This window comes from Fictibacillus enclensis (assembly GCF_001457035.1).
Lineage (GTDB): Bacteria > Bacillota > Bacilli > Bacillales > Fictibacillaceae > Fictibacillus_C > Fictibacillus_C enclensis.
On the sequence record NZ_KQ758617.1, the window covers coordinates 1,424,503 to 1,482,173 of the forward strand.

A 57,671-nucleotide genomic window follows, 5' to 3' on the forward strand; every position below is an offset into this window, starting at 1 on the left:
ACCGATGGGGAAATGTGGTTTCCTACACAACGACCATTGAGCAAGTGTTTGGAACCGGGATCATGGTTCCGGGTTATGGCTTTATGCTCAATAACGAGCTCACGGATTTTGATGCAGTTCCCGGTGGGGCAAATGAGGTCCAGCCCAATAAACGGCCGCTCAGCAGCATGACGCCGACAATCATCTTCAAAAATAATAAACCCTATTTAACTGTTGGTTCACCAGGCGGTCCAACTATTATCACTTCGGTATTACAGACCATTCTTCACTCTCTTGAATATAAGATGGAATTAAAAGCGGCTGTGGAAGAACCAAGAATATACACGAATAATGTGAACAACTATCAGTACGAAAAAGGAATTCCCGCCGATGTTATTTCAGAACTGAATGAAAAAGGGCATGCTTTTGGCCAGCCCGGCGATGAAATCGGCAACGTCCAAAGTATTTTTATCGACAGCAAAGAGGGCTATTTTAAAGGAGTGGCCGACTCTAGCCGAAACGGTGCCGCCATTGGTGTCACGCTGAATAACAGAAAATAGGGAAAGAAGACGCATGGACAGTCCATGCGTCTTCTTTTTTTATTTAAAATGCTGATTCATGCTCCCGCAAATCTTCCACTTCCGCTACTTTAAATCCGCTATGTTCGAGTTTGTGGACGAGTTGATTCACCTGCTCTTCCATAACGGTCCGGTTGAGGGTGATGATGATTCTGCGCACGAACTGTTTTCCCGCATCCTGTGTAAATACACCTTCTATGTTGTATTCTTCTCCGATCGAGGAAAATAATTTTTTTAGTGAGCCTTTGCCTTCGGTTGTAGAAATGGTCAGCGAATATCCGCCTTTTTTTATCCCATAAGAGTCTTCAAGAATATCCATCACTTTTGAGTGGGTGACAATTCCCTGAAAATGTCCGTTTTGATCAAGAACGGCAAGGAAAGGGAGGCGTCTTATGGTAAAAAGAACTTTAAAGAACGGGGTATCTTCATACACAAAGGCACTTTCATCTTTTAGCAGCTGACTCACAGGATCAGAGAGCTGTCCGGTTCCTTCAATCATATAATCGGATGTGGCTTCTTTGTATATTAAGCCCTTGAATGTCTGGTGATTTTCATCAAGAACGGGAATGCACCTGTACCCCGATTCAATCAGCTTTTTTCGGCTGTCTGCTATAGATGTATCTGCCGTAACATAGGTTACTTTGGTTTTTGGTACATAGTTCGACTTGATTTTTATTTCCATCTCCCCCTCGAAATCATAATGGCTTCACTACTACCTTCGTCAGTGGCCTCCTGATCCCCTTTTCTTCTGAGGTGAAAGTACAAATGTAGCCATGTTTCTACTCTTCTGGTCCAAAGTCCTGTGTAAATTTTCCTCTTTTTTATCTTGATTTGTCGGATATTTCCTTCTTTTGACGCAAGGAGTCAAACAAAATAACCAGAAATAGGTAAAGGTAATTCAATGTCTTTTCAAGGAGGCTATTTAATGAAAAAAAATGCAAACAAAGCCGTAAAAGCAACAACCGCAGCATTGCTTGCCGCCGGTTTATTTACAGGATCGGCAGCCGCAGCTGCGGAAGGGCAGCATTCTTCACCTTCCCACATTCCAGGGGCCTACCATTCGGCCAGTAAAGCGTTTAGTGTGCCTAAAGTGCCCTTTAAAGGAATGGTTAAAAAGGGAAGCGGCCAGGAGGTGATGGGACCTTCCAAACCGAGCTATAAAATGAATGTTTTTTACGATAGTAAAAAGCATCAGATTTCAGGAAAGTTAACAGTTAAGTTTAAAAACAACCTGAAGAAAAATCTGAACGAACTTTATTTTAATGTTTGGGGCAACGCCGAAGATTTCGCTGAAAACGGCGGCGGCACGGATGTGAGCAATGTGAAGGTTAACGGTAAACGGGCTGTTTACAATGTAGACGGAACAGCATTACATATTCCTGCGGTTAAAATTAAAAAGGGTGCTACGGCCTCTGTCAGCATGAATTTTACCGTATCTGTTCCACAACAGCAGGACCGTTTCGGTTGGTTTAAAAATACCGTTTCCCTTGGCAACTGGTTTCCGATTCTTGCCGTCTATGACAAAGAAGGATGGAATGTCGATCCTTATTTTAATGCGGGTGAATCGTTCTATTCCTTAACCGGCGATTACGATGTAACCTTGACTACGGATAAAAAACAGGTGATCGCGGCAACAGGGGAAGAAATTGGAAAACCTCAAAAAGCAGGAAATCTGGCCATTCACAGGTACAAAGCCCATAATGTAAGGGATTTTGCACTGGAGATGGATCCTACGTATAAAGTAAAAAAAGGAATGGTCAACAACGTTAAGATCAATGTTTACTATACGGCAGAACAAGCTGGCTATGCTGATTCGATGCTTGCATCCGGTCTGAAAAGCATTGACCTCTTTAGTGACCATTTTGGAACCTATCCTTGGCCGGAGCTTGATATTGTCGGTATGGAAGGATGGTTCGGGGGAATGGAATATCCACAGCTGGTCATGATCAGCATTGCGGGTAACCGCTCACAGGAATGGGTGAGATCCGTTACTGCGCATGAAATTGGCCATCAGTGGTTCTACGGTATCATCGGGGACAATGAATATGATGAGCCGTGGCTGGACGAGTCCTTTGCAACCTTCGCTGCAGCATTGCATGATAATGAGCTGAACCAATTGACGACGCCTCCTGTAGCCAACAAGGAGCTCCACCTTTCTTCGCCTGTTTCCGCATTTACTGCATACGGTGATGAGGGAGTCGGTGCCTACTATCAGATGATTTATGGTTACGGTTCTCGCACCTTAAATGATCTGCGTGTGAAATTGGGTGACAAAGTGTTCTATTCAGCTATGAAAGCTTATTTTAAAGAAAAGAAGTTTGGCGTAGCCACAACCAAAGATTTTATACGTATTATGGAAAGAGAAAGCGGCAAGGATCTTGGTGCCTTCTTCCAGGATCACCGCGTCTATGTATCCGATCAGGAATAATTCCAACTCGTTTAAAAGCTGGCTCTTTTTTAAAAGGGCCGGCTTTATTATTTCTGCGTCCTACCTAGGCTTGTGCCTTCTTTATCTGTTATTTTCCTCCATCTTTAAACGGAAAAGCCGCTCTTTTTGAAGAATAAGGTAAATACAGGCTATTCAACCTGAGTTTAATCCATTAAGATAAGGATAAAAACGCTTACAAGGGGTATGAATTGTGTTAAAAAAAGTGGGAGTTACCGGTTTTTTCGCCCTTTTTATGCTAAATGCCGGCTTAATGCTTTATTTTGGAAGGGAAACATTCCAGGTTACTTCAAACGCACAGCAGCCTTCCCATTATTCCTATCATTTTGTTTTAATTTCCGAAGAAGTGGACAATGAGTATTGGAGACTCGTAGAAAAGGGGGCGGAAGCTGCATCAAGAAAACATAACATTCATCTGGACTATTGGGGGCCAAAACAGGCGAATAATGAGGAGCAGCTTACGTTTATTGACAAAGCGATCGCAAGTAAAGTGGATGGCATAATGACTCAAGGGGTGTCCAGCGACACCTTCAACTATCTTGTCAACAAATCGGTCCAAAAAGGGATTCCGCTCATAACCGTGGATACCGATGCACCAGAAAGTGTCCGTATGGCTTATGTTGGCTCGGATAATTACCTTGCAGGAAAACTGGCTGGAGAGACAATGATCAAACAAACCTCTGGACTACAAAAAGTAGGAATCGTCACAGGAAGGTTCGATGCCTCCAACCAGCAGCTTCGAGTTAAAGGGTTTAAAGATGCCGTCTCAAACGTCTCCCGTATTCAAATTGCAGGAATAGGAGAATCCAACATTACAAAAAGCGGTGCCATACAGGCCACGTATGAACTGCTAAAAAACCATCGAAACATCACAGCGTTTTATGGAACAAGCGCTCTTGACGGACTGGGCATCAGCCAGGTGGCCTCTTTGTATCAGCAAAAGAAAAGGCCGTTTATTATCGCTTTTGACACCCTCCCCGAGACATTAACCCTTCTAAACAAGCAAAAGATTGATGCAACCGTCGCGCAGTACCCGTTTGTCATGGGAGAGCGTGCCGTTGAAACACTGTTTTCTATCAAAAAAGGAGTATACCCGGGTTCTCTTCAATATACTAAAACCGATATTATGACAAAATTGAAGGGGAGCCATCCATGAAAACGATACGAAGCAAGCTTCTCCTCTACTTTTTTGTCTTTGTTCTGCTTTTTAATGTGGTTTCCATCTCTATTTTTTTCAGCAGCCGTTCCTTTCTCCAGGAATATGATTCCAGCTTTAAGCAGTTTCTGCTGCTTAATCAAATCTCTCAAACATCCAACCAGCTTTATGAAAAAGCAAACCAGTTTGTGCTCGGCAGAAATCAGCGTGTGCTGAATGAATTTCAGCAACTCAGGGTGACATTAAACGAAAAAACAAAGCAGCTTCAAAACCAGAAAGGATTTGGGGATATTCAGGTGAAATCCTATATCCATATGACTGAAACCTTAATCCAGGAGTGCGAGATGTCGATCGGTTTTGCGATCCGGGATGATATCGATCAGTATTCCCTGCATATTAAGGAAGCACGTAACACTTCTACCTATCTTCAAGATACGACTATGTCTTTGATCAATCTTAAACTAACAGACTATCAATCATTCTATAATGATTTGGAACGAAGAAATGGCTCTTTCAAATGGTTTGCCTTATTTTTATTCAATACTACCGTATTACTGGCTGTTTTTTTCGCATTATGGTTTTCTAGAGGAATCAACAAGCCGGTTCAAATTTTATCAAAAGCGGCATCGGAAGTGTCTGCCGGAAAGCTGGATGGGCATGTAATACATATTGATTCAAACGATGAACTTAAACTTCTGGGGGAGACGTTTAATTTAATGAGAAAAAACATCCGCCAGTATATCGCAGAAATAGAAGAAAAGTCAGAGCTTGATTCCTTATTGAAAGAATTGGAGCTCAAACATTTGCAAAATCAAATCAATCCGCATTTTCTCTTCAATACACTGAATACCATCTCAAGGACGGCCTATTTTGAGAATGCGGAGGAGACATCCAAGCTTATTCATGCTGTCTCAACACTTCTTCGGTACAGTCTGGGCAATATTAACCAATCGGTTCGATTGCGTGAAGAAATAAAAGTCGTGACAGAGTACTTTTACATTCAAAAAACCCGCTTTTCCGACCGCATCACTTTTTCTGTAAACGTCGACGAAGAGTGTATGAGGATTCTGGTGCCCAGGCTGATTCTTCAGCCAATCGTGGAAAATGCGTTTATCCATGGGGTGGAGGGGATGGAAGAAGGCGGAAACATCTCACTGAACATCTTTTCAGAGAATGGCAGAACCATTGCCGAGATCCATGATAATGGAGCAGGCATGCCTGAAGAACTCGTTACCCTGATTACTAATCATCAGGAAAAAAACAACCAGCATGTAGGCCATTCAACAGGTATCGGCCTGCAGAACGTGATGAGAAGGATGGAGCTTTTTTATCAATCTGAAAATCTCGTAACCATCTCTTCCAAAAAGGGTAAAGGCACAAGTGTTAAATTAATCTTTCCAATGGAGGAGTGTGCTTCACTTGAAGGCAATAATTGTGGATGATGAACCAATTGAAAGAAAGGCTCTAAGGAAAATCATCGAAAGCCGTTTTCCTGATCTGGAAATTGCAGCAGAAGCGGCCAATGGCAAAATGGCGGTCGAGCTGGCAGAAAAGCACAAACCGCAACTCATGACGGTGGATATTAAAATGCCGGGTATGAACGGAATAGAAGCGATCCAGAAAATTCGCAAAAAGCTTCCCCACACACAGTTCATTATGGTCACCGCTTATGAATCTTTTGATTATGCCAAGGAAGCGATGAAACTGGGAGTAAGAGAATATCTTTTAAAGCCGAGTACCCAGGATGAAACATCAGCGGCGATTCACAGGGTTTTCCAATCCATAGTTGAAGAACAGGAGCGGGAGAGTCTGTTTAGTGAATCCACAGCCGTCGTATTGGAGAATATTCTGTTGAAAATTCTGCAGCACGAGCTGCAGGATGAACCCATTAATACACTTCAACGTCTGTATCCTCGAATGGTAAATGCCTATATCACGGTGATGAAAGGAGAGGGAGATCTTTTGGCAGAACCCATTATAGAGTTACTTAATGAACTTTCACCCTCTCCCTTCATCGCTGTACCCCATGGAAGTCAGATGGTTGTCCTTTTTATCAGCGAAAAGCAAGATCCATCGGATGATGCTCTTCTTCTTGCAAAAAAGCTGATGTCCTCCAGTTTCGAAAAATGGAGAATAGGAATCGGGACTCCTTATACTCAAATGAATAAGATAAGACGGTCCTATGAAGAAGCCCTGTATACGGTTATGCAACTGAAAATGCAGGGAAGTTCCCGCTATGCCTTGTTCTCAGACAACGGTCCGACGTGTGAAATCCCATTTGATAACCTCATAGCGGCCATTTTTAACAATCAACCTTTCGAAGCTTCTGCCATGCTCGGCATGCTCATGAATCAGGGAAGAACAGCGGACCTTTACATTGAGCTGAAAGAACAGCTTATTCATGAAGGCGTTGAATCAGCCAATCTGCAATTTCCACAAACCAGACAGGCATGGGATGAACTCATTCACGGACTCTGCCAGATGATACAGGATGCCAAAAGAGCAAAGGATCCGGTGTCGCTCGCCAAAAAATACATCGATGAGCATTCGCACGAACCCCTTTCACTGGAGCAGGTTGCAGAAATGGTTGGCCTCAGCCCGACCTATTTTACCAAACTCTTTAAAGAGGAAACCAATGTTACATTCATCGAGTTTTTAACAGAAGTCCGGCTGAATAAAGCGGTCACGCTGCTGAACAAGAACAAGTATAGCCTGAAAGAGATTTGCTTCATGGTGGGCTATAAGGATCCCAATTATTTTAGCCGTGTGTTCAAAAAGCAGTTCTTGCTCTCTCCAAAGCAGTATGTCAGGGAAAAAGCACTCAACCAGCACAGGAGAGGATGGGCCGCACCTTAAAAAAGTGAAGATAAAGATAAAAAAGTGCAGAAATTAGCCTCCCACATGAATGGTTTTGGTTTATATACTTAATTTGTAAGCGTTAACAAACCAAAGGGGGAGTTCATTTGAAAAAGAAGGCTTGGATATTGATCGCGCTCGCGTTTACACTGATTCTTTCAGCTTGCAGCAAATCCAGCTCAAGCGAGCCGGACAATAAAAAAAGTTCTGGTAAACTAGAGATTTTTAGCTGGTGGACCGGAGCAGGTGAAGAGGACGGGCTGAAGGCACTTATTAAATTGTTTAAAGAAAAAAACCCCGACATTCCGGTTGAAAATGCGGCAGTCGCAGGAGGAGCCGGAACGAATGCAAAAGCGGTTCTGGCGAGCAGAATGCAGGGGAATGATCCGCCTGCCACATTTCAGGTACATGGGGGAGCAGAGTTGAACGACGGCTGGGTAGCAGCTGGCAAAATGGAACCGCTGGATGATCTGTATGATAAAGAAGGTTGGAAAGATAAGTTTCCAAAACAACTGATCGACATGGTTTCAAAGGATGGCAAAATCTATTCGGTTCCCGTGGATATTCACCGCGGCAATGTGCTTTGGTACAACAAAAAGGTTTTTGCTGATAATAATCTTCAGGCGCCAAAAACCTTCGATGAATTTTTTAAAGTGGCCGACAAGTTGAAAGCAAAGGGAATCACTCCGCTTGCACTGGGAGACAAAGAGCCTTGGACAGCAACCATGATCTTTGAAAACATACTTCTCGGCACGCTGGGAAATGAAGATTACCAGAAGCTATGGACAGGAGATTTAAAATTTGATGATCCTAAAGTAAAAAAAGCTGCTGAAACCTTTAAAAAGATGCTGTCTTATGTGAATGATGATCACAGCTCAAGAAACTGGCAGGATGCTTCTCAACTGGTCGCCAAGGGAGACGCGGCGATGAATATCATGGGAGACTGGGCAAAGGGTTATTTTGTCAACGATCTGAAACTGAAAGTAAATGAAGATTTCGGATGGGTGGCAACTCCTGGTTCAGAAGGACAGTTTATGATTATCACCGATACATTCGGACTTCCTAAAGGAGTGAAAAACGCAAAAGACGTGAAACAATTCTTGTCTTTGCTCGGCTCTGTTGAAGGTCAGGATGCCTTTAACCCTTTAAAAGGATCCATTCCGGCACGTACGGACGCCGATGAATCCAAGTATGATGAATACGGAAAACAAACGATGAAAGAATTTAAAGAAGCTAAGCTCGCTCCAAGCCTCGCACATGGTTCCGCTGCACCGGAAGGATTTGTAACCAAAGCGAACCAGGCAGTGAACATTTTTGTTACTCAGAAAAACGTGGATCAGCTGATCGATTCCTTGAATCAGGCAAGCAGCGAACTGAAAAAGTAAGATGCTAAAAAAGAGGAGGAGAAACAATCTTCCTCTTTTCTCATATCAGCAATCAAACATAGGAAGGAACGGTTTTAATGGAACCTAAAGTTTTGCCTTCATTTCAATCCGGCTCTTCATTGGCCGTTTCAGCGAAGAAACGGAAAAAATGGAATGTCGATCAATGGCTCTCATTTGCTTTTATTCTGCCTTCAATCATCGCTGTTGCGGTATTTGTGTATGGCTTTATTGCCTGGTCAGGTTATGTATCCCTCTCCAACTGGAATTCGCTTGTGCCGGATCTATCGTTTGCCGGCCTGAAAAACTATTTGTTTTTGTTTAAAGATTTCCGCTTCCAGGCGGATTTGCGGAACACCCTCTTTTTTACTTTGTTTTTTATTCTCGCTGTTTTGTTCATGGGGCTGTTGCTTGCGGTGTTCCTCGATCAGAAAATACGGGGGGAAAGCCTGTTTCGAAACATTTTCTTTTTCCCAATGGCATTATCGTTCATCGTAACAGGTGTCATATGGCAATGGCTGTTAAACCCGGCAACAGGTGTGAATCTGTTTCTGAAAAAATTCGGCCTTGATTCTCTCTGGTACACATCAGTGACCGTTATTCCCGGTATTCAATGGAGCAAAATACAGTTTGGTATCCCGATCGCTGTTATCGCTGTAGTCATTGCAGCCGCCTGGCAGATGACAGGCTTTTCAGTTGCCATGTACCTCGCGGGCTTAAGGGCCATTCCGGAAGAAATAAGAGAAGCTGCGCGTATGGATGGTGCGACCGAATTTCAAATTTACCGTAAAATTATTTTTCCAATGGTTGCCCCGATTACCGTCAGCGTTGTTATCATTATGGCCCATATATCACTTAAAATTTTTGATCTGATTTATGCGATGACAGGTCCGGGGGCAAACTTTGTGACCGATGTTCCTGGCGTTTACATGTTTGAGACCACCTTCCGCGGCAACTATTATGCCAACGGCGCAGCCATCTCCATCATTATGCTGCTGTCGGTTGCTATTTTTATCGTCCCATATTTGATTTCGAGCAGAAAGGGGGAATCCTGATGGCCATCAGGACCGTCTCAAGGACCATATTGTATTTGCTTCTGATTCTGCTCAGCCTGTTTTATCTCATGCCGGTGTATGTCATGCTGATCACGAGCTTGAAGCCGCTGGACCAAATCTCGTTGAGCGAAATGTGGCAGCTGCCGCACAGCCTTGATTTCAGCAGCTATCAGCTGGCGTTTGAAAAACTTGCACCGAATTTTATGAACAGCATTTATCTGGTGATTCCCGCCACGTTGCTTTCCGCGTTGCTGGGCTCTTTAAATGGCTACGTTCTTTCCAAATGGAAATTCAGAGGATCGGACTGGATCTTTACGGCGTTGCTGTTCGGTATGTTTATCCCCTATCAGAGTATTTTGATTCCGCTTATCCAATTTTTAAGGGAAGCCGGGCTTTACAACACTATACCGGGTCTCATTTTTGTTCATGTGGTGTATGGTATCCCGATTACGACACTGATGTTCAGAAACTTTTACGCCAGTATCCCGGAAGAAATGATCGAGTCTGCGAAAATTGATGGAGCAGGCATTTTCAAAATCTATCAGCATATTATCATTCCTTTATCCATTACTGGATTTGTGGTGGTTGGAATCTGGCAGTTCACCAACATATGGAACGAGTTTTTGTTTGCCGTAACCATCACAACCTCTTCCCAGCAGCCGATCATGGTTGCGCTCCAAAACTTGTCCGGCAGCCAGATTGTGCAATGGAATGTCCAAATGGCGGGAGCCTTGCTTGCCGCTCTTCCAACTTTGCTCGTCTATATCTTTTTAGGCAAATTTTTTGTAAAGGGCTTGCTGGCAGGATCGGTAAAGGGCTAAAAGAGTCAGTCATCTCCTACAAGAGGTGACTGTTTTTTTATGATATGATAAATTTATCCATCATTCTTAATAATCAAAAAACGAAAGAGGAGAAAAGAAATGAAATCCAATCTGCCAGAGCAAAACTTACATGAAAAGTATAAAAAAGAAATCTTTGAGCTGTTTGAAAATGAACCTTATGCACGCTTTTTGGGAATCAGGCTGACTGAGCTGGGGGAGGGTACAGCAGCAGCTGAGATTGAGGTGAAAGATCATATGCTCAATTCGCATGGCACCGCGCATGGTGCTGTTTTGTTTGCACTAGCGGATTTTGTATTTGCGGCAGCCTGTAATTCTCATGGCAAAACATCGGTCGGTTTATCGACCACCATGAATTATATGGCAGCCGGAAAAGCAGGGGCGATCATAAAAGCAACAGCTGCGGAGGAAAAGAAAAATAACCGCACGGCCTGGTACAACATCCGGGTGGAAAGCAACGGAGAGCTTTTGGCGGTGATGGAAGCGCTCGCCTACAGGAAAAATGACTATTTTGTCCCCGTTCAACCTTAATAATCCTTTTTTTGATCTTTTTCCTTAGTTATGAAAAGGAGTGACGAATTGAAAATTAAATCGGAGTATAACCGAGAAAAGAATATTGAAGAGCCTCTTGAACCAGAGTGGATGGCGTTAGTAAAAGAAGCTAAGAAATCGTAGAGTACGAAAAAGCAATTTTTACAATATTTGAAGGAGAAGAGATACGTTTACCCTCATCCATGATAATTGAGTTACAATTAATTTCACGTACCGCATTTGATTATATTAATTATTATCAGCTATTTATAAATTACAAAAAAACTAAAAGTCGATTTTCTGCATAGTGAGGAATCGACTTTTTTTGTATTATTAAATTTGTTCTACTGGCGGCGGTTAAACGCCGTAACTCTTGGTTGTCTCTAAATTTAAAAAATCCAACCCCAAGGATCGCAGCAACAACGTTTTTTATGTCGCCTCGATTTCTTCTTTCTTTGTTTGCACCCACTATGACATGAGGATGAATCCTGATAGGTTTTTGATTTTCTGCTATTTTTTAAAGTGGAAGAACTGGTATGTTTAGATGAGCATAACTGTTTAGAGGATTGTCTAGAAGAACGGTGAGAGGAACTTGAGCTAGAACTTGAACTAGAACTTTTTTTTCTTGGTGGTTTTTTGGGCATAAAATACCCTCCTTTAACAAATTAATTACGGAAGGACTACAACCCTTCCAGCATTCTATCTTATTCGCCTGTTTTTATGTAGTTTGGACTAATCCCTATCTGCCTTGAAAATTTTTAAAAAAATCCTTGAGCAAAAGCCTTTATGTCGCAGCGTCAACCCCTGCGAAAAACTAGCTGTGATTGGTTTTTTATACGTGTTGCCGAAGTTCCAGAAGTGACCCTAAATTAAATGGGACAGAAGCGAGCGATAAATTTGTATAAGAATGCTTTAACTTCAAAAATTTATTATAGAGGGGTAATTTTCGAGTAAAGGCTAGTCATAATGACTGGCTTTTTATTATCCTTCCAGGAAGGAAAATGAACATGAGAGCGGAAGGAATACATATGATCAATGGAATGAAAAAAGATGTGAAAATGAATGGAAATAGGGTAAACTCTCTAAAAATCCATAACCTTTTTGGAGGAATATAATGAGCATTCAAAAGATTGATCAAGAAAAACTGGCAAACAAGTACTCGGCAGTCCGCTCCTTTACCGAAAGGCTGGTACAGCCTCTGAACATGGAGGATTTCATTATTCAATCCATGGAGGATGCAAGCCCTCCTAAATGGCATCTCGCGCATACCACATGGTTTTTCGAAAGATTTTTATTGAAGGAGTTCCTGACAGACTATAACGGATTTGATGATCATTTTGACTATCTGTTCAACTCCTATTATGAAACGGCGGGACCATTTCATCCCAGAATTGAGCGGGGGCTGATTACCCGTCCTTCTGTTGAGGAAGTATTTGCTTACCGGAAGCATGTGGACAAATACATAAAAAAATTGCTCATGTCAGACAGTATGGACGAGATGGGCGAAGAAATCGGAAGCCTGCTTGAAATTGGATTGAACCATGAGCAGCAGCATCAGGAACTCTTGCTCACAGATATTAAATACAATTTATCGAGAAACCCGTTTCTCCCCGCCTATCAAAGAAACGAAAGTAAAGAATATGAATCTTCAACAGAGCCTGTTACCTTCATTGAGATGGAGGGCGGTCTTGTCGAGATCGGAAACCATGGCAAGTCGTTTTGCTTTGACAATGAAAAACCGGTTCATAAAGTATGGCTGGATTCCTACCGGCTGGCCACAAGACCTGTAACAAACGATGAATTTTGTGCCTTCATCGAAGATGGAGGATACAAAAAGCCCCAGTACTGGTTGAGTGACGGGTGGAGTACCGTTCAAAAAAATCAATGGGAAGCCCCGCTTTATTGGTTTGAGCGGGAAGGAGAATGGTGTACCTATACACTAGCCGGAGAACAGCGATTAAATCCTAATGATCCAGTTTGCCATGTCAGTTTTTATGAAGCTGATGCTTTTGCAAGATGGTCGGGAAAACGCCTTCCAACGGAAGAAGAATGGGAAAACGCCTTTTCTTCGCAAACCATCGAAGGAAACTTGGCCGATTCTGGAAGATTTCATCCGCAGACTGCTAAACATACAAATCAGACGCCGTTCTTACAGGCTTTTGGTGATGTTTGGGAATGGACGAAGAGTCCGTATGTATCCTATCCCGGAAACAAACCCTATGAAGGAACTCTTGGAGAATATAACGCTAAATTCATGTGTAATCAAATGGTGCTCCGCGGCGGTTCTTGTGCCACGCCTGCTTCACACATCAGGGCAACATACCGTAACTTTTTTCAGCCGGAAAAAAGGTGGCAGTTCAGTGGTTTCCGGTTAGCGGGGGACATTCATCAATAATTTCCTTCTCGTTTCATTTTGTCTCCTAATCGAGCAAGGGGGTTTACCACCATGAATAAAAGTGAAAAATTAAGGAATGAAAAACAGCATGAAACGGGGGAGACGAAATGGAACGAGAATTTGATTGCATTATTGTAGGTGGAGGAATAGCCGGCCTTCAGGCAGGCATCCAGCTTGGCAGGTATAACCGCAAAACGGTTATTCTCGATGCCAATGAGGGAAGATCCAACCTGTGCAGAAATTACCGGAATATTTTGGGGTGGCCTGATGGTGTCAGTGGTGAAGATCTCAGGCAAAAGGGTAGAATTCAGGCCGAACGTGTCGGCGTGCAGTTTTTAAACCAAAAAGCCATAAAAGCGGAAAATCAGAACGACGGGTTTATCATAACCACTGATGCCAAGGAAAAGCTTATAGGAAAAACCCTGTTGATGGCTACCGGCGTAACCGACCGGCTCCCAGATATTAAAAACATAAAAACCTGCCTTGGTGCCACGATGTTTATCTGTCCTGATTGTGACGGGTATGAAGTACAGAATAAAAAAGTCATTGTACTCGGGTCCGGTGAAGCAGGTGCCAATATGGCTACAACTCTTCATTATTGGGCCTCATCGATTATTTATATCAATCATGAACAAAAAAGGCTTGAGCCTTCCAGAGAACAAGAACTTACCAAGCTGGGTATTGATCATGTACAAAAAGCCATTACTGAGGTTCTCGTAAAGGATGAAGCTGTGTTTGAAGGCGTTGTTTTAGATGATGGAACAACCATTAAGGGTGATCGTGCGTTTGTCGCCTTCGGAGGCAACCGGGTGCATAGCGAACTGGCTGAGCAACTTGGTGTACAACTGGAGAATAAGCATATTATAGTAAATGCGAGAACAAAAGAAACAAATATAAAAAACGTTTGGGCGGCGGGAGATGTTGCTGCCCATTCTGAACAGGTCACGATTGCGATGGGCGATGGGGTTCAAGCGGCCATCTGGATTCAGAAAGAGTTACGCAGGAGGGAAAAATGAACGATTTTGATACACAGATCGAACGGTTAAACACCCATTCCGTGAAATGGGACCATACGAAAGAGATTTTTGGCAAAGAAGATCTGTTACCGATGTGGGTGGCAGATATGGATTTCAAAGCACCTCAAAAGGTTATTGATGCCATGAAATCAAGGCTGGAGCACGGGGTATTCGGATATTCCAAAGCAACGGATGAAACGATAGACGCGGTAAAATATTGGCTGAAAACCCGCCACAACTGGGAAATCGAAAGTGATTGGATTGTGTTTACACCAGGAGTCGTACCTGCAATATCAGCAGCCATCAATACATATACCGAAACAGGGGACGGAGTGCTGATCCAATCTCCCGTCTATTATCCATTCGGGGATATGGTAAGAAAAAATGGACGGAAGCTTTATAAGAACTCCCTTCGGTATACAGGCGATAGCTATGAAATGGATTTCGTTGATTTGGAGGATCAGTTTAAGAACAATGAAATTAAATTGATGCTATTATGCAACCCTCACAATCCAGTAGGCCGGGTATGGAAAAGAGCTGAATTGCAAAAGCTTGCAGAACTCTGCATTGCTTATGATGTCCTGCTTTTTTCTGATGATATCCATTTTGATTTGATTTATAAACGGTATAAGCATACCTTGGTATCATCTCTTTCAGAGGATATACAAAACCGGACCATTACCGGCATCGCACCGAGTAAGACGTTCAATCTGGCGGGCTTGCAATTTTCCACCATTATCATTCCAAATGAACGCCTTCGGAACCGGTTTAACACCTATCTTGCGAAAATCGGCTTTTTCTCCCCTGGATCCATGGGTATCATTGCAGCTGAAGCTGCCTATCAGCATGGAGATGAATGGCTGGAAGGTCTGATGGATTATTTAGATCATAACCTTTCTTATCTTAAACGGTTTATTTCTGAAAAACTTCCGGAGATCAAAGTCATTGAACCCGAGGGCACCTATCTTGTATGGCTGGACTGTACAGCATTGAACATGGACCACAAAAAGCTGGAGGCCTTCATGCAGGATGAAGCAAAGATTGCTTTTGATGAAGGGTATATTTTTGGCAAAGAAGGCGAAGGATTTGAACGTATTAACATTGCCTGTCCTTTGGCCACTTTAAAAGAAGGGCTGAACCGGTTGGAACGCGCGATTAAAAAATATAAGATTGAAAAGTCCTGATCCATAATCAGGCCTTTTTTTATGCGGTAAGGGTTGAAAAAAGCAAGCAAAGCTAGTACAATGGCAAACTGTGTGAAAGATATGTGTTTATAAAAAATGCTTGAACAGAAGGGAGGGTCAGGATGCAATCCGTAATGGAACGAACCGAACAGGAAACCGGACGGGACAGATTGGAATTTCAGGTGCTGCGCATGCAGAATGATATGAAGGAAATTGCGAAAAAGTGGGATGTCGTTGGTGTGGAACAAACAAAGGAAGAGAATTTGACCATTGTTTACAAGGATGAGAACAAACACCAGTGCAAGATCATGCTGAATGACTGCTCCACTTCTTTTCAGGGGATTTGGGATTTTTCAATTGATGCCGTTTATACCAATGACGAGAGTATTTTTATTGGTGATATAAGAGGCCCTTCAAACAAGGGATATGGATCCATATGTATTCAGTATCTGAAAGAGCTGGCAGCGGATCATAACATTCCTGTTATTCGAGGAGATATTGCTCCAAGGGACTGGGATCATGTGGATCGTCTTATCCATTTTTATGAAAAGCACGATTTTGAAATTGAAGTGAACACAGCAACAAAGACCGGATTCATCGAGTGGAGAGCGTAAGGCTCTCTTTTTTTTCTTGAAAAAACATAAAAAAAGAACGCTTTTTTGAAGAAAAAGCGTTCTAAAATGTATTTTAACAAAAATGGTCAGTCGATTTGGGAACCGACATTCCAAACAATGGTCTTAAATAAAGAGCTGTGTAGGTACCGAGCATCGCCATGATCCCCCATACATACCCGTGAAGGCTGAACGAGGCAATCCCGCTGAAATAAGCTCCAATATTACAACCGAATGCCAAACGTGCGCCATAACCCATCAATAAACCGCCAATAATGGCCGCCATTGCACGCTTCATCGGAATTTTCCTCAAAACAAAGAGTCCGCCCAGTGTGGAAGCCAAAAGGGCTCCAACAATCACACCGAAGTTCATGACTGAAGTGGCGTCTGTAAAAACGGACTGATGAAGAGGAGCCGCTTTTTCTCCGGCCCAATAACTCCATTTGGTCACGTCGATCCCAAGGGCCATTGCTGCTTTGGAACCCCATAAGGTAAATCCTGAAGTAATTCCCCATGGTGATCCTTTTACATAAAGAGTCGCTGCATTCAATACAGCAAGTACTACAGCTGCGGCAATGAGAGGCCATGAACCTAAAAAGATTCGTTTCCAGCCGGATGCTGTAGGAAGTGCTGCCATTTTGGGAGAACGTCTCCTTTTTTCAACGATAACGGTTAACACGGTGATGGCACCAAGGATGACCATTTGCAGCGCCCATCCGCCGAAGAGGCCAAGACCGCTGTCTTTAATAAGTGAAAACGCCTGGAAGGATGGCGTGTCGTTCATCCAGAATCCATAATGCCATGCACCTAAAACAGAGCCTGCGATAAACGCAATCAATGTTAGAAACATCTCAGATCGTCCGCCGCCCACTGCGTATAATGTTCCAGAAGCACAGCCTCCGCCAAGCTGCATGCCGATACCAAAAAGGAAAGCTCCAACAATCAAGCTAGTGCCAACGGGTGACACATTGCCAGCGGGCTGTGCGCCGAACAAAGTGGTGTTTAATGAAAATATGATAGCAAATAAGGTACTGGCTACTGCGAGCATAAGCATGTGGGCACGAATAGCCTCACCATTGCCAACAGCCATAAACCGTCTGAAAGCTGATGTAAAACCAAACCTTGCATGAAAGAGTGTAAATCCAAGCAGAAGCCCCAGCCATAGCAGTAGACCCTGCTCCATTCCGCCAATCCTGATTGCAAATATACTAAGGATTACCGCAGCAGCCAAAGCTGCAATAACTATTTTCCGCTGCGGGGAGCCTAAACCGCTATTCTTTTTATTTGAGACAGCCTCCGTTTTTTTCGGAAGAGCATTTGCTGTCATCCCCATCAAATCAACTCCTGATATTTAATTTATACGATTAATTATTTTATACTACAATCGATTAAAAATAAACCATATTGCTCAGGTATGAATTATATGTTTTATAGCGAGTTACTTAATACAGGAATGGTTGAAGATAAATTACCATTTGTGATACAATATATATTAAGATCATTATCAAAATGTTATACAGACTTGCAGCGGGGAATACATTCGATTCCTCGCTTTTTTATTACCAATGAAGGACTAGGAGGTGCATGATGAACAACGTACTTGGCTCAAACATTAAACATTTGCCGATTCCTTATTTTGAGATTGACGAGCAGTTGAATATTTTGTCCCGTTCCGATAAGTCGCGTGAAACCTTCACTTCAAAAGAAAACTTCTTGGATCTGGTGGATTTGGAGAGCAGGGAGAAAGCGATTTTTCTTCTCGTTTCCGAAAAATTAACACAGGAAATAGAACTAGTCCTTCAAACGGTAAATTCGCCTTACTCCTTATTCAGCTGCTCCATTCAATGGGATGATGGTGTCGGCCACCTCGTTTGCATTGAGCAGAGCGGCAAACTGAAAGCATTGGAAAGCAAAGTGGAGCAGCAATGCAAAAGGCTGGCTGAAACTGACTTCGAGCTGCTGGAACAAAAAGAGGAGCTTGAACAATCTTTAAAACGCATTTTGGAGTTGTCGGCTAATTTTATCCGGTTATCTGAACATGCGGGCTTAGTACCGCTTTCCGGTGAACTATCTCCACAGCTTATTCAAGAAAATCATTTATCGCTGACAAACGCAGCTCATGACGGTGATTTCAACATGGTGTTCTTTGATTTCAGCAATTTGAACAAGCTGACAACCGATGGAATAACTTCTCTAAGAGAGCTTATTCACAGTTTGAACCTGGTCGGAGTAATTTGCTATGTCATAGGATTAAAGCCCAGCCATGCTTTCTATTTGAAAAATAAAGATATATATGATAAAGCCTATTTTTTAAGAAACTTGGATGAGTTTATACAAATTGATTTGGAATATAACCCGCCACAAAAAGATAATATGATGCTTCATTAAATAAAGAAAACATTCAATCGAAAATTCGCAGGGAGGTTTTTCTGATGAGTATTCCTATTTTAAAAGTCAATCATTCATTGCTGATTTCCATACAAGAGGAGTTGGATGATCAATCAGCTCTACGCCTGCAGGAAGATTTACTTAATAAAATTCAGACTTCAAATGCTACCGGGGTAGTGATTGATTTATCGCTTGTTGACCTGGTAGATTCCTTTATCGCCAAGATTATTGGAGATATGGTGAGAATGTCAGATTTGATGGGAGCGAAGGTCGTATTGACTGGCGTACAGCCTTCTGTTGCCATTACTTTAAATGAAATGGGAATATCGATGAAAAACATATCCACTGCAGTTGATTTAGAAAAAGGTCTGGCAGCGTTAGATTCACAAAACGACCTGTTTCCAAACTGACACAGATTAAAAGCAGGCATGCCCATCGTGGGCTGCCTGCTTTTTTATTCCCAATTTCTACGTTTAAAGATGAAATGATAGGGAATGGGTTTGGGAGATGATTAAAACTATATGAAAAGCGGTGAGCTATATGTCAATCAGAGTAACAGTGAATGGTGTAGAAACAGAAGCATCAGATAAATCATCCGTACTTCAGCATTTGACAGCCAGTGATCTTGAAATTCCCCATGTATGCTATCATCCAAGTCTTGGAGCTATCGAAACATGTGACACCTGCATTGTGAGCGTAAATGGTGAGCTTGTCCGTTCTTGCTCCACCGGCTTGAAAAACGGAGACGTCATTGAGACGGCTTCTGAAGAGGTAAGAAAAGCGCAAGTGATTGGAATGGACCGGATATTACATAACCACGAACTATATTGCACCGTCTGTGACTATAATAATGGAAATTGTGAAGTGCACAATACGGTTAAAGAAATGAAAGTCAATCACCAAAGTATTCCATTTGAGCCCAAAAAACCATATGAAGCAGATCGGTCTCATCCGTATTATCGCTATGATCCGGATCAGTGCATCCTTTGCGGGCGTTGTGTGGAAGCATGCCAGGATGTACAGGTTACCGAAACACTGTCGATTGACTGGGAGCGTGATCGCCCCCGAGTGATTTGGGATAATGATGTTCCGATAAACGAATCTTCCTGCGTTTCCTGCGGCCATTGTTCAACGGTTTGTCCATGCAATGCCATGATGGAAAAAGGGATGGAAGGTGAAGCCGGCTATATGACCGGAATTGACAGGGATACGCTTCGTCCAATGATTGAAATTACAAAAGCCGTTGAAACAGGGTATGGTTCTATCTTGGCCATTTCAGACATGGAATCAGCCATGCGGGATGAACGGATTAATAAAACAAAAACCGTTTGCACCTACTGCGGGGTGGGGTGCAGCTTTGAAATCTGGACAAAAGGACGTGAGATTCTTAAAGTGGAACCTCATGCAGAAGCCCCTGCGAATGGCATTTCCACGTGTGTAAAAGGGAAATTCGGCTGGGAATTTGTGAACAGTGAAGAACGATTAACAAAGCCTCTTATTCGTGAGGGGGATGCCTTCAGAGAAGCGGAATGGGATGAAGCCCTTTCACTGATTGCACACAAATTTGGTGAAATTAAAAACAAGTATGGCCCGGATGCCTTCGGGTTTATCAGTTCGTCCAAATGTACCAACGAGGAAGCATATTTAATGCAAAAGCTCGGCAGGGGAATTATTGGGACAAACAATATTGACAATTGTTCAAGGTACTGCCAGACGCCGGCTACCCTTGGTCTTTTCCGAACGGTCGGTCATGGGGGAGATTCAGGTGGCATCAAGGATATTCAAAACTCAGACCTGGTCATCGGTGTGGGCACGAATACATCAGAGTCGCATCCTGTCTTGGCGACAAGAATTAAGCGTGCACATAAACTTAAAGGACAAAAGCTGATTGTGGCTGATTTGCGAAAGCATGAAATGGCCGAACGTGCGGATCTTTTCGTTCGTCCTGCTCCGGGATCCGATCTTGTCTGGCTGTCGGCTGTCGCTAAATATATCATTGACCAAGGCTGGGCTGACGATGATTTCATTCAGAACCGGGTGAATGGCTATGGCAATTATGTGGAAAGCCTCGCTCCTTTTACATTGGAATTTGCTGAACAGGAAACCGGCATCTCAAAAGAAGAGCTGATTCGCATCGCTGAAATGATACATGAAGCGAAAACCGTATGTGTCCTGTGGGCTATGGGTGTTACACAGCACAGTGCAGGAAGCGATACAAGCACAGCCATTTCCAACCTGATGCTAATCACCGGAAATTACGGAAAGCCAGGGGCTGGGACTTATCCGTTGCGCGGACATAATAATGTACAGGGAGCAAGTGATTTTGGCAGTATGCCGAACAGGCTGCCTGGATACCAGCACATTGAAGAAGAACGTGTCCGCCAAAATTTTGAACATGGATGGGGAGTAAAACTTCCGGAGAAACCGGGCTTAAACAATCATGAAATGGTGGAAGGCATGCATTCCGGTACGCTTAAGGCCATGTATTTAAAAGGTGAGGATATGGGGATTGTAGATTCCAATATCAATCATGTTCATGCGGGATTTGAAAAACTTGACTTTTTCGTGGTTCAGGATATCTTCCTTTCCAGAACGGCTCAATTTGCTGATGTTGTTCTTCCGGCAAGCCCAAGTCTTGAAAAAGAGGGAACCTTTACGAATACTGAACGCCGAATACAGCGTCTTTATCAGGTGCTCGAACCGCTTGGGGAATCTAAACCGGATTGGCAGATCATACAAGAAGTCGCCAATGCTGTTGGTGCCAACTGGGACTATAAACACCCAAGCGATATCATGGAGGAGGCTGCTCAGTTAACTCCATTATTTGCAGGAGTGACATACGAACGTCTTGAGGGCTTTAAAAGTCTTCAGTGGCCTGTCGCGGAAGACGGAACAGATACTCCAAATTTATTCATGGAAGATTTTCCGTTTCCTGATGGAAAAGCCATTGTATTCCCGCTTCAGTGGACAAAGCCCGTCCATTTTGGAGAAGAATATGATATCCATGTGAACAATGGCCGTTTGCTTGAACATTTCCATGAAGGAAACTTGACGTATAAAGCAAAAGGGATAACGTCTAAAACGCCAAGTGTTTTCCTTGAAGTATCTCCGGAGCTGGCAGCTGAGCGCGGATTGAAAAATGGAACCCTTGTCCGTCTGACTTCCCCTTACGGAAATGTAAAAGTGAAATGCCATATAACCGACCGTGTCCAAGGGAAAGAAGTCTATCTGCCAATGAACGATAATGGCGATGCTGCCATCAACTTGCTGACGAGCAGCTATGCGGATAAAGATACGGATACACCCGCTTATAAGGAAACCATGGCCAAAATGGAGATCTTGCAATCCGAAGGTACAGATCCACTTCCAAGCATCAATCACCGAAATGGAAATCCTCAGCCGCAAATTGGAGTAAATGTTCAGAAAAAGTGGGCAAGGAAGGATTATGTATTCCCAGGAGATCTCGTGAAAAAGGAGTTGAGATAAGATGGCTAAAGCGACAAAAACCGTCTATCGGCAGGAATTCACGGAAGAAGAACTGCGCCGCAAGGATTTAAGGGAAGTCGAGGATGCTCTCATTCATAATAAAGATGCCCTGCTGGAATCGCTGAGTGTTTTAAATCACATGCATGAGAAGGGGATTCTTCCTCTTTTAAACGGACTTTTTGGCCAGGGAGACAAGGTGCTGAATGTACTGGTGAAAACAGCAGATACCCCAGAGACATCGAATACCCTGAAAAACCTCCTTCTGTTGACGGGGGTACTGGGAACATTAAATGTAAAACAAATTGAACCGCTGCTTCTTAAAGTGAACTCTGGTGTAGCCAGAGTAGCAGAAATGAATGATACGGAAGAAAAAACAAGTTATTTCAGTCTGGTAAAGGCACTGAAAGACCCGGAAATCAATCGAGCGATTACACTTCTTTTGTCCTTTTTGAAGGGAATGGGCGAAGAAACCGAACCAAAAGAACGTCAAACCGAAGAGTTTGACGTTCAAAGAAGAGATCCAGGGAAAAACCTGGGCTAATTCTCTCTGAAGAATGAAAGCTCTCCATAAAAATGGGGGGCTTTTTTCTTTTTTTATCCGTCATCACTCGACAAAAATGGAGAAAAAACGGTTTTTAATACCTATTTTTTAACGAGAGGCAATCAAAAACAGATCTTTTTTTGTTGATTTTAAGAGAACAAAAGAGAAAAGTAAATGTGAGCAATATGTTTGCTAAATTTAGGAGGTGGTAATATAAAGATACGCTTAAAAAAACAAAGGTGAAATTATAGATGATCTACAGGAAGGCCAGGGAAATATAAAGGAGGAACTAACATGAAGTACAAAGTAAAAGATTGGCTTCGGCTGACTCCCCGTGAGAGATATCTGCTTTTGTACGCTGTTGCTTTGCTTCAGAAAGAACAAAGAGCTGCTTCCTGATTCCGCATAATAAAAAGCCTTGAAAAAGCATGGTGCTTGATGCTTTTTCAAGGCTTTTTTTTTATTGATACTGCTCAAGCTTGGAAAAGAAGTCAATTACAAAATCATAAAATACATTTTCAGCCGGCGCCAATTCCCGCCTTTTCGGCGTGATCAGTCCTACTGTACGCTGCACAAGCGGAAAATCAATCGGCTTTTTTACGGTGTAGCGGGGTGTTGTTTCATAAAATGAACTATCGGGTAAAAGAGTAATACCTATTCCGGCGGTCACCAGCCCTTTGATCGCATCCATGTCTTCACCTTCGGAAGAGATTTTCGGAGTGAAGCCTGCCTCTCTGCAGGCGTTAACAACCACCTCATGCAGCACATACCCTTCCGGAAATAGGACAAAAGGATCGTTTCTTAAATCACTGAGCATAAGGCTGTTTTTTTCAGCAAGAGGATGATTAGCCTGCAATAGGGCTGAAATTCTTTCCGTAAACAAGATATGCCCTTGTACATCTGACTGATTGGCTGGAACCGGACCTAAAAAAGCCAGGTCAATGTCTCCCTTTTTTACAGCATCTATTAAAAAATGATAAGAACCTTGTCTCAGGTGAAACGCGATGTTCGGGTGTTTTTCTTTAAATGCCGAAATAATGGTTGGAAGCAAGTGGCTTGCTAAACTGGTAGGAAATCCGATTTTAATAGTACCTCGTTCCGGATCCAAATATTCATCAATCTGTTTTTTTGCATAATCGATGGCCTTTAACGCGGTAGCCGCGTGAGTTAAAAATAGTTTGCCAACTGGAGTTAATTTAACATTCCTTCCTTCTCTCTCAAACAAATCTACATTTAATTCTGCCTCAAGGTTGGCAATCTGCCTGCTGACGGCAGACTGTGCAACATGCAAATGCTGCGCAGCCTCAGACACATGCTCACGTTCCGCCACCTCAATAAAATACTGCAATTGCCGCAGCTCCATTTGTCAACCCTCCATGACTTTTTTCTTATTATTCTCAAAATTAGATCAATCTTATCTAAATTATATATTGTTTGGATGAATTATAAAACCTACACTATAAAAAAGACAACTGAAACGGGGGAGCGAACAATGACATTTCATCAATTACCAAAACGACAGGGCCTCTACCGTCCCGAATTTGAACACGATGCATGCGGTATTGGCTTATACGCCCACATTAAAGGACTAGCTACCCATGATATTGTGAAGAAGGGTTTAAGCATGCTTTGCCAGCTGGACCATCGAGGAGGACAGGGAAGTGATCCACTTACCGGCGACGGTGCCGGGCTTATGGTTCAACTGCCAGACGCGTTTTTTCGAGAAAACTGCAAGGAATTTTCTCTTCCCGAAAAAGGAAGCTATGGAGTCGGGATGCTGTTCCTGCCGCAGAGCGAGGAAGAACAGTTGATTATTAAAGATAAAATCAATCGTTTAATTGAACAGGAAGGCCAAGTCCTTTTAGGATGGAGAAGCGTACCTGTAATTGACGAAAAAATCGGAATACTGGCGCAACAGAGTTGCCCATCTATTCATCAGGTATTTATTCAGGCTTCAGGTGAAGTGAAAAATGGTTTGCCCTTTGAACGTAAATTATACCTTATCCGTAAACAAGCCGAAAGCTGGGGCAAGGATAAAGACCTGCGTTTTTATTTCTCAAGCCTTTCATCCGAAACAATTGTTTACAAAGGGCTGCTAACGCCTGAACAAGTGGATTCCTTTTATGTGGACCTGCAGAATGATGGTTTTGTATCGGCTTTTGCTTTAGTCCATTCCCGCTTTAGTACAAATACCTTTCCAAGCTGGGAGCGTGCCCATCCAAACCGCTACTTGATCCATAATGGAGAAATCAATACCTTGCGCGGAAACATCAATTGGATGAAGGCCCGTGAACAGCAATTTGCTTCAGACGCCTTTGGAGAAGATTTGGCAAAGCTTCTGCCGATTTTGGATACAGAAGGCAGTGATTCAGCTGTTTTGGACAATGCCCTTGAATTTTTTGTTTTGGCGGGCAGGGAGCTTGCCCATGCAGCGATGATGCTTATTCCGGAACCTTGGTCTGAAAATAATCCGCATATGACAGAGGATAAGAAGGCCTTTTATGAATACCACAGCACATTAATGGAGCCTTGGGACGGACCTACGGCCATTTCTTTTACTAACGGTCGTCAGATTGGAGCCATTCTTGATCGTAACGGGTTGCGCCCTGCACGTTATTATGTAACAAAAGACGACTATATCATCTTTTCTTCGGAAGTTGGCGTGATTGATGTAGAGCCTGAAAATGTTCTATACAAAGACCGCCTCAGCCCTGGTAAAATGCTGCTGATCGACTTGGAAAAGGGCAGGATTGTTTCTGATAAGGAAATAAAGTCCGAGCTTTCCATGGCGAATCCTTATCGCAAATGGCTCGATGAGAATTTGATCCGTCTTGATGACGAAGGTCAACCGGAAGAGCCGGAAACAGTGGATAACATGTCCTTACGCCAGAGAGCGTTCGGCTACACCTATGAAGATGTTCAAAAGTATTTGCTTCCTATTGTTAAAGAAGGAAAAGATCCGGTTGGATCCATGGGGAATGATACCCCGCTGGCTGTATTATCCGACCGCTCCCAATCATTGTTTAACTATTTTAAGCAATTATTTGCACAAGTAACCAATCCGCCGATTGATTCTCTTAGGGAACAGGTGGTTACTTCGACGATCAGTTACCTTGGAGCTGAAGGAAATCTTTTGCAAACAGAAGCTATCAATTGTCGTCGCATCCAGCTTGATACACCAATTCTACCAAGCAGTACACTGGACCTGTTAAAACAAAATTTACTGCCTGAATTCAAAAGCACCACGTTGCACACTTTATTTTCTGAAGATTTGGAATCGGCATTAAATACTTTATTTACAGAAGCAGAGAAAGCCATTGAAGAGGGGCATACTCTACTCATTCTTTCAGATCGGGAAATGGATGAAAAACGCACACCGATGCCTATTTTGCTGGCAACAAGCGGTCTGCACCATCATCTGGTACGTGCAGGATTGCGTACGAAAGTAAGTTTGATCGTTGATTCTGGAGAAACACGTGAAGTTCACCATTATGCCGCTCTGATTGGTTATGGAGCAGACGCCATTCATCCTTACTTGGCGTATGCCACATACCAGCAGGCGATTCTGGACGGACACCTTGAAATGTCCTTCGATTCTGTCGTAAAAAAATATATTAAAGGTGTTACAGACGGCGTGGTAAAAGTCATGTCTAAAATGGGGATTTCAACCATTCAAAGTTATCGCGGAGCGCAAATCTTTGAAGCGGTGGGAATTGGTGAAGATGTGATTGACCGCTACTTTACCGGAACAGCTTCTCAAATCGATGGAATTAATCTTACGACCATCGCCCAGGAAGCGGTACAGCGCCATGGTGAAGCCTGCGATAAGCGGGATACTGAAGCACTGGATTCAGGGAGCGAGTTTCAATGGAGAAAAACAGGTGAGCACCATGCCTTTAATCCAAAAACGATTCATACGCTGCAGTGGGCTTGCCGCCGGAATGATTACAACTTATTCAAACAATATTCCTCCGCTGCAAACGAAGAGCGATTGAATTTCTTACGCAACCTCTTTTCGTTTCCTACCGGCCAGGCGGTTCCGATTGAAGAAGTTGAGTCTGTGGAAGATATTATAAAACGGTTTAAAACAGGGGCTATGTCCTTTGGGTCATTGAGCAGTGAAGCTCATGAAGCATTGGCGATTGCCATGAACCGTTTAGGAGGCAAAAGCAACAGTGGGGAAGGCGGAGAAGATGCATCACGTTATATTCCCGATGAGAATGGGGATTTCCGCCGCAGTGCGATCAAGCAAATCGCTTCTGGCCGCTTCGGTGTCAAAAGCCATTACCTGGTGAACGCTGATGAACTGCAAATTAAAATGGCTCAAGGAGCTAAACCTGGAGAAGGCGGCCAGCTTCCGGGTAACAAGGTTTATCCTTGGGTGGCTGATGTCCGTGGATCTACTCCTGGTGTAGGACTGATTTCACCGCCTCCTCACCATGATATTTACTCGATCGAGGATTTGGCGCAATTGATTCATGATTTGAAGAACTCAAACCGGGACGCGCGAATTTCCGTTAAACTGGTGGCCAAGGCGGGCGTCGGCACAATCGCTGCCGGTGTAGCAAAAGGCTCTGCCGATGTCATTGTTATCAGCGGATATGACGGTGGAACTGGCGCATCACCTAAAACAAGTATCAAGCACACCGGACTGCCATGGGAACTTGGCCTTGCCGAAGCCCATCAGACACTGATGCTGAACGGATTGCGTGACCGGGTGGTTTTGGAAACTGACGGAAAGCTGATGACAGGTAAAGATGTGGTGCTCGCAGCTTTACTTGGTGCAGAAGAATATGGGTTTGCGACTGCACCGCTTATAGTATTGGGCTGTGTTATGATGCGCGCCTGTCACTTGGATACATGTCCGGTTGGTGTTGCCACACAAAACCCTGAACTGCGCAAAAAGTTTATGGGTGACCCTGATCATGTCGTCAACTATATGCGCTTCGTTGCTCAGGAAGTTCGCGAGATTATGGCTGAGCTTGGATTCAGAACGATGGATGAAATGGTTGGGCGCAGTGACATTCTTGAAATGTCGGAACGTGCAAAACACCATTGGAAAGCAAAACAATTAAACTTGCACAATTTGATTCATACTGTAGATGGTTCAGTAAGAACGTTCCAGACGCCTCAGAATCATAAAATTGACGAATCGCTTGATATTACAACCATACTTCCGGCGATTGAACAAGCGCTTGAAGAGCAGGAAAGAGTTTATCTTTCTTTCAATCTTAATAACACCAACCGTGTGACGGGGACGATTTGCGGAAGTGAGGTTTCCAAGCGTTATGGGGAAGAAGGGCTTCCGGAAGATACGGTCAATCTGCAATTTAACGGCTCTGCCGGCCAATCGTTTGGTGCCTTTATTCCTAAAGGGATGAGCTTGTACTTGACGGGAGATGCGAATGACTACGTGGGCAAAGGGCTGTCAGGCGGTAAAATTATTGTTACTGCGCCAAAAGAATCCGACTTTTTATCTGACACAAACGTGATTGCCGGAAATGTTGCGTTTTACGGTGCTACAAGCGGAGAAGCGTACATTAATGGAGCTGCCGGTGAACGGTTTGCGGTAAGAAACAGCGGAGCCAACATCGTCACTGAAGGAATCGGGGACCATGGCTGCGAGTATATGACAGGCGGAAAAGTTGTTGTTCTTGGGGAAACAGGAAAGAACTTTGCAGCCGGTATGTCAGGCGGAGTAGCTTATATTCTTGCCAGCGATAAAGAAGCCTTCTTATCATTATGCAATAAAGAGAGCGTGGAGTTTGAATCCTTTGCAACGCATGAGGAGGAAGAAGAGATAAGACAGATGATTCTAAGCCATTATCATTATACCCTCAGCTCAAAAGCGGCTATCATCCTGAGCAATTGGGATGAATATGCTTCTCAGTTTGTAAAAGTCATTCCGAAGGATTACAAACAAATGATCCAAAGGATTGCAGAACAGGAAAACTCCGGAAAGAGTCATGAGGAAGCCGTAATGAGTGCGTTTCTTGAATCATCAACTTTAAAAAAAAGTCCTTCAGCAGAGAGAAATCAGCTAATTCTTAATTAGGAAAGGGGAGAGGACGTATGGGTAAAACAACAGGATTTATGGAATATGCGAGAGAAGAAGCTAAAGAACGTAATCCTCTCACTCGCTTAAACGACTGGAAAGAACATACAGAGCGGATGGATGATGAAACCCTTCATCAACAGAGTGCAAGATGCATGGATTGTGCAACACCATTTTGTCATATTGGTATGGATATTGGCGGGATGACTTCAGGTTGTCCCATCCATAACCTGATCCCGGAATGGAATGACCTCGTTTACCGGGGAAAATGGAAAGATGCACTGGAACGTTTGATGAAAACCAATAATTTCCCAGAATTTACGGGCCGTGTATGCCCGGCGCCATGCGAAGGGTCTTGTACTGTAGAGATTTCTTCACCGGCAGTCACCATTAAAAATATTGAACAAGCGATTATCGATAAAGGCTTTGAGAACGGATGGATTACCCCCCGGATTCCTGAAACCAGAACGGGCAAAAAAATTGCAGTCGTTGGTTCTGGTCCAGCCGGAATGGCAGCAGCTGACCAGTTGAATCAAGCCGGGCATTCCGTTACTGTATATGAGAGAGCAGAACGTGCTGGCGGACTATTAACCTATGGAATTCCGAACATGAAACTTGAAAAAGAGGTTGTGGAAAGGCGCGTCCAGCTCCTGACACAGGAAGGCATTGATTTTATCTGTTCTACAGAAGTAGGCGAAGATATTACTGCCGACCAACTGAAAAATCAATATGACGCTGTTATTCTCTGTGTTGGTGCCCAAAAACAAAGAGATTTGGTATTGGAAGGCCGTGAAGCAATAGGCGTACATTATGCGATGGATTATCTCACAGGTTCCACACGAAGTCTTTTGAACGAGAATGTACCGGTTCATCAGCAGATCGATGCAAAGGACAAGGATGTCATCGTTATTGGTGGAGGAGATACAGGTGCAGACTGTGTGGCTACTGCTCTCCGCCAAAATTGCAGAAGCATTGTCCAATTCGGCAAGTATCCAAAGCTTCCGGAAGCAAGAACACCGGATAACATGTGGCCGGAGCTTCCTAACATTTTTACGATGGATTATGCCTATGAGGAAGCCGAAGCCAAGTTTGGCAAGGATCCCAGACAGTATACAGTTCAGACAAAAAAGTTGGTTGCAGATGAGGAAGGCAATCTGAAGGAACTCCATACCGTACAAACCGTATTCACGACAGATGAAGAGGGCAAAGCTGTACTAAAGGAAGTGCCGGGAACTGAAAAGGTATGGCCGGCGCAGTTAGTGTTCATCGCAATCGGTTTTGAGGGTACTGAACAGCCGCTGCTCCAACAATTCGGCGTAAATGCAAACAATCAAAAAATTGAGGCCAAACATGGCGATTACCGCACCAATGTGGAAGGTGTGTTTGCCGCAGGTGATGCCAGAAGAGGGCAAAGCCTGATCGTATGGGCCATCCAGGAAGGCCGTGAAGCGGCAAGAGAAGTGGATAAATACCTGATGGGAAGTACGGTGCTTGCATAAAAAAACAGCCGTTTGTGAACTGTTGCACTCTGTTACAGAGGTGACAGTCACAGTCGGCTGTTTTGCTTGTTAAATCGGGTGAAAACTAGGCTTTTTGCTGTGTGGCGCAATGTTCGCATTCCTGAACATAGCATTCATGTTGTTCATCCATCTTGTTCCCGCATTCCCGGCATTGTTTTTCAGGCAAGTTACGATAAAATTCCAATGTCAACATTCAGCATTACCTCCTGTTTTCTGTTAAACACATTGTATTATAACAGTTAAGCGACGTCAACATCTGTTATAGATTATTTTGAAAATACGACAAAAAGACTAGTGCAATTTAAGGAGATCAGAAGGAACGAGGCCAAAAGTCACGCCTTTTTACTTGTTTGATTTGGTTTATACTAAAGTATATGTGCACAAGTTCTGTTTTACCCAGGCTTCAGTAAATGCTAAAATAATATCGTTGAGTAAAACAGTGGATGGAAATCTGTTCTAGTACTGTTTTACCTGGAGCATTCATTTTTAGAGGACAAAGGAGAAGAAGTATACGTATGGAAAAAGTATTGATTTTTGGACACAAAAACCCGGATACAGACACAATTTGTTCAGCGCTTGTTTATGCTGATCTGAAAACAAAACTTGGCGTTAATGCAGAAGCGGTCCGTCTTGGCGAAGTCAATGGAGAAACCCAATATGCACTTGATCAATTTGGCGCATCCGCGCCACGCCTTGTTGAAACAGTTGCCAACGAAGTGGAAAACGTCATTTTGGTAGACCATAACGAACGCCAGCAGAGTGTATCCGATATTGCCTCTGTACAAGTGCTTGAAGTGATCGACCATCACAGAATCGCTAATTTTGAAACAAGTGATCCATTGTATTATCGTGCCGAGCCGGTTGGATGTACCGCCACTATCTTGAATAAAATGTACAAAGAAAATGGAGTGGCTGTAGAAAAGAACATCGCAGGTCTAATGCTTTCCGCGATTATTTCTGATTCCTTGCTGTTCAAATCTCCGACGTGCACAGAACAAGACATTTCAGCAGCGAAAGAGCTTGCTGAAATTGCCGGTGTGGATGCTGAAAGCTATGGTTTGGAAATGCTGAAAGCGGGTGCGGACCTTAGTGACAAATCAGTCAGCCAGCTGATTACACTTGATGCGAAAGAATTCCAAATGGGAGACAGCAAGGTTGAAATCGCCCAGGTTAACACAGTCGATATTGATGAAGTGTTTGAAAGAAAACAAGAACTTGAAGATGCGATCAACAGTGTCGTTCAGGAAAAAGGTCTCGATCTGTTCCTGTTCGTTGTGACGGATATCCTGACCAATGATTCAACAGGCCTGGCGCTCGGAAAGAAGTCAGAGGTTGTTGAAAAAGCTTATAATGTCAAGCTTGAGGACAATACTGCTGTATTAAAAGGGGTAGTATCCCGGAAGAAACAAATTGTACCTGTACTGACAGATACATTTAACATTCATTAAAAATCATCAAAGAAGCCGGTCATTCCGGCTTCTTTTATTTTTTGATGAATTCCTGTGTCCAGCAATTGTCATTGCCGGTATAGCCGATCCCAATATGGGTGTAATCAGGATTTAGAATGTTCTTGCGGTGTCCCTCGCTGTTCATCCAGTCGTTGACGACTTGTTCAGGAGACTGCTGGCCAATGGCGATGTTTTCTCCAGCCGAATCGTAATCAATATTCATCTTATCCATTTGGTCAAAAGGGGAACCCTGCGTCGGGCTGTTGTGAGAAAAATAATCATTGTTGTCCATGTCATTTGCTTTTGATTGAGCCATATTAGTCAATTGAGGATCATATTTTAAATCCGAAAGTCCATGTTTCCGCCGTTCCTGATTTGTGAGTTCGACCACCTGCTGAATCATTTCCTGGCTGTATCCCTGATTGCCGGATGGAGGGGCAGCGGGTGGAACGGTCCCATTCATGTCGGGATTAGTTTCCATTTGGGTATCAGGGTTGTTATATGAAATATTTTCTTTTTTTATTTTCGATGTTGTTTTATGCCCTGTGGATGAACGATAAGGTTGGTTTTCCGATGTGAGATAACCATTGCTCGTTTTAATCGTTTTTTGACCGGATAATGATTTATGATCTTTCTGATCGCTGCGAAGTGCATCCTTACTTACATTGTTGCAGCCTGCAAGAAAGAGATTAATCGCGAAGAATGAGAAAATGATCTGGGAACGCTTCATGTTTGTGCTCCTTTCAAGATGTGCTATTCTTTCCAGACGTCCATAGTATTTCACAATCGGAAAAACCCATACATGATCAGCTTACAGCATCATACAACTGGTCCATTAAGGGAAGATTATAACCATTGCAACAAGAAAAACGGTCTGTGAGCACTTTTCGTGCTTAAATTACTTTTTGAAAGTATTATGGATGACAGACAGAGAAAAAAGGAGTGTCTTTATGACAAATCAATATCAGCCCTTATTGGATGATTTTACTTTTGATAATGGAATCTCATTGAAAAACCGGGTAGTCATGGCTCCCATGACCAATTTTTCTTCCAACGAGGATGGCACGGTTTCAGACAGTGAAGTAAATTATTATATCCGACGATCTAAGGGAGCTGGAATGGTTATTACCGCTTGTGCTTATGTCAGTCCAAGCGGAAAAGGTTTTCCAGGAGAATTTGGCACCCACAATGATGAAATGATCCCCAGCCTTCGAAGACTGGCAGAAAGCATCAAACAAGAAGGCGCGAAAGCTGTTCTCCAAGTTTTTCATGGCGGCCGTATGTGTCCTCCTGATTTGGTGCCTGACGGCGATGTTGTCAGTGCGAGTGCGGTGGCTCCTGAGCAGAAGACAGCAACTGGTGAGCAACCGCTCCCCCGTGAACTTACAGATGAAGAAATCCAGTCGGTCATCCGGGACTTTGGTGAATCGGCAAGAAGAGCTATTGAAGCTGGGTTTGACGGAATTGAAATTCATGGAGCCAACGGCTATCTGATACAGCAGTTCTTTTCCCCGCACTCAAATCAGCGTACGGACAGGTGGGGAGGAACCATTAAAGAGCGTATGGCGTTCCCGCTTGCTGTGATCGACGAAGTGAAAAGTGCAGTGAAGAAGCATGCGAAGGAGCCGTTTCTGGTCGGATACAGGTTTTCACCTGAAGAACCAGAGACACCAGGAATTACAATGGATGAAACATTGTTATTAGTGGATGAACTTGCGAAAAAGCAATTGGACTATGTTCACGTTTCACTGATGGACTTTTGGTCTGTTCCAAGAAGAGGAGTGGATGATACCCGTTCTCGAATGGAAATTATCCAGGAAAGAGTGGGCAACAAGGTTCCTGTAATCGGTGTCGGCTCCATCTACTCAGCAGATGATGCCTTAAAGGCCATCAAAACGGGAGTGCCGCTTATTGCAATTGGCAGGGAATTAATCATCGATCCAGACTGGGTCCAAAAAATTGAAGAAGGGCGCGCTTCTGAAATACAAACAAAGCTAAAAAAAGACGCTCAACATGAATTGGTGGTCCCTGACGCATTATGGCAGGCGATTATAAATACTCCAGGGTGGTTCCCAGTAGAAGAAAATCAATAAGAAATGAAACCCCTTTTGTCTTCAGGCAAAAAGGGTATTCAATCTTTGAATGATGCTGCTTGATATTATGGTAGTACCCTACAAAACAGGATGGCAGATTGTATGATCCTCCCACATATCTCTTTGGGTCGAAACAAGTGTATGTAACAATATAGGGAATGGCTTACTTTGTTTTGTTCGGTCCAGCCTTTAACTTAAACACACCCGAATTATAAAAAAAACATCCCGGATTCGTCCGGGATGTTTTTTTATATCATACTATCTTAAAACCGATTTTTCCAAACTGAGAAGCGTTCTCCATCCGGTCAAAGGCATCTTTATATTGTGACAGCTCATAAACCTTGTCAATTATAGGTTTAATATTGTGTTCTTCAATAAATTGCAGCATTTCTCTGTATTCTTCACCGCTGCCCATCGTTGACCCCAAAAAGTTGAACTGGCCGTAAAAGAATTTTCGGAGATCCAGCTTCACTTCATCACCTGCCGAGGCACCAAATGCCACGATGGTTCCTCCGGCCCTGAGCTGATCGAGCGATTGATTGAACGTGGCAGCTCCTACGCTTTCGATTACAAGATCCATCTTCTGATTTTCAAGCTGATCGTTCCAATTCTCATTGCTGTCAATGGCTTTTACAGCCCCAAGCTTGAGTGCGGCGTCTCCTTTTTCTTTTGAGCGGGAGGTGACATACACCTCAGCTCCGGCTGCTTTGGCGAACTGAAGTAAAAAGGTCGCGACCCCGCTTCCAATGCCGGGAATCAAAACTTTTTGATTTTCCTTTACTTTTGCCCTCGTAAACAAGACCCGATAGGCAGTAAGTGCAGCCAATGATAAAACACCGGCTTCCTCCCATGACAGGTGAGAGGGTTTTGGAAGGGCATTTTCCTCCGGGATGACAATCTTTTCAGCGAACGTGCCATGAAATGGGAGGCCAAGAATTTCAAATCCTTTTGGCGGCGCATCACTCGTGTTTCTCCACCCTGTTCCAGGATTAATAATCACTTCATCTCCGACCTGCACGGAAGTGACGTTGTCACCGACGGCGTCCACAATCCCTGCACCATCGGAACCAATTACCAGCGGCGGATCTTCTGGTTGATGTCTTTGAAGAACGAACAAATCACGATGGTTTAATCCTGCGGTTTTCAGTTTAATTCTTACTTCTCCAGCTTGGGGTGTCAGTTCTTCCATTTCTGAAAGATGAAGGCCTTCCAGTCCTTTTTGCTTTTGATGAATAAGTGCTTTCATAAAAACCTCCCGTGAATGAAAATAATATATGTACGATTATCATTCAGTGTACCAAAGTGAGTGGGATATGTCCGCTTTGTTGTTTCAATCGGAAATTTTTCTTGCTTTTCGGGTTAAGAAGTATATAATATATAGTAACAAACTTACTTTTTGTATGTAAAAAAATTAAAGGAGAATCTCATGAATTTTCATACTGCACCGAAAACCTTTGTTCAGCAAGTTCAATTAATCGTGGAAGATCTGGATCGTTCCTTATCGTTTTATCAAGATATTTTAGGATTTTCCATTCTCAATCGAAAAGATCATAAGATCGAACTTACACTGGATGGCACAAGCGCCATTTTAACGATTGAACAGCCCCAGAATGCCCAGCCGAAGCAGCCACGCACTAATGGCTTGTACCATTTTGCATTGCTTGTTCCAACCCGGAAAGAACTGGCCAACGTCCTGCGGCATTTGCTCAATATTAGATATCCGCTTCAGGGAGCGTCTGATCACCTTGTCAGTGAAGCGTTGTATTTGGCTGACCCGGATGGCAACGGAATTGAGATTTACCGCGACCGGGACTCAGGAGACTGGCAGTGGGAGAATGGGCAGGTAGTCATGACAACCGAACCGCTCGATGCACAAGGATTGCTTGCTGAAAGTGAGGATATGGTTTTTGAAGGGCTGTCAACGGAAACCATTATGGGTCATCTCCATCTCCATGTTGCACACTTGGAAGAGGCCGAAGCTTTTTATTGCAGAGGACTTGGCTTTGAGGTTGTCCTGCGGCTCGGCAACCAAGCGCTATTTATTTCAACAGGCAAGTACCATCATCATCTCGGCCTGAATATCTGGAACGGAAAAGGTGCTCCTGCCCCTGTTTCCAATGCTGTTGGGATCAAGATGTTTTCGGTTGTATATCCAACGCATGAAGCAAGAAAAGAGGCAGTCATCCGCCTTGAAACTTTAGGATTTGTTTCAACGCAATCAGAGAACGATTTTTACCTGACTGATCCATCCGGAACAAAAATGAAACTGGCTGTAGCACTCCAGTAACAAAACTCAAAAACCCCATCACATCGTTTAGCATGTGATGGGGTTTTTTATGATAGAAACAAATTGACCGATCGATATGAAGTCAGAAGTGCTGTGACAATTCCTGCGATCAGGATGGTGACAAATGAAAACAACAAATAGGGATCCCTCAGGAGAATCATGCCTGTTGTAATAATGATCGCATCCAGGATAATCATGAGAAGACCCGGATTGAATCGAAACCATTTGGACATCAGGAGTGCGAGCAGATCAAGCCCGCCGACACACGTATTATATCTCATCATTAACCCGACTCCTGTTCCGATGAATGCCCCGCCAATACAGGCACTGATCCAAATGGGAAGGTGGAAAAGCCATTGCAAGGGGAACATTCCCTCAATCAGCAGGGAGGAAAGAAGCATCCCCATCAGACTGTTAAAAAAATAGAGTTTATTATAGTGCAGTGCCATCAAAAAGATCGGAGCGCTGAGACAGATGATCGTGAGGCCCACCTGAAATCCGGCAGTGTACTTCAACAGGAGGGCAAGGCCGATAAAACCTCCGTTCAATATATGCTGAGGCAGGATAAAACCATTGATTCCAATTCCCATTAATGTACTTCCGCAGCCGATCGCTATCAATTTATTCATAGTTACGTCATCCCTGTCCCTGTATTTATACTACTTTATGTTCAAGCACTCTTTATTATTAATTTCTTCCGTTTTCCGTATGAACAGGGCAATGAAGTGAAAACTAATTCTATGAAACAGAAACGGAGAAATAATTATGTCCTGTACATCAAGTGAAGAACTGAAGCAGATTATGATGAAAGCAAGAGTTTATACCAAGTTTGGTAAGGTGGCCGACTATATCCCTGCATTAAGGAAAGCGGATCCGGACGAGTTGTCTGTTGCGATATCTTTTCCTGACGGAAACTGCCTGTCTGCCGGTGATGTGAAGATGAAAATTTAACTTCAAAGCATTTCAAAAGTTTTGGCTCTTGCATTGGCACTTATGGACCAGGGGGAAGATCACGTGTTTTCCAAAGTGGGATACGAACCAACGGGTGATCCATTCAATTCCATCGTAAAACTTGAAATCAGCAAACCATCCAAACCGCTTAACCCGATGATTAATGCCGGGGCGCTTGCTGTTACTCATATGATTAAAGGAGAATCCGTTCAGGAGAGATTTAACCGGCTGCTTGATTTTATAAGGAAGCTCGCTGGTAATCCTGCCATTTCATACTGTGAGGATGTAGCCGCCTCGGAGCATGAGACTGCGCATCTTAACCGTGCACTCTGTTATTTTATGAAACAGCACGGTATTATCAATGAAGATGTGGAGCGTCTCATTTATCTGTATACGAAACAATGTGCGATTGAGATGAATTGCCTGGACCTGGCACGAATCGGATTGGTGTTTGCGTTTGACGGAGCCGAGCCGTTAACCAAAGAACAGATTATTCCTGTTTCCGTTGCCCGGATATGTAAAACCTTTATGGTGACATGCGGGATGTATAATGCATCCGGCGAGTTTGCTGTCCGTGTAGGGATACCTGCAAAAAGCGGCGTTTCCGGGGGCATCATGGGAGCTGTTCCTAACCGGTTTGGCATCGGAATTTTTGGTGCAGCCCTAGATGATAAAGGAAACAGTATCGCCGGGGTAAAAATACTTGAAACGCTGTCCAAAAGGTATGATTTAAACATGTTTTAATTAGGAAATGGCTTTCTTGCTGATGAGGAAGCTGTTTTTTTATGCAAGATGGAGGGTATCTTAAAACTATTTAAAGGACCTGTTATCAAAAACTAACGGAAATAAGGGGACATCATTCATGAACATAACGCCAAACCAGCGAATACAATTGCACGGATTCAATAACCTGACGAAATCATTAAGTTTTAATATGTACGATATTTGTTATACGAAAACAAGAGAGGAAAGAGAAGCGTACATTGCCTACATTGATGAAGAGTACAGCGCTGAGCGGTTGACCCGCATTCTTCAGGGGGTTTCCGACCGAATTGGGGCCCATATTTTGAACATTGCCAAGCAGGACTATGTGCCTCAGGGAGCAAGCGTTACTGTATTAGTATCAGAAGGTCCGGTAGTGGAAGTGCCGACCGATCACCTTGAGGAAAAAGTGGCGGCCATGCCGGAATCCGTCGTTATGCAGCTCGATAAAAGCCATCTGACGGTCCATACGTATCCGGAATACCATCCGGAAGAGGGAATCAGTACGTTCAGGGCAGATATAGATGTATCCACCTGCGGGGAGATTTCTCCGCTAAAAGCGCTGAATCACTTGATTGATTCATTTGACACGGATATTATGACGATTGATTACCGGGTAAGAGGCTTTACACGAGATTTTAAAGGACGAAAGCTTTTTATTGACCATGACATTCATTCCATTCAAAATTACATTGATGAAGAACATAAAGAAGAATTTGACATGATCGATTCCAACATTTATCAGGAAAATATCTTTCATACCAAATGCAAATTAAAAAACTTTGATCTAGACAATTACCTGTTCGGCTATAAGAGCGAATCGCTGAGTGGTGAGGAGAAAACAGCAATCACTGCAAGGATTACTGAAGAGATGGAAGAAATCTATTTTGGGCGCAATATGAACCGCCGGTAAAAGAAAAGAGACCCGATTTGGGTCTCTTTTTTTGAAATCCAGCTTTAACGAGGCTGGTTTCTGAGCTGTTGTTCTCCCATAGCGACTAGACGTTTCGTCATTTCACCGCCGACAGAACCATTCGCCCTCGAAGTTGTGTCTGCACCAAGCTTTACTCCAAACTCATTGGCAATTTCCTCTTTCATCTGCCCTAAAGCATTTTCAGAACCCGGTACCAAAAGTTTGTTTCTTGCCATGCTTAAACACCTCCGCATAAAGTTGAACAGCCATTCGCTGTCCGTTATTTAAGATTTCCGAAAATGGGCGGGGGCATTCGTCCTAGTGACGGTATAATGAAGTTGTATACTTAGGGTTATGATGCTTTGGCAAAAGAGATGGATTAGGCTGCACAAGAATGGAAGAGAAGGGATAGAGCACACCCTTAGCACGGAGTAGAGCTCCTGCGTTATAATGAAAAGGAAAAAGACATAAGTTCAAGTAAAAAAGGGTGAAGCTGCATGGACATTTTTGATGCTATAAAAACAAGAAGAAGTATCGGGAAAGTGAAAGATGAACCCGTACCGAAAGAAGATCTCGAAAAAATCCTGGAAGCCGGAACGTACGCGCCAAATCATCACCGCACAAATCCCTGGCGTTTCTTTGTCCTGACAGGAGAGGGAAGGAACCGATTCGGGGAACATCTTGCCAGTGTTTCCAAGCTTTCAATGAAAGAGCCGCTTTCTGAAGAAGATATTCAAAAGCTTGAAAAGACGAAGAAAAAACCGCTTCGCGCACCGGTCATTATTGCGGTTGGCGTGGAGCCTGATGACGGTCTGAAAATCATTCGCGAGGAAGAAGTGGCTGCGGTCAGTGCGGCCATTCAAAACATGCTTTTGGCTGCTCATGCATTGGGCCTTGGTGCCGTTTGGCGAACGGGAGCCATTTGCTATCATGAAAAAATGAAGGATTTTTTCCAACTCTCTGCCAAAGGGGAGATGGCGGGCTTCATTTATTTGGGATACCCGGAGATTAACCCAACAAATATGAAAAAGCAACATTTCAACGAAGTTACGCAATGGATCAATTAGTTTTCGGGGCGAAGAGACGCTAATCAATGTCTCTTCGTTTTTTTATGGTGTGAAATGGGGTAAAGGTATCTGTATATCGAAATCCAGTTTGCAAGAAAGGATGATTATTGATGAAAAAAAGAAAGCTTGGCAGTCAGGGTCTTGAAGTATCGGCACTCGGTTTAGGATGTATGGGAATGTCGGATTTTTACAGCGGTCAAGACGATCAGGAATCGGTGCGCACCATTCACCGTGCCCTGGAACTTGGCGTTAATTTTCTCGATACGGCTGACATGTACGGTGTGGGGAAAAACGAAGAGCTGGTTGGCAACGCCATAAGAGACCGCCGGCAGGATGTGATTCTAGCCACAAAATTCGGAAACGTCAGAGGAGAGGATGGTTCATTTTTAGGCATTAATGGCCATCCCAAATATGTAAAGGAAGCGTGTGAAAAGAGCTTAAGGCGGCTTGGAACTGAATATATTGACCTTTATTATCAGCATCGGGTGGACCCGGGAGTGCCGATTGAAGAAACGGTCGGTGCGATGGGTATGCTCGTCCAGGAAGGCAAGGTCCGGTTTCTTGGTCTTTCAGAGGCGGGTCCGGAAACAATCAGGCGTGCCCACGACGTTCATCCCATTACAGCACTTCAAACCGAATATTCATTATGGAGCAGAGATGTGGAGGATCAAAATCTTCCCGCCGTGCGCGAGCTCGGAATCGGTTTTGTGCCTTACAGCCCGCTTGGCCGCGGGTTTTTGACAGGTCAGATACAAACCTTTGATGATTTGGCGGAAGATGATTACCGACGCAATTCCCCCCGTTTTCAGGGAGAGAATTTCCAAAAAAATCTCGACCTTGTTCAAAAGATAAAGGAAATTGCCAAAGAAAAAGAATGTACGGCTTCACAGCTTGCACTTGCCTGGCTGCTGGCGCAGGGAGAAGACATTGTGCCGATTCCGGGAACAAAGAGAACCAAGTATTTGGAAGAAAATATAGATGCCCTTGAAGTTCAACTCACTCAAGAGGATACCAGACGAATCAATGAGGTAGCCCCAAAAGGAGCGGCTGCGGGGGAGCGCTATCCGGCAGAAGGCATGAAAAGTGTAAATATTTAATGGTAATCAGGAACTCTCGCATAGGGAGTTCCTTTTTCAGTGAAACAACGATGCCGCTCGCCATGCAAAATCAGCAGCGTGCCGCGGGTAGTGCGTCCGCATTGCTTGGTTTATTGCCGTTTATTTTAGGCGGAGCTGCAGCGCCCCTTGTAGGGCTGTCGCCAGGCATCCTGAATTATCCATCGCTGCTGTTATTGCGGTATTTGACGTTAACAAAAGGTATATCCAAAAAAGCATAAGAATTTAAAAAAGCTATTCCTTCATCAGGAGTGGCTTTTTTTCTCGTACAGATTCACGGTTCCGTGCTGTTTAATAAATAAAACATGATCTCCCTGTTCCACCGAAAGAAAATCCGGGTAAGATACCGAAAGATTTTCGCCTGAAGAGAGGCGGAGCATATAACGGGGCTGGGTTTGAACGTTCATTCCCCGGTCAACCGCAATTACAGTATAGTCCTTTTGCAGGACGCGGCCTTCCACTTTTGAAAGGGAGAGCTCCTGATCTATATAACCTGCCCATGCGGCGTAGAGAAAAAAGAGAGCTGAGGCCCAGGTGAGAAGAGTTTTTGTTGGGCTCATGATTTCACCTCCGGTATTAGTATGTCCTATACCCGAATTCCAACTAAAGTGCACAAACAATAAAGGACTTTATGAGTAATTTTTTGAATAATCGGTTAATTGATTGAATTTTAAAAGTAAAAGAGTATACTGTAATTAATCTAACATACCGACCGGTTAGTAAGTGAAAAGGAGATGAAGTACATGGATTTTTCGTATTCTGATCGTGTCAACGGCCTGCGTAAACGAATTGCAGATTTTATGGAGCAGCATGTGTATCCGAATGAACAACTTTATGAGGAACAACTTAATCAGCAGGAAAGCCGGTGGAGCGATGTTCCTCCGATTATGGAAGAGCTGAAAGAGAAAGCAAAAAAAGAAGGTCTCTGGAATCTTTTTCTCCCTGAAAGTGAATATGGCGCAGGGTTGAACAATCAGGAGTATGCTCCGCTTTGTGAAATTATGGGTCGTTCGTTAATTGGGCCCGAAGTGTTCAACTGCAATGCACCCGATACTGGAAACATGGAGGTGCTCGAGCGCTATGGAACCGAGCAACAAAAAGAACAATGGCTCAAACCGCTGTTGGATGGGAAAATCCGTTCCTGTTTTTCGATGACCGAGCCTGATGTAGCCTCATCGGACGCAACCAATATTGAGGCGCGCATTGAAAAAGATGGTGATGAGTATGTGATCAATGGCCGCAAATGGTGGTCCTCGGGAGCAGGGGATCCACGCTGTAAAATATCCATCGTGATGGGAAAGACAAATCCATCCGCGAACCGTCATGAACAGCAATCGATGATTTTGGTGCCGCTTGATACCCCTGGGGTAAAAATCGAGCGTCTGCTGCCGGTTTTTGGCTATGATCATGCGCCTCACGGACACGCTGAAATTACTTTTGAGAACGTCAGAGTTCCGTCAGAAAACATACTTTTGGGAGAAGGAAAGGGATTTGCGATTGCCCAGGGAAGACTGGGCCCGGGGAGAATTCACCACTGCATGCGTCTTATTGGTGCGGCAGAACGTGCGCTTGAGGAATTGTGTAAGCGTGTTCAAAACCGCAAAGCTTTTGGCAAGCCGATAGCAGGTCAAGGAGTGGTTCGTGAATGGATCGCAAATTCACGGATTGAAATCGAACAAGCGCGGCTTTTAACCCTAAAAGCGGCATATATGATGGACACGGTGGGCAATAAAGCGGCGAAAGCGGAAATTGCGATGATTAAAGTCGTTGCTCCATCCATGGCTCTTCGTGTCATCGACCGTGCGATCCAGGCTTTTGGGGGCGCTGGAGTTTCCAATGATGTGACGCTTGCCGCACAATGGGCCAACGCCCGGACCCTTCGTCTTGCCGATGGACCGGACGAGGTACACCGAGCACAGCTGGCAAAACTTGAACTAAGGAAATATGAAGAACAATTGGTCTTTTAGGAGGTGAAACCATGAATGTCATGAAGCTTTTTGACCTGACAGGCAAAACCGCCATTGTCACAGGCGGCGGCAGAGGCCTGGGTCAGCAGATTGCCGAAGCCCTGGCCGAAGCAGGAGCAAACGTGGTGCTATGTTCAAGAAAAGTGGAGGCATGCCAGGAAATCGCCGGGAAGCTGGCCGCCGGCCTGGGTGTACGTACGCTTGCATTGCCGTGTGACATCACCAATCCGGATGATGTAAAAAACGTGGTGAGCGAAACCATCAGCACCTTCGGAACCATTGATATTTTAGTAAACAACAGCGGAGCCACCTGGGGAGCTCCTGTTGCGGAAATGCCATACGAAGCCTGGAAAAAAGTCATCGATGTGAATGTCACAGGGACCTTCCTTATGAGCCAGGAGGCTGGTAAAAAGATGATTGAACAAAAATCCGGCAAAGTTATCAATATTTCATCCGTTGCGGGCCTCGGCGGCACCGATCCCCGCTTCATGGATACTATTGGCTACAACACAAGCAAGGGAGCAGTTATAACCTTTACAAAAGACCTGGCTGTGAAATGGGGACAGCACAATATCAATGTGAATGCCATCGCTCCGGGCTTTTTTCCAACCAAAATGTCAAAGGTACTGATGGAACACGGTAAGGATGCCATATTGGGAGGAACACCGCTTAATCGGTTTGGTAATGCAGATGACCTGAAAGGGGCAGCTCTGTTTCTTGCTTCCGGCGCTTCCAATTACATTACAGGGGATGTATTGATTATAGACGGCGGAGCTCATGCCATGTAGGTTAACGTAATGAATTCCATTTTATCTTCTGGAGGGTGAATAATGAGTGAGGTAAATACCTGGAAAAGCCATTATCCCAAAACCATTCAGCCAGAGATTCAGATTCCCGAGTATACCATTCCACAGCTTCTTGAACATACAGCAGAAAAGTATCCCGACAATATTGCCTTGTCCTTTTATGGTCATAAATCTACCTATAAAGAGCTGCAGAATCTTGTGCACCGTTTCGCTTCAGCCCTGCAAAAGGAAGGATTGAAGGAGGGGGACAGGGTGGCCGTCATGCTGCCAAACTGCCCGCAATATACCATTGCCTATTACGGAATCCTTGCCGCAGGCGGCATTGTCACACAGGTGAATCCGATGCTTGTTGAACGGGAATTGCTGCATATTATCGAAGACAGCGGTGCGGAGATGATGATTGTCTATGAACCGCTTGTTGACCAGGTCAACAAGGTTGAACAGTTGTTTTCGCTAAAAACGGTAATTTCGGTAAGTTTTGATCATCAGCCAAATCTGCAAGATGTTCCCTCTTTCTATCAATTTTTGCAAAAAGGGGATCTCCCATTTCAAAGAATTCCCGTTTCTCCAGATGAAACAGCGGTTTTACAGTATACAGGCGGGACGACAGGAAGGTCCAAGGGGGCCATGCTGACCCATCGCAACCTCGTCGCCAATGTACTGCAATCGTATGAGTTTTTTAAACTTACTATGGAAATCGGCAAGGAAAAGTATTTAACGGTCATTCCTCTTTTTCATGTGTTTGGAATGACTTCCTGTATGAACATGGCCGTATACACAGCATCCGAGAGTATCCTGCTTCCAAGGTTTGATCTGGAGGAAGTGCTGGAAACAATCAAAAATGAGCAGCCTACTGTCTTTCCCGGTGTGCCGACCATGTACGTGGCCATCACCAATCATCCCCTGGCCGAAAACTATTCGATTGACTCTATTAAAGTATGCAACAGCGGAAGTGCCCCCATGCCGGTGGAATTGCTTCAGGAGTTTGAGAGAAAAACAGGTTCGGCTATTTTGGAAGGCTACGGGTTGTCGGAAGCGTCACCAACAACGCATTGCAATCCTCTCTTTGCCGACAGGAAAGCAGGGAGTGTGGGAATCGGGCTGCCTTCAACAGACTATCGGGTGGTAGATCTGGGTTCGGGAACCAAGGAGGTAGAAACCGGTGAACTCGGTGAGCTGATTATCAAAGGCCCGCAAGTTATGAAAGGGTATTGGAACATGCCGGAAGAAACCGAGCATGCCCTGCGGGATGGGTGGCTGTATACAGGGGATATCGCCAAAATCGACGAAGATGGCTACGTTTATATTATGGACCGTAAAAAGGACTTGATTATTGCGAGCGGTTACAATGTGTATCCCCGAGAGGTTGAAGAAGTCCTTTATGAACATCCTGCGGTCAGGGAAGTTGTGGTGATTGGCGTTCCCGATCCATACCGGGGCGAAGAAGTGAAGGCGATTCTTGTACTGAAAGAAGGAAGAGGCGCGACAGAAGAAGATATCTTCCATTATTGCAAACAAAACCTGTCCGCCTATAAAGTTCCTCATCTCTTCGAGTTCAGAAGTGAGCTTCCCAAAACGAATGTGGGAAAAATCTTACGAAGAGCTCTTCGGGATGAAGCAAGAATTCAAGCAAATCAATAAGAACAGGAGATGAAAAATAAGAGAACAAAGCAGGATGCCTAATTTTTTCTGTAAACAAAAAAGATTGTGAGGATACGAACATGAAAGAAAAAATTACTGAATGCAGCATCTCTTTATTTGAGAAAAATGGATTCAGTGAAACATCCATCCAGGATATCGTGGATGCGCTTGGCGTAACAAAAGGAACGTTTTACTATTATTTTTCCAGCAAAGAGGAACTGCTGATGAACATTCACAATGGGTATATTGATGAACTGTTGTTTCAGCAAGGGAAAATTCTCGAAGATTCTTCAATGACGAGTAAACAAAAGCTGTTTGAAATGGTGTATACCTTGATCGGCAGTATCAGACAGGCAGGCGCGAGCGCCAAGGTGTTTTTTCGGGAAATCAAAAACCTGAATGAAGAACGACTTTCCCAAATTGTGCCTAAGCGGGACCGCTTCCGCTTTAATCTTGAAAAGCTTATAGAGGAAGGGATCATACGCGGGGAATTTCGCGGAGATCTGAATCCGTCCATCGTCACATTCGGAGTACTTGGTGCGGCCAATTGGAGCTACCAATGGTATAACCCGGACGGGGAGCTGTCTGAAAAAGAAGTGGCTGGAATTTTTGTTGAAATGATGCTCAACGGCATTGCCAATCAATAATACAGGATTACAAGGAGGGCTAAAAAATGAGAGTGGAAGATTTGCAGCAAATTACCGTGTTGGGAGCCGGCCAGATGGGGCACCAGATTGCCATGCTCTGTGCGCTTGGAGGATTTGAAACCGTGATTCAGGATATCAATGAACCAGCCCTTAAGTCAGCGGAAAGCAAACTGCATGACATTATGGACCGCTGGGTATCCAAGGGACGATTGTCAGCAGAAGAGAAGGAGAGTGCGTTCAAAAGGCTGCGATTTACAAGCAATTTTGAAGATGCCGTCAGAAATACCGATTTTGTTATCGAAGCGGTAGTGGAAAAATTGGAGGTCAAACGGGATGTGTTTGCCCGGCTGGATGAATTGGCTCCGCCTCATGCCGTCTTTGCCTCCAACAGCTCGACGATCGTCAACAGTCTGGTCGCGTCTGAAACCGGCCGTCCGGATAAAGTTGTAAACATGCACTTTTTCTTTCCACCACTTGTGATGGATTGCGTGGAAGTAGTAATGAGCGAGAAAACGTCAGAAGAAACTGCCCGGCTTGCCATGGATATTTGCAAAAAGATCAACCGCACAGCGGTATTGCTCAAAAAAGAGATATCCGGTTTCATCGCCAACCGGATTTTGGGTGCTTTACAAAAAGAGGCTCTGAATTTGTATGAACAGGGAATCGCGGATTTTAAGGACATTGACATCATCTGCCGAAAGGCGCTTAACCATCCGATCGGGCCGTTTGAATTAATGGACCTGTCGGGGATTGACGTTGGATATTACGTATCCGAGCAGCGTTATAAGGAAACAGGTAACCCGGAGGACAAGCCGGCTGCCTGCATCGAGGAAAAGGTGAAGCAAGGGCATTTGGGCAGAAAAACAGGACAAGGCTGGTACACATACAAAAAAGAAGGAGTGAAATCATAATGGGAAAATTCCTTGATGTCGTGAAAGAAAATGCGGTGGCGGTTATCACCATTCAAAATCCGCCTCTGAATGTTTTGAGTAAAGCAGTTTTTCAGGAACTGGATGATGTGTTCATGGAATTGGAACAAGATCCAGAAACGGTAGCTGTAATAGTAACTGGAGCCGGAGAGAAGGCCTTTGTTGCAGGAGCAGATATTAAAGAATTTCCACAGTTGATGGGTAATCCGGACATGAAGAGCTATGTTATGGATGTTCATATGATTCTAAACCGGATTGATTTCTTTCCTAAGCCAACGATTGCGGTATTGAACGGCCTGACGTTTGGCGGCGGGTGTGAACTGGCACTTGCCTGTGATATGAGAATTGCTGAAGAGCATGCACAGATCGGTCTGCCTGAAGTGACGCTCGGATTGTTTCCTGGAGGAGGGGGAACACAGCGGCTTCCGCGTCTCGTAGGCGTAGCAAGAGCAAAGGAAATGATGTTTACCGGTGAACCTGTTACGTCGGAGACGGCTCTCGGAATCGGACTTGTCAATCATGTTGTTCCATCCGGCGAGGGGCTCAATGAGTCGAAAAAGCTTGCTGCCAAGATTACACGCCATTCACTGCAGGCCTTATCGAGAATCAAGCGGTCCGTGGATGAAGGGTTGGAAAAACCATTAACTGAAGGCATTGAGCTGGAAGCTTCTCTTTTTCAGGAAGTGTTTCAGACAGAAGACATCAAAGAAGGGGTGCAAGCCTTTTTTGAGAAGCGAAAACCCGCATTTATGCATCGTTAAGAAGCACACAAATAAGGAGAGAACGGTATGCATACCATTGATCTGACTGTACGCTTTTGTGAAACGGACGCTTTAGGCCACGTTAATAATACCAGTTATTTTATTTACCTTGAGGAGGCCAGAGTAAAGTTCTTTGAATCTCTCGGTTTTGGGGTCAGTACGGATGAATGGAATTTCATTCTCGCCTCCACCACGTGTGATTTTAAGACACAAGGATATTTCAACGATAAGCTCACCGTTGATACCAGTGTTTCCTCTGTCGGCAATAAGAGCTTTGTTCTCACGCATGAAGTCCGGAGAAAAGAGACGAAGGAACTGGTCGCCAAAGGGAGCGCCACCCTTGTATACTTCGATTTTAAAGCCCAAACGACAGAAATCATTCCCGATGAATTGCGCGCGGCCCTGACCCGTCATGCAGCGAGGCTGCCGGTTGAATCGGAATCTTAATTCATTTTCGGATTGAGGAGGGAAACACATGAGTCAGGATACGATCGCGGTCAGAAGTGGAGAAGAGCTCGATACAGGAACACTTGAGCGGTTCCTTCACCGGTCGTTACACGATCTGCCGGAGGAGCCTTTGGAAATACAGCAATTTTCCGGGGGACATTCCAATTTAACCTATCAGCTGAAAATGGGAAGCTGGGAAGCGGTTCTGCGGCGGCCGCCCCTTGGTCCTGTTGCGCCAAAAGCGCATGACATGGAACGGGAATACAGAATTTTGTCTGTAATCCATGAACTTTATTCTCCAGCGCCGAAGCCCCTTCTTTTTTCAAAAGGAGAGGAAGTGATCGGAAAACCATTCTTTCTTATGGAAAGAAAGCGCGGGATTGTAGTGGATTCGGCTTTTCCGGAAGATGTGAATGCCACAGAAAGCTTATGTACACATATTTCCCAAGAAATGGTGAGGCAGCTTGTCCGGCTGCACAGCATTGATTATACAAAAACAGAGCTGATAAACATCAGCAAGCCGGAGGGTTTTATGGAACGGCAGGTACACGGGTGGATCTCCCGATATGAACGTTCAAAAACAGAGGATATTCCCAAAGTGGATCACCTTACACGGTGGCTCGCTTCCCACATTCCGGACAACACTGAAGCCTGTTTGATTCACTATGATTATAAACTAAACAACAGCATGTTTGACGCAAACCTTAATGAAATGACCGGTTTGTTTGACTGGGAGATGAGCACGGTTGGCGATCCGCTCGCTGATCTTGGCGTTGCTTTGAGCTACTGGATGGAAGCAGATGACCCAGAGCTTTTAAAAACAGGGCTTGGAAAACCTTCCGTTACGGTCATGAAAGGCTTTTATTCCAGGAATCAGTTTATTGAGGATTATGCGAGTCTAAGCGGCAGAGATGTCAGCTCGATTTCTTTTTACCTGACCTTTGCCTATTTCAAGCTGGCCGTCATCTGCCAGCAGATTTATTACCGTTATCGTAAAGGACAGACCCGTGACTCCCGCTTTTCCGGTTTTCACCATTTTGTAAAAAGCTTGATACTGCACGCATCAGATACGGCGTTTCGGAATTAGGGTTGAATTAAAAAGCGTGTGATACAAGAGGTGAAAAGATGAAGGTACATGTGCTGTTAACAAAGGAAGAAATCAATGCAGAGAGGTTAAGAGAGAATGGAAAAGTGGCGGTTGTACTTGATGTGCTTCTCGCCACAACAACCATCATTTCTGCCTTGAACGAAGGCGCAAAGGAAGTTATTCCTGTTATGGATGAAAATGAAGCGTTTTCTCTCTCTCAATCTCTCAAACACGAAAACTTCATATTAGCTGGAGAACGTGACGCCCGACCGATTGAACACTTTCACTATCCAAGCCCGACCATGCTTTCTCCGCTCGTTCTGGGCAAATCTCTGATTCTCTCTACAACCAACGGAACGATTGCGCTTAAGAAAGCGGAATCAGCGGAGTTTGTTTATATTTCATCTCTTCTCAACAATAAAAGAACGGCACAGCAGCTCCTGGACTGTCACCAGGAAAGCACGATTGTGATTATTTGTTCAGGCAATGCAGGGGAGGTCAGTCTTGAAGACGTGTACGGAGCCGGACACCTTATCCACTCCTTATTGGACCTCTCGCAAAAGAGCTTAAATATGAGTGATGCCGCCAAAATGGCCTATTATTTGTTTTTGGGAAACCCGTACAAAGCCTCTGAACTGTTGTCCTCTTCCTCTGTGGGGAAACTTTTTGAAAGGCACGGACTGTTTGACGATCTGCAGCTTGCTGCCACTGCAAATACAGTATCGGTATTGGCGGTGATGAAAAACGGGACTGCCCTGCTGGAAGAGGAGCATGCTTCTCAATCCGAGATTAGAAAAGTGAGGGATATATGATGGAAGGTATCCGAACGAGAATCAAAGGATCGCAATTTTTGTTAAAGGGGATGGAGTCGCAAGACATTTTTACCCCCGAAGACTTTTCCGGTGAGCACCGGATGATTGAGAAGACCGCCCGGCAATTTATTGAAAAAGAAGTGGAACCTTTCCGGGATCCTATTGAAAAGCAAGATTTTAAAAAAATCATCTCTCTACTGAAAAAAGCTGGGGATCTTGGCCTTCTTGCCCACAGTATACCGGAAAGCTATGGTGGTCTTGGACTGGATAAAATCAGCAAGGGCATTGTAGGGGAGGCGATCGGCCACTCCAGCGGCTATGGTGTGGCCCATTCCAATCACACGTGCATTGCGACGCTGCCGATTACTTATTTTGGCACACCGGAGCAGAAGGAAAAGTATCTTCCGAAAATGGCATCCGGTGAATACATCGGTGCCTATTGCCTTACTGAACCAAACGCCGGTTCCGATGCGCTGGCCGCCAAGACAACCGCTGTTCTTAATGAGGAAGGTACTCATTACATCCTGAACGGAACAAAAATTTATATTACAAATGCGGCATTTTCCGATACGTTTATCGTTTATGCGAAAGTAGATGGAGAGAGGTTCACAGCCTTTATTGTTGAGAAAAGTTTCCCCGGATTGTCACTTGGTCCGGAAGAAAACAAAATGGGAATCAAAGGCTCGTCCACCCGTTCGGTCATTTTTGAAGATTGCCGGGTTCCTGCAGAAAATCTTCTTGGTGAAGTAGGAAAAGGTCATGTCATCGCCTTGAACGTATTAAATCTGGGACGATTTAATCTTGGATCGGCGTGCATGGGTGCAGCCAAACACGGTTTGAAAAAAGCGGTCCATTTTGTTCAGGAACGCAAACAGTTTAAACAGCGTATCGCCGATTTTGCGGCCAGCAAAGAAAAAATTGCCAAGCTTGCCGCCCGGCTTTATGCTGCAGAATCACTGCAATACCGAACCGCCCATCTGCTCGAAGATGCGCTTGGGAGCCTTGATGAACATGCGGATTTAAAAACAGTGGGAACCGCGATGAGCGAGTATGCCACGGAATGTGCCATCTGCAAAGTGTACGGGTCGGAAACTCTCGATGTGACGGCAGACGAAGCCTTGCAGCTGCATGGCGGAGCAGGGTTCATTCAGGAATATGGCATGGAACAGCTGTACAGGGATTCCAGGATCAACCGGATATTTGAAGGGACCAATGAGATTAACCGCCTGCTGATCCCTACCCACTTTTTTAGAAAGGCAATGAAGGGCGAGGTGGATTTAGAATCAGCTCTCCGAGAGGCTGCTAGTTATCTGGAGAAGGAGAACGATGATGAGAAAGACGATATGCAAAAAAGCGTGGAAACACTTCGGCACCTGTATCTTCTTTCAGCCGGACTGGCCTACAAGCGTTTCGGTGAAAAGCTTATGCATGAGCAGGAAATTTTGATGATGCTGGCCGATCTCGCCATTCTCACCTATGCAGCAGAGTCTGCAATTCTTCGCACCATGAAGGAAGCAAAGCAGAACGGGGAAGAACATGCATCTCTTAAAATCGCTCTGTCACAGACTCTGCTTGATGAAAGCTTGTGGGAAGCTGAAAAGCTAACACGGAAACTGATTCTGGAACTGGCCGAGGGAGAAAAAGCACAGCAGCTGCACTTGCTTGTTGTTCAATCGTGTAACCGCTGTCATTCTTATGGTCAAGGAATAAAACGCAACCGGATGATTGCCGAAAAACTATATGATGCCAATGGCTATATTTGCTAAAGGAGACAAACAATGAAATTTGGAGGTTCGATTGCACTTGTAACAGGGGCAGGAAGCGGTATTGGAAGAGCAGCAGCGATCAAACTGGCAGAAGGCGGAGCTACGGTTCTCCTTGTTGGAAGAACGGTGTCCAAACTGGAAGCTGCCGCTTCAGAAATCAGCAAAATAAGCGGAGCCCAGAAGCCGGAAATCTCTTCTGCCGACGTAACGAAAGAAGAAGATGTGGAAAAACTGGCAGAATATGTGAAAACTCGTTTCGGTGATCTGCACATTCTTGTGAACAATGCCGGCGGCAGCAGCCAGACGTCCATCCTGAACACACCAGTCATTGAATGGGATTACGTGCAAAGCGCGAACTTAAAAAGTGTCTTTCTCGTTTCGCGCATTCTTGGCAAAGTGATGATCAAAGGTGTAAAAACGGAAAACGAACACAAAGCCAACCGTGCCATTGTGAATATTGCCAGCTTATCAGGGCATCAGGCTGGCGCACATATCCCCCATTACAGTGCGGCCAAAGCAGGGGTGATCAATTTTACAAGAGCACTCGCATTGGAGCTTTCCCCTTACAGTATACGGGTGAACTCGGTATCACCAGGATTTATCGAGACACCACTGACCGAGGAAGGACTCGAAAACGAACAATTCGTCAAAGCGATTGAAAAAAATACGGCATTGCGAAGGATCGGCAAGCCCGAGGAGATTGCGAACATCATCTCTTTTCTCGCGAGCAGTGAGGCTTCCTATATGACCGGATCGGATGTTCTGGCCGACGGCGGCTGGCTTATTAAATAAAACATGGCAGGAGGAATTTGTATGGAACAAGATCATCTAGTAATTGAAGCGGAAGGCCCGATTTTAACACTAACACTAAACCGTCCGGAACGCTTGAATTCATTCAGTGAGGAAATGATTACAAGTTTGACAGAAGCTCTGAGAGAGGCTCAGAATTCTGGTGAAATTAAGGTGATTATCCTGAAAGGAGCCGGCCGTTCGTTCAGTGCGGGCGGAGACGTAAAAACGATGGGACAGGCTACACCACAGGATGTTTATGAACATATTGGTAAGCTGAACCGGTGTATTTTAACTATGAAAGAAACCGAGATTCCGATCATTGCGGCTGTGCATGGCTTTGCGGCAGGAGCCGGATTTAATCTCGCGATGGCGTGCGATTTGATCGTTGCAGCCGAGAACAGCAAATTTGCGCTCAGCTTTTCACAGGTGGGTTTGATTTCGGATGGAGGAGGATCTTACTTTTTGCCAAAACTGATCGGTCCTCACCTTGCCAAGCAGTTCTTTTTCAGCGCAGAGCCGATTCCTGCCGAACGGCTTTATCAGCTAGGGGTGATCAACTATTTGTCGCCGCTTGAGCGAATAGAAGAGGAAGTGGGTCAACTGGCAGCAAAACTTGCCAACGGTCCGGTTGGAGCGTATGGAAAAATGAAAAAGCTGATTGATGCTTCTTATCAGTCTACCCTTGAGGAGGTGCTGGAGCAGGAACGGCTGAACCAAACGCTGATGATCACAACAGAGGACCATCAGGAAGGCATTTCGGCCTTCAAAGAAAAAAGGCAGCCTGTATTTACCGGCAAATAGATGTAAAACGCATGCAGGATGAACCATTGACAGGAGGGTCATGATGAACACAAGCCACTATCCTTATTGGCCGAAACGAGTCAGCAAAACGCTGACTGTCCCTGAAACAACACTGTATGATAACTTGCTCGTTTCCGCACGCCGGTATCCAAAGAAAACGGCATTATCTTTTTACGGAGCCAGCATGACCTATGAAAAACTGCTACAGCAGGTGGATCATATTGCCGGATATCTGCAGCAGGAACTGAACGTTCGGCAGGGTGACCGTGTCATGCTGTTTATGCAAAATTCCCCTCAGTACATCATCTCTTGTTATGCCATCATGAGGGCGGGTGCGGTTGTAGTCCCATTAAATCCGATGAACACGGTGCATGAGCTGGAGTTTTATATCAAAGACTGTAAGATCGCGGCCGGGATTGTAAGCCAGGAGCTATATCCCCAGATTCAGCCGCTCTTATCAGGCACTTCCTTGCAGCAGATTTTAATCGGAGCATATTCTGATTACCTTAGCAGCGAAAGAATCTCTCACCATGTTCCAGCTTCTGTCCTGGAAAGCCGGCATCCGGTGAACCGTAAAAACCATCATTGCTGGCAAGAAGCGCTTGATCGGGAAATCCCTCCCTCTGACTATGAGGGCCATGCGGATGATATTGTTTGTCTGCCTTACACATCTGGAACAACAGGATTGCCAAAAGGCTGTGTACATACAAACCGGACGATACAGGCCAATGTTACAGGTGCGGTGAACTGGATGAACACCATGTCGGACAGCATTCACCTTGCGACGCTTCCACTTTTTCATGTGACGGGGATGCTTCACAGTATGCATGCTCCCATTTTTGCAGGTTCCCAAATCGCTGTGCTCACCCGGTGGGACCGAAACGCGGCTGCAGAAACCATTCAATCCGAGAGCGTAAGCCACTGGGTATGCATCAGCACAATGGTGATCGACTTTCTGTCTCATCCTGACCTTATGGATTATAATTTTTCGTCACTGTCGAGCATCGCAGGAGGAGGAGCGGCCCTTCCGAAGGCGGTGGGAGAAAAACTTTATCAGCTTCTAGGGGTGAAGTTTGTTGAAGGGTACGGCCTTTCCGAGACGATCTCTCATACGCATTTCAATCCGCCTGACCGGCCAAAGCTTCAGTGTCTCGGTATTCCTTCATTTGATGTGGACGCCCGCATCGTGGACCCTGCTTCATTAAAAGAGCTGGGAGTTGGTGAAATCGGGGAGATCGTCGTGGCCGGTCCGCAAGTGTTTTTAGAATATTACAACCGTCCGGAAGAGACGAAGCAAGCCTTCTTTGAAAAAGACGGTAAACGCTTTTTCAGAACAGGAGATATAGGACGCTTTGATGAGGAAGGCTATTATTTTATGGTGGACCGGGTGAAACGGATGATCAACGCCTCGGGCTTTAAAGTGTGGCCGACCGAGGTGGAATCTCTCCTTTACGACCATTCTGCTGTACTGCAGGCATGCGTAGTCGGCATTCCTGATCCGAAACGCGGAGAAACGGTAAAAGCTTTCATTATTTTAAAGGAAGAACACAAGGGGAAAATAACGGAACAGGAGATCATTGACTGGTCCAAAGAGCACATGGCTGCCTATAAATGCCCGAGAACCATTGAGTTTAGAGAATCGTTTCCAACAACGGCCAGCGGCAAAATTCTTTGGAGAAAGCTGCAGGAAGAAGAAAAGTCCAAAAGGGAATCTATTTCAGCGTCTAAGTAGTTTTTGCACCGGTTCAGGCATTACAAGGGAAGACAGCGGACAAAAACCGCTGTCTTCTTACATTTCCATTGCTCCTTGTACGTTATAGGGAGAAAGATCGAGGTCCGGCTCCTGTCCGAGGGCAAGCATGGCCAGCTGCTTTCCGATGAACGGCCCCATGGTAAGTCCGGAAGCGCCAAGCCCGTTAGCAAACAACAAGCCTTCCCATCCGGGAATCGGGCCTACGACCGGCAGGAAACCGGGGGTAAATGGGCGGAAGCCGGTGCGTGCTTCTGAAAATTCCGCATCTGCCAGACCGGGAGCAGTGGCTATTCCTTTTGCAAAAACCTCATTCAATCCGCCGGCAGTAATCCTGGTGTCATAACCCTCAGGATCGTTTTCATGTGTAGCTCCGATTACAATTTTCCCATGATCAAATGCAAGGACATATTGATCACTAGGCGGCATGACAACCGGCCAGGAATTTGTTTTTTCCGAAATATTCAGGTGGGCGATTTGTGCTTTTTGGAAGGTGACCTTCATGTTCATGCCAAGTGGCTCGAGCAATGCATTGGTCCAGGCACCCGCACAAATAATCACAGTTTCTGCTTCATACGTTTTCTCCCCTGCTTGAACTCCGGTTATCTTTTTCCCCGTAAATAGCAGAGAAGCGCTATCCCGAACATGTTGTGCCCCGTGTTTGACCGCACCGCGAATTAACGCATCCCGAAGTGCCCGGCCATCAACGCGGGCAGCTCCGCTTACATGAACCGACCCCATATCATCAGGCAGGAGAGGAAACTTCCGCTTTGTTTCTTCTGGCGTTAATTGTGTAATCTCTCCCATTTCCGGTGCATCTTCTTTTCGTTTCAATGCGCGTTCTTTCATTTTAAGCAGCTTTTCTTCGTCCTGATGCAGGCTGATGGCCCCTACTTGGGCGTAGCCGGTGTCAACTTCTCCATCTGCTTCAAGCTGGCTGATAATTTCAGGGTAAAATGCTGCTCCATTTTTCGCAAGAGCATACCATGCTTTGTTCCGGCGCTGAGAGATCCACGGACAAATGATGCCTGCAGCCGCATCGGTTGCCTGTCCTCTGTCTTTGCGGTCAATGAGCACAACCTTCACATTTTGTTTACTTAACAGATAAGCCGCAGAGGCACCAAGAATTCCGCCGCCGATAATAATAATGTTTTGCATGAATCAGCATCCTTTGTTTAGAAAATTCCTCTTTTATTATAACCGAATCCTTTCATGGAGAAAAAAGTCCATTTTATGTATAATAAGAGATGTTGAACACTTTGACAGAATGAAAACGAAGTTGAAAGAGAGTGGAACATAATGGGACGTAAATGGAACAATATTAAAGAAAAAAAAGCGTCAAAAGACGCAAATACAAGCCGGGTCTACGCTAAGTTTGGCCGTGAGATTTACGTGGCAGCCAAGCAGGGCGAACCGGATCCTGAATCCAACCAGGCATTAAAAGTCGTGCTGGAGCGTGCAAAAACATACAGCGTGCCGAAAACCATCATTGACCGTGCGATTGAAAAAGCGAAGGGCGGTTCAGATGAGACGTATGATGAACTGCGCTATGAGGGATTCGGCCCTAACGGTTCGATGGTGATCGTCGATGCGCTGACCAATAACGTGAACCGTACCGCAGCGGAAGTTCGCGCTGCCTTTACGAAAAACGGAGGAAACATGGGAGTGTCCGGATCGGTTGCTTATATGTTTGATGCAACGGCTGTTTTTGGAATCGAAGACAAAACGGAAGAAGAAGCAATGGAAATTCTTCTTGAAGCCGATGTCGATGCGCGTGATATCATACAAGAAGATGATGCTGTGATCGTTTATGCGGAACCGGATCAGTTCCACGCGGTTCAGGAAGCGTTCAAGCAGGCAGGCGTAACCGACTTTACAACGGCTGAACTGACCATGCTCGCACAAAACGATGTAAGCTTGCCGGAAGATTCACAGGTGCAGTTTGAAAAGCTGATCGATACACTCGAGGATTTGGAAGATGTCCGCCAGGTGTACCATAACGTTGATTTGGGCGAATAATGAAAGTAAAAGACCTTGATAGCCAAGGTCTTTTTTATGTTCTCCTTTTTCGCTCTCTTGATTTCCGGGTTCGGATCAGCCTCGAAGCCGGTTGTTTTCTGATCCATTTAATGAATTTTCCTATTTTTTCATCTTCTCTGAGTAGAGGAATAGTATTTAGTCGTGCCGCCAGCTCCTCGTTGGTGTAAAGGGCATGGATTTGCTTATGACAGGGCAAACAAAGGGAGGACGTCGGTTTAAATGTGCCCCCCATTTCCTTTGGAGTCAGATGGTGTATTGTCGTTTCTGCGTTTTCTCTCCCGCATAATTCACACGTTCCAAGCGCATTTTTTGGCATGGCTACAACCTCACTTTTTTCTCTTCTTAACTATGTCACCCATTTTTGTGAAAAATAAACGCTTTTGGCTCAGACCCATGAAACTAGCAAGTTTTTCAGCTGAAAAACTTCTGTCAAATTCAGAATAAACTCTCGCAATCTGAATATAGTTTACTAGAAACGAAATGGAAGAAGGGAAATGACATGGGACTTCAGGAAGTTTACTTCTGGCTGCTGATGATGATCGTTACCACCGTTTACAGTTATTTGTACCTCTCGCCGTTATTTACTGTCAGCTTTTTTATAACCGGCTTAATTATGGCCAGTCTGGTGTATATGGCCGTTGAGATTAAGGAGGAGGAATGGGATGAGAAACAGCAATAATCGGGTTTTCTCAACAGGTTTGAAGATTTCTCTCTTGAGCATTCTTCTTTTTTTTATTGCCGGTTTTATCTCATCCGCTGAATTCAAGTTTG

The 57,671-nt window shown here is 44.5% G+C and carries 53 protein-coding genes and 1 pseudogene (2 of these 54 only partly in view); 43 read left to right on the forward strand and 11 right to left on the reverse strand.

What is annotated here, in order from left to right:
• Positions 1-539: the 3' portion of a gamma-glutamyltransferase gene (gene ggt, locus AS030_RS07430; protein WP_061970040.1), read on the forward strand. It extends 1,228 nt beyond the left edge of the window; 539 of the gene's 1,767 nt are visible here — the last part of the coding sequence; the start codon falls outside the window, past its left edge; the stop codon is at positions 537-539.
• A gap of 43 nt (positions 540-582) precedes the next feature.
• Here the strand turns inward: ggt and cbpA are convergent, their stop codons facing one another.
• Positions 583-1,239 carry a cyclic di-AMP binding protein CbpA gene (cbpA, locus tag AS030_RS07435; protein WP_061970042.1) on the reverse strand — a complete coding sequence of 219 codons (657 nt, stop codon included), beginning with the start codon at positions 1,237-1,239 and terminating at the stop codon, positions 583-585.
• Positions 1,240-1,482: 243 nt separating this feature from the next.
• Between cbpA and AS030_RS07440 the strand changes: the two genes are divergently transcribed.
• The 12 genes from AS030_RS07440 (at position 1,483) to AS030_RS07495 (ending at position 16,031) form a co-directional block, all read left to right on the forward strand.
• Positions 1,483-2,985: a M1 family metallopeptidase gene (locus AS030_RS07440; RefSeq protein WP_061970044.1), complete on the forward strand. Its 1,503-nt coding sequence runs from the start codon at positions 1,483-1,485 to the stop codon at positions 2,983-2,985.
• Between the two features lie 211 nt (positions 2,986-3,196).
• Positions 3,197-4,159: a sugar-binding protein gene (locus tag AS030_RS07445; protein WP_141687037.1), complete on the forward strand. Its 963-nt coding sequence runs from the start codon at positions 3,197-3,199 to the stop codon at positions 4,157-4,159.
• The gene (locus AS030_RS07450; protein ID WP_061970047.1) at positions 4,156-5,601 is read left to right on the forward strand and encodes a sensor histidine kinase; all 1,446 of its coding nucleotides are present in this window, start codon (positions 4,156-4,158) and stop codon (positions 5,599-5,601) included. The genes AS030_RS07445 and AS030_RS07450 overlap by 4 nt, the downstream gene beginning before the upstream one ends.
• Positions 5,579-7,015, forward strand: a complete 1,437-nt coding sequence (locus AS030_RS07455; RefSeq protein WP_061970049.1) for a response regulator — start codon at positions 5,579-5,581, stop codon at positions 7,013-7,015. The genes AS030_RS07450 and AS030_RS07455 overlap by 23 nt, the downstream gene beginning before the upstream one ends.
• Before the next feature lie 107 nt (positions 7,016-7,122).
• Positions 7,123-8,400: an ABC transporter substrate-binding protein gene (locus AS030_RS07460; protein WP_061970052.1), complete on the forward strand. Its 1,278-nt coding sequence runs from the start codon at positions 7,123-7,125 to the stop codon at positions 8,398-8,400.
• Between the two features lie 77 nt (positions 8,401-8,477).
• A complete protein-coding gene (locus AS030_RS07465; protein ID WP_061970054.1) occupies positions 8,478-9,452 on the forward strand; it encodes a carbohydrate ABC transporter permease in 975 nt (324 codons plus the stop codon).
• On the forward strand, positions 9,452-10,273 hold the full coding sequence (locus AS030_RS07470) for a carbohydrate ABC transporter permease (RefSeq protein ID WP_061970056.1): 822 nt from the start codon (positions 9,452-9,454) through the stop codon (positions 10,271-10,273). Before AS030_RS07465 ends, AS030_RS07470 begins: the two co-directional genes overlap by 1 nt.
• A gap of 99 nt (positions 10,274-10,372) precedes the next feature.
• Positions 10,373-10,822 carry a hotdog fold thioesterase gene (locus AS030_RS07475; protein ID WP_061970058.1) on the forward strand — a complete coding sequence of 150 codons (450 nt, stop codon included), beginning with the start codon at positions 10,373-10,375 and terminating at the stop codon, positions 10,820-10,822.
• A gap of 1,114 nt (positions 10,823-11,936) precedes the next feature.
• On the forward strand, positions 11,937-13,217 hold the full coding sequence (gene egtB, locus AS030_RS07480) for an ergothioneine biosynthesis protein EgtB (protein ID WP_061970060.1): 1,281 nt from the start codon (positions 11,937-11,939) through the stop codon (positions 13,215-13,217).
• A gap of 107 nt (positions 13,218-13,324) precedes the next feature.
• Entirely contained in the window at positions 13,325-14,233 is a 909-nt protein-coding gene (locus AS030_RS07485; protein WP_061970063.1) for an NAD(P)/FAD-dependent oxidoreductase, read from the forward strand.
• Positions 14,230-15,417: a MalY/PatB family protein gene (locus AS030_RS07490; RefSeq protein WP_061970065.1), complete on the forward strand. Its 1,188-nt coding sequence runs from the start codon at positions 14,230-14,232 to the stop codon at positions 15,415-15,417. Before AS030_RS07485 ends, AS030_RS07490 begins: the two co-directional genes overlap by 4 nt.
• Before the next feature lie 122 nt (positions 15,418-15,539).
• Complete coding sequence (locus tag AS030_RS07495) at positions 15,540-16,031, forward strand: N-acetyltransferase (RefSeq protein WP_061970068.1); 492 nt, start codon at positions 15,540-15,542, stop codon at positions 16,029-16,031.
• A 73-nt stretch (positions 16,032-16,104) separates the two neighbouring features.
• On the opposite strand, the gene AS030_RS07500 is transcribed toward AS030_RS07495, so the two are convergent.
• Positions 16,105-17,361, reverse strand: coding sequence for a YeeE/YedE family protein (locus AS030_RS07500; RefSeq protein ID WP_061970070.1), 1,257 nt, complete (start codon positions 17,359-17,361; stop codon positions 16,105-16,107).
• Between the two features lie 251 nt (positions 17,362-17,612).
• Between AS030_RS07500 and AS030_RS07505 the strand changes: the two genes are divergently transcribed.
• The 4 genes from AS030_RS07505 (at position 17,613) to AS030_RS07520 (ending at position 22,443) form a co-directional block, all read left to right on the forward strand.
• The gene (locus AS030_RS07505) at positions 17,613-18,416 is read left to right on the forward strand and encodes an STAS domain-containing protein (RefSeq protein WP_141687038.1); all 804 of its coding nucleotides are present in this window, start codon (positions 17,613-17,615) and stop codon (positions 18,414-18,416) included.
• Positions 18,417-18,460: 44 nt separating this feature from the next.
• Positions 18,461-18,826, forward strand: a complete 366-nt coding sequence (locus AS030_RS07510; RefSeq protein WP_061970074.1) for an STAS domain-containing protein — start codon at positions 18,461-18,463, stop codon at positions 18,824-18,826.
• A gap of 130 nt (positions 18,827-18,956) precedes the next feature.
• Positions 18,957-21,902, forward strand: a complete 2,946-nt coding sequence (gene fdhF, locus AS030_RS07515) for a formate dehydrogenase subunit alpha (protein ID WP_061970076.1) — start codon at positions 18,957-18,959, stop codon at positions 21,900-21,902.
• A 1-nt stretch (position 21,903) separates the two neighbouring features.
• Complete coding sequence (locus AS030_RS07520; protein WP_061970078.1) at positions 21,904-22,443, forward strand: helical membrane plugin domain-containing protein; 540 nt, start codon at positions 21,904-21,906, stop codon at positions 22,441-22,443.
• A gap of 460 nt (positions 22,444-22,903) precedes the next feature.
• Here AS030_RS07520 and gltC read toward each other — a convergent pair whose 3' ends face one another.
• Positions 22,904-23,806, reverse strand: a complete 903-nt coding sequence (gene gltC, locus AS030_RS07525) for a glutamate biosynthesis transcriptional regulator GltC (protein WP_061970080.1) — start codon at positions 23,804-23,806, stop codon at positions 22,904-22,906.
• A gap of 129 nt (positions 23,807-23,935) precedes the next feature.
• Here gltC and gltB point away from each other — a divergent pair, with 129 nt between their 5' ends.
• Positions 23,936-28,498 (forward strand): glutamate synthase large subunit, encoded by a 4,563-nt coding sequence (gltB, locus tag AS030_RS07530; protein WP_061970082.1) that lies wholly within the window; start codon positions 23,936-23,938, stop codon positions 28,496-28,498.
• Positions 28,499-28,515: 17 nt separating this feature from the next.
• Complete coding sequence (locus AS030_RS07535) at positions 28,516-29,997, forward strand: glutamate synthase subunit beta (protein ID WP_061970084.1); 1,482 nt, start codon at positions 28,516-28,518, stop codon at positions 29,995-29,997.
• 85 nt (positions 29,998-30,082) lie between these two features.
• On the opposite strand, the gene yhfH is transcribed toward AS030_RS07535, so the two are convergent.
• On the reverse strand, positions 30,083-30,211 hold the full coding sequence (gene yhfH, locus AS030_RS22945) for a protein YhfH (protein ID WP_074440483.1): 129 nt from the start codon (positions 30,209-30,211) through the stop codon (positions 30,083-30,085).
• A gap of 322 nt (positions 30,212-30,533) precedes the next feature.
• Between yhfH and AS030_RS07540 the strand changes: the two genes are divergently transcribed.
• A complete protein-coding gene (locus tag AS030_RS07540; RefSeq protein ID WP_061970087.1) occupies positions 30,534-31,466 on the forward strand; it encodes a manganese-dependent inorganic pyrophosphatase in 933 nt (310 codons plus the stop codon).
• Positions 31,467-31,500: 34 nt separating this feature from the next.
• Here the strand turns inward: AS030_RS07540 and AS030_RS07545 are convergent, their stop codons facing one another.
• Complete coding sequence (locus AS030_RS07545; protein ID WP_061970089.1) at positions 31,501-32,196, reverse strand: CAP domain-containing protein; 696 nt, start codon at positions 32,194-32,196, stop codon at positions 31,501-31,503.
• Positions 32,197-32,416: 220 nt separating this feature from the next.
• Between AS030_RS07545 and AS030_RS07550 the strand changes: the two genes are divergently transcribed.
• Positions 32,417-33,559, forward strand: coding sequence for an NADH-dependent flavin oxidoreductase (locus AS030_RS07550; protein WP_061970091.1), 1,143 nt, complete (start codon positions 32,417-32,419; stop codon positions 33,557-33,559).
• Positions 33,560-33,812: 253 nt separating this feature from the next.
• Here AS030_RS07550 and AS030_RS07555 read toward each other — a convergent pair whose 3' ends face one another.
• Positions 33,813-34,805 (reverse strand): zinc-binding dehydrogenase, encoded by a 993-nt coding sequence (locus AS030_RS07555; protein ID WP_061970094.1) that lies wholly within the window; start codon positions 34,803-34,805, stop codon positions 33,813-33,815.
• 180 nt (positions 34,806-34,985) lie between these two features.
• Here AS030_RS07555 and AS030_RS07560 point away from each other — a divergent pair, with 180 nt between their 5' ends.
• Positions 34,986-35,846: a VOC family protein gene (locus tag AS030_RS07560; protein WP_061970096.1), complete on the forward strand. Its 861-nt coding sequence runs from the start codon at positions 34,986-34,988 to the stop codon at positions 35,844-35,846.
• A 47-nt stretch (positions 35,847-35,893) separates the two neighbouring features.
• Here the strand turns inward: AS030_RS07560 and AS030_RS07565 are convergent, their stop codons facing one another.
• Positions 35,894-36,475, reverse strand: a complete 582-nt coding sequence (locus AS030_RS07565) for a YitT family protein (RefSeq protein ID WP_061970099.1) — start codon at positions 36,473-36,475, stop codon at positions 35,894-35,896.
• A 136-nt stretch (positions 36,476-36,611) separates the two neighbouring features.
• Here AS030_RS07565 and glsA point away from each other — a divergent pair.
• Together glsA and speD are read left to right on the forward strand one after the other, a co-directional pair.
• Positions 36,612-37,541, forward strand: a pseudogene (gene glsA / locus AS030_RS07570) (glutaminase A).
• A gap of 118 nt (positions 37,542-37,659) precedes the next feature.
• Positions 37,660-38,472 carry an adenosylmethionine decarboxylase gene (gene speD / locus AS030_RS07575; RefSeq protein ID WP_061970101.1) on the forward strand — a complete coding sequence of 271 codons (813 nt, stop codon included), beginning with the start codon at positions 37,660-37,662 and terminating at the stop codon, positions 38,470-38,472.
• A gap of 44 nt (positions 38,473-38,516) precedes the next feature.
• Here speD and AS030_RS07580 read toward each other — a convergent pair whose 3' ends face one another.
• Positions 38,517-38,708 carry an alpha/beta-type small acid-soluble spore protein gene (locus AS030_RS07580; protein WP_061970103.1) on the reverse strand — a complete coding sequence of 64 codons (192 nt, stop codon included), beginning with the start codon at positions 38,706-38,708 and terminating at the stop codon, positions 38,517-38,519.
• Between the two features lie 261 nt (positions 38,709-38,969).
• Here AS030_RS07580 and AS030_RS07585 point away from each other — a divergent pair, with 261 nt between their 5' ends.
• From AS030_RS07585 to AS030_RS07595, 3 genes are all read left to right on the forward strand, one after another.
• Positions 38,970-39,539, forward strand: a complete 570-nt coding sequence (locus tag AS030_RS07585; RefSeq protein WP_061970105.1) for a nitroreductase family protein — start codon at positions 38,970-38,972, stop codon at positions 39,537-39,539.
• Positions 39,540-39,649: 110 nt separating this feature from the next.
• Positions 39,650-40,636, forward strand: a complete 987-nt coding sequence (locus AS030_RS07590) for an aldo/keto reductase (RefSeq protein ID WP_061970108.1) — start codon at positions 39,650-39,652, stop codon at positions 40,634-40,636.
• Complete coding sequence (locus AS030_RS07595; protein WP_061970110.1) at positions 40,636-40,875, forward strand: hypothetical protein; 240 nt, start codon at positions 40,636-40,638, stop codon at positions 40,873-40,875. The genes AS030_RS07590 and AS030_RS07595 overlap by 1 nt, the downstream gene beginning before the upstream one ends.
• A 24-nt stretch (positions 40,876-40,899) precedes the next feature.
• Here the strand turns inward: AS030_RS07595 and AS030_RS07600 are convergent, their stop codons facing one another.
• Positions 40,900-41,214 carry a hypothetical protein gene (locus tag AS030_RS07600; RefSeq protein ID WP_061970113.1) on the reverse strand — a complete coding sequence of 105 codons (315 nt, stop codon included), beginning with the start codon at positions 41,212-41,214 and terminating at the stop codon, positions 40,900-40,902.
• A gap of 183 nt (positions 41,215-41,397) precedes the next feature.
• On the opposite strand from AS030_RS07600, the gene AS030_RS07605 reads away from it, so the two are divergent.
• From AS030_RS07605 to AS030_RS07665, 13 genes are all read left to right on the forward strand, one after another.
• Positions 41,398-42,621 (forward strand): acyl-CoA dehydrogenase family protein, encoded by a 1,224-nt coding sequence (locus tag AS030_RS07605; protein WP_061970121.1) that lies wholly within the window; start codon positions 41,398-41,400, stop codon positions 42,619-42,621.
• Positions 42,622-42,632: 11 nt separating this feature from the next.
• Positions 42,633-43,409 carry an SDR family oxidoreductase gene (locus AS030_RS07610; protein WP_061970124.1) on the forward strand — a complete coding sequence of 259 codons (777 nt, stop codon included), beginning with the start codon at positions 42,633-42,635 and terminating at the stop codon, positions 43,407-43,409.
• A 42-nt stretch (positions 43,410-43,451) separates the two neighbouring features.
• A complete protein-coding gene (locus AS030_RS07615; RefSeq protein ID WP_061970126.1) occupies positions 43,452-45,068 on the forward strand; it encodes a long-chain-fatty-acid--CoA ligase in 1,617 nt (538 codons plus the stop codon).
• 80 nt (positions 45,069-45,148) lie between these two features.
• Positions 45,149-45,715, forward strand: a complete 567-nt coding sequence (locus AS030_RS07620) for a TetR/AcrR family transcriptional regulator (protein WP_061970129.1) — start codon at positions 45,149-45,151, stop codon at positions 45,713-45,715.
• Between the two features lie 26 nt (positions 45,716-45,741).
• A complete protein-coding gene (locus AS030_RS07625; protein ID WP_061970131.1) occupies positions 45,742-46,626 on the forward strand; it encodes a 3-hydroxyacyl-CoA dehydrogenase family protein in 885 nt (294 codons plus the stop codon).
• A complete protein-coding gene (locus AS030_RS07630; protein WP_061970133.1) occupies positions 46,626-47,405 on the forward strand; it encodes an enoyl-CoA hydratase in 780 nt (259 codons plus the stop codon). Before AS030_RS07625 ends, AS030_RS07630 begins: the two co-directional genes overlap by 1 nt.
• Positions 47,406-47,432: 27 nt before the next feature.
• Positions 47,433-47,852, forward strand: a complete 420-nt coding sequence (locus AS030_RS07635; protein WP_061970135.1) for an acyl-CoA thioesterase — start codon at positions 47,433-47,435, stop codon at positions 47,850-47,852.
• A gap of 28 nt (positions 47,853-47,880) precedes the next feature.
• Entirely contained in the window at positions 47,881-48,939 is a 1,059-nt protein-coding gene (locus AS030_RS07640; RefSeq protein ID WP_061970138.1) for a phosphotransferase family protein, read from the forward strand.
• Between the two features lie 38 nt (positions 48,940-48,977).
• Positions 48,978-49,751: a 2-phosphosulfolactate phosphatase gene (locus tag AS030_RS07645; RefSeq protein ID WP_061970141.1), complete on the forward strand. Its 774-nt coding sequence runs from the start codon at positions 48,978-48,980 to the stop codon at positions 49,749-49,751.
• Positions 49,751-51,517 (forward strand): acyl-CoA dehydrogenase family protein, encoded by a 1,767-nt coding sequence (locus AS030_RS07650; RefSeq protein ID WP_061970144.1) that lies wholly within the window; start codon positions 49,751-49,753, stop codon positions 51,515-51,517. The genes AS030_RS07645 and AS030_RS07650 overlap by 1 nt, the downstream gene beginning before the upstream one ends.
• A gap of 12 nt (positions 51,518-51,529) precedes the next feature.
• Positions 51,530-52,309, forward strand: coding sequence for an SDR family NAD(P)-dependent oxidoreductase (locus tag AS030_RS07655; protein ID WP_061970146.1), 780 nt, complete (start codon positions 51,530-51,532; stop codon positions 52,307-52,309).
• Between the two features lie 21 nt (positions 52,310-52,330).
• Positions 52,331-53,110, forward strand: a complete 780-nt coding sequence (locus tag AS030_RS07660; RefSeq protein WP_061970148.1) for an enoyl-CoA hydratase/isomerase family protein — start codon at positions 52,331-52,333, stop codon at positions 53,108-53,110.
• 43 nt (positions 53,111-53,153) lie between these two features.
• Positions 53,154-54,842 carry a long-chain fatty acid--CoA ligase gene (locus AS030_RS07665; protein ID WP_061970151.1) on the forward strand — a complete coding sequence of 563 codons (1,689 nt, stop codon included), beginning with the start codon at positions 53,154-53,156 and terminating at the stop codon, positions 54,840-54,842.
• Between the two features lie 57 nt (positions 54,843-54,899).
• Here the strand turns inward: AS030_RS07665 and AS030_RS07670 are convergent, their stop codons facing one another.
• On the reverse strand, positions 54,900-56,018 hold the full coding sequence (locus AS030_RS07670) for an NAD(P)/FAD-dependent oxidoreductase (RefSeq protein WP_061970153.1): 1,119 nt from the start codon (positions 56,016-56,018) through the stop codon (positions 54,900-54,902).
• Positions 56,019-56,159: 141 nt separating this feature from the next.
• On the opposite strand from AS030_RS07670, the gene AS030_RS07675 reads away from it, so the two are divergent.
• Positions 56,160-56,879: a YebC/PmpR family DNA-binding transcriptional regulator gene (locus AS030_RS07675; protein WP_061970155.1), complete on the forward strand. Its 720-nt coding sequence runs from the start codon at positions 56,160-56,162 to the stop codon at positions 56,877-56,879.
• A gap of 34 nt (positions 56,880-56,913) precedes the next feature.
• Here AS030_RS07675 and AS030_RS07680 read toward each other — a convergent pair whose 3' ends face one another.
• Positions 56,914-57,216, reverse strand: a complete 303-nt coding sequence (locus AS030_RS07680; protein WP_061970158.1) for an HNH endonuclease — start codon at positions 57,214-57,216, stop codon at positions 56,914-56,916.
• Between the two features lie 183 nt (positions 57,217-57,399).
• Here AS030_RS07680 and AS030_RS07685 point away from each other — a divergent pair, with 183 nt between their 5' ends.
• Both AS030_RS07685 and spoIIP read left to right on the forward strand, forming a co-directional pair.
• Positions 57,400-57,579 carry a hypothetical protein gene (locus AS030_RS07685; RefSeq protein WP_061970160.1) on the forward strand — a complete coding sequence of 60 codons (180 nt, stop codon included), beginning with the start codon at positions 57,400-57,402 and terminating at the stop codon, positions 57,577-57,579.
• Positions 57,563-57,671, forward strand: partial view of a stage II sporulation protein P gene (spoIIP, locus tag AS030_RS07690; RefSeq protein ID WP_061970162.1) — the 5' portion only. It continues 1,040 nt past the right edge of the window; only the first 109 of its 1,149 coding nucleotides appear in the window; it begins with the start codon at positions 57,563-57,565; its stop codon lies beyond the right edge, outside the window. Before AS030_RS07685 ends, spoIIP begins: the two co-directional genes overlap by 17 nt.

What these genes read in the sequence shown, in the direction of transcription:
- cbpA (WP_061970042.1), bottom strand. Translation starts at nt 1,239, where the DNA reads ATGGAAATAAAAATCAAGTCGAACTATGTACCAAAAACCAAAGTAACC.
- AS030_RS07440 (WP_061970044.1), top strand. Translation starts at nt 1,483, where the DNA reads ATGAAAAAAAATGCAAACAAAGCCGTAAAAGCAACAACCGCAGCATTG.
- AS030_RS07450 (WP_061970047.1), top strand. Translation starts at nt 4,156, where the DNA reads ATGAAAACGATACGAAGCAAGCTTCTCCTCTACTTTTTTGTCTTTGTT.
- AS030_RS07465 (WP_061970054.1), top strand. Translation starts at nt 8,478, where the DNA reads ATGGAACCTAAAGTTTTGCCTTCATTTCAATCCGGCTCTTCATTGGCC.
- AS030_RS07470 (WP_061970056.1), top strand. Translation starts at nt 9,452, where the DNA reads ATGGCCATCAGGACCGTCTCAAGGACCATATTGTATTTGCTTCTGATT.
- AS030_RS07475 (WP_061970058.1), top strand. Translation starts at nt 10,373, where the DNA reads ATGAAATCCAATCTGCCAGAGCAAAACTTACATGAAAAGTATAAAAAA.
- egtB (WP_061970060.1), top strand. Translation starts at nt 11,937, where the DNA reads ATGAGCATTCAAAAGATTGATCAAGAAAAACTGGCAAACAAGTACTCG.
- AS030_RS07485 (WP_061970063.1), top strand. Translation starts at nt 13,325, where the DNA reads ATGGAACGAGAATTTGATTGCATTATTGTAGGTGGAGGAATAGCCGGC.
- AS030_RS07490 (WP_061970065.1), top strand. Translation starts at nt 14,230, where the DNA reads ATGAACGATTTTGATACACAGATCGAACGGTTAAACACCCATTCCGTG.
- AS030_RS07495 (WP_061970068.1), top strand. Translation starts at nt 15,540, where the DNA reads ATGCAATCCGTAATGGAACGAACCGAACAGGAAACCGGACGGGACAGA.
- AS030_RS07500 (WP_061970070.1), bottom strand. Translation starts at nt 17,361, where the DNA reads ATGGGGATGACAGCAAATGCTCTTCCGAAAAAAACGGAGGCTGTCTCA.
- AS030_RS07505 (WP_141687038.1), top strand. Translation starts at nt 17,613, where the DNA reads ATGATGAACAACGTACTTGGCTCAAACATTAAACATTTGCCGATTCCT.
- AS030_RS07510 (WP_061970074.1), top strand. Translation starts at nt 18,461, where the DNA reads ATGAGTATTCCTATTTTAAAAGTCAATCATTCATTGCTGATTTCCATA.
- fdhF (WP_061970076.1), top strand. Translation starts at nt 18,957, where the DNA reads ATGTCAATCAGAGTAACAGTGAATGGTGTAGAAACAGAAGCATCAGAT.
- AS030_RS07520 (WP_061970078.1), top strand. Translation starts at nt 21,904, where the DNA reads ATGGCTAAAGCGACAAAAACCGTCTATCGGCAGGAATTCACGGAAGAA.
- gltC (WP_061970080.1), bottom strand. Translation starts at nt 23,806, where the DNA reads ATGGAGCTGCGGCAATTGCAGTATTTTATTGAGGTGGCGGAACGTGAG.
- gltB (WP_061970082.1), top strand. Translation starts at nt 23,936, where the DNA reads ATGACATTTCATCAATTACCAAAACGACAGGGCCTCTACCGTCCCGAA.
- AS030_RS07535 (WP_061970084.1), top strand. Translation starts at nt 28,516, where the DNA reads ATGGGTAAAACAACAGGATTTATGGAATATGCGAGAGAAGAAGCTAAA.
- yhfH (WP_074440483.1), bottom strand. Translation starts at nt 30,211, where the DNA reads ATGTTGACATTGGAATTTTATCGTAACTTGCCTGAAAAACAATGCCGG.
- AS030_RS07540 (WP_061970087.1), top strand. Translation starts at nt 30,534, where the DNA reads ATGGAAAAAGTATTGATTTTTGGACACAAAAACCCGGATACAGACACA.
- AS030_RS07545 (WP_061970089.1), bottom strand. Translation starts at nt 32,196, where the DNA reads ATGAAGCGTTCCCAGATCATTTTCTCATTCTTCGCGATTAATCTCTTT.
- AS030_RS07550 (WP_061970091.1), top strand. Translation starts at nt 32,417, where the DNA reads ATGACAAATCAATATCAGCCCTTATTGGATGATTTTACTTTTGATAAT.
- AS030_RS07555 (WP_061970094.1), bottom strand. Translation starts at nt 34,805, where the DNA reads ATGAAAGCACTTATTCATCAAAAGCAAAAAGGACTGGAAGGCCTTCAT.
- AS030_RS07560 (WP_061970096.1), top strand. Translation starts at nt 34,986, where the DNA reads ATGAATTTTCATACTGCACCGAAAACCTTTGTTCAGCAAGTTCAATTA.
- AS030_RS07565 (WP_061970099.1), bottom strand. Translation starts at nt 36,475, where the DNA reads ATGAATAAATTGATAGCGATCGGCTGCGGAAGTACATTAATGGGAATT.
- speD (WP_061970101.1), top strand. Translation starts at nt 37,660, where the DNA reads ATGAACATAACGCCAAACCAGCGAATACAATTGCACGGATTCAATAAC.
- AS030_RS07580 (WP_061970103.1), bottom strand. Translation starts at nt 38,708, where the DNA reads ATGGCAAGAAACAAACTTTTGGTACCGGGTTCTGAAAATGCTTTAGGG.
- AS030_RS07585 (WP_061970105.1), top strand. Translation starts at nt 38,970, where the DNA reads ATGGACATTTTTGATGCTATAAAAACAAGAAGAAGTATCGGGAAAGTG.
- AS030_RS07590 (WP_061970108.1), top strand. Translation starts at nt 39,650, where the DNA reads ATGAAAAAAAGAAAGCTTGGCAGTCAGGGTCTTGAAGTATCGGCACTC.
- AS030_RS07595 (WP_061970110.1), top strand. Translation starts at nt 40,636, where the DNA reads ATGGTAATCAGGAACTCTCGCATAGGGAGTTCCTTTTTCAGTGAAACA.
- AS030_RS07600 (WP_061970113.1), bottom strand. Translation starts at nt 41,214, where the DNA reads ATGAGCCCAACAAAAACTCTTCTCACCTGGGCCTCAGCTCTCTTTTTT.
- AS030_RS07605 (WP_061970121.1), top strand. Translation starts at nt 41,398, where the DNA reads ATGGATTTTTCGTATTCTGATCGTGTCAACGGCCTGCGTAAACGAATT.
- AS030_RS07610 (WP_061970124.1), top strand. Translation starts at nt 42,633, where the DNA reads ATGAATGTCATGAAGCTTTTTGACCTGACAGGCAAAACCGCCATTGTC.
- AS030_RS07615 (WP_061970126.1), top strand. Translation starts at nt 43,452, where the DNA reads ATGAGTGAGGTAAATACCTGGAAAAGCCATTATCCCAAAACCATTCAG.
- AS030_RS07620 (WP_061970129.1), top strand. Translation starts at nt 45,149, where the DNA reads ATGAAAGAAAAAATTACTGAATGCAGCATCTCTTTATTTGAGAAAAAT.
- AS030_RS07625 (WP_061970131.1), top strand. Translation starts at nt 45,742, where the DNA reads ATGAGAGTGGAAGATTTGCAGCAAATTACCGTGTTGGGAGCCGGCCAG.
- AS030_RS07630 (WP_061970133.1), top strand. Translation starts at nt 46,626, where the DNA reads ATGGGAAAATTCCTTGATGTCGTGAAAGAAAATGCGGTGGCGGTTATC.
- AS030_RS07635 (WP_061970135.1), top strand. Translation starts at nt 47,433, where the DNA reads ATGCATACCATTGATCTGACTGTACGCTTTTGTGAAACGGACGCTTTA.
- AS030_RS07640 (WP_061970138.1), top strand. Translation starts at nt 47,881, where the DNA reads ATGAGTCAGGATACGATCGCGGTCAGAAGTGGAGAAGAGCTCGATACA.
- AS030_RS07645 (WP_061970141.1), top strand. Translation starts at nt 48,978, where the DNA reads ATGAAGGTACATGTGCTGTTAACAAAGGAAGAAATCAATGCAGAGAGG.
- AS030_RS07650 (WP_061970144.1), top strand. Translation starts at nt 49,751, where the DNA reads ATGGAAGGTATCCGAACGAGAATCAAAGGATCGCAATTTTTGTTAAAG.
- AS030_RS07655 (WP_061970146.1), top strand. Translation starts at nt 51,530, where the DNA reads ATGAAATTTGGAGGTTCGATTGCACTTGTAACAGGGGCAGGAAGCGGT.
- AS030_RS07660 (WP_061970148.1), top strand. Translation starts at nt 52,331, where the DNA reads ATGGAACAAGATCATCTAGTAATTGAAGCGGAAGGCCCGATTTTAACA.
- AS030_RS07665 (WP_061970151.1), top strand. Translation starts at nt 53,154, where the DNA reads ATGAACACAAGCCACTATCCTTATTGGCCGAAACGAGTCAGCAAAACG.
- AS030_RS07670 (WP_061970153.1), bottom strand. Translation starts at nt 56,018, where the DNA reads ATGCAAAACATTATTATTATCGGCGGCGGAATTCTTGGTGCCTCTGCG.
- AS030_RS07675 (WP_061970155.1), top strand. Translation starts at nt 56,160, where the DNA reads ATGGGACGTAAATGGAACAATATTAAAGAAAAAAAAGCGTCAAAAGAC.
- AS030_RS07680 (WP_061970158.1), bottom strand. Translation starts at nt 57,216, where the DNA reads ATGCCAAAAAATGCGCTTGGAACGTGTGAATTATGCGGGAGAGAAAAC.
- AS030_RS07685 (WP_061970160.1), top strand. Translation starts at nt 57,400, where the DNA reads ATGGGACTTCAGGAAGTTTACTTCTGGCTGCTGATGATGATCGTTACC.